Below are 57,671 nucleotides of genomic sequence, written 5' to 3'. Positions count from 1 at the left end.
GGCGCGGCAACCAGATGTTGCAGCTGCCGCTGCGCTGGCCGACGCCGGGCAACCTGCGCCTGCGTAAGGCGCTGCGGACGCTCGACGAGGTGACGTTCGACATCATCGCGCGACGGCGGGCCGAGGGCGCGATGGGGGACGACCTGCTGGCGGCGTACCTCAACGCGCGCGACGAGAACGGCCAGCCGCTCGACCCGCGGCTGGTGCGCGACGAGATCGCCACGTTCTTCCTGGCGGGCCACGAGACCACCGCGATCGCGCTGGCGTGGACGTTCTACCTGCTCGGCACAAATCCCGAGGTGTGGGACAAGCTCATCGAAGAGGTCGACAAGCTCGACGGGCGCGTGCCGACGGCTGAAGACGTCCAGACCACGCTGCACTACACCAAGGCGGTGCTGCAGGAGTCGCTGCGGCTGTATCCGCCGACCTGGAGCGGCGGGCGCGACATCGTCGCCGAGACCGAGCTGGCCGGGCATCGCGTGTACCCGGGCGATCGTGTGCTCTACGTGCCGTTCTTGATGCACCGCGACCCGCGCTTCTGGGACGACCCGGAGAAGTTCGAGCCGGCGCGGTTCTTACCGGGGCAGGCGCAGGGCCGGCACAAGCTGGCGTACATCCCGTTCAGCGCCGGACCGCGCATGTGCATCGGCAACCACTTCACCCTGCTCGAGGGCACGCTGGTGCTGGCGATGATCGCCCAGCGTTTTCGCCTTACGCTCAGCCCGCGGGCCCGGATCGCCCAGGAATTCCAGATCACGATGCGGCCCAAGCACGGGGTCCTCGTTCGCGTCGAGGCCAAGCGTTGACGACGCCTGCGGGGCCGCATACACCGAGGGGGATGACTGCAGTCCCGCTGCCCGGCGAGCTCAACCTCATCGACGATCGCGCCCGCCGGATCCTCGACGCCGCGGTGCGGCTGGCCGAGACCGGCGGCTTCTCGGCGGTGCGCCTGCGCGACGTGGCCCAGGCCTCGGGCGTGGCCCTCGGCACCGTCTACAAGCGGTTCCGCAGCAAGGAGGACCTGCTCGTCGGCGTCCTCTCGCTCGAGCTGGTGGCCCTGCGCGAGCGCTTCGCCGCCGAGCCGCTGCAGGGCACGACGCGGCTCGAGCGGCTGGTGCAGTGCTTCGCCGCCCTGACCGACACGCTGTGCGGCCGGCCGCACCTCGGGCGGGCCGTGATCCGCTCGGCCGCGACCGGCGAGAACGCGCTGGCCGAGCGGCTGCAGCGGTTCCACACCGCGCTGATGGAGCTGATCGTCGGCGCCATCCGCGGCCGCGAGGACGAGCCGGTCAGCGCGACCGAGCTCGACCGCCTGGCGGTGCTCGAGGACGTGTGGTTCTCGCGCCTGGTCGGCTGGACCGGCGGGCTGCTCAGCCCCGAGATGGTGGTCGAGCAGGTCGCGCGCGCGGCCCGGCTGCTCTACGGCGACGACGCGCAGGCGTGAGCGCGCGCGCGGGCGAATGAGCGGGCGGCGCGGCCGGGCTTCGTGGGGTGTCCGCGGGAGCATGTCGACCGGGACATGTCGACTGCGACATGTCGCTCGGGACATGTCGTCGGGGGCATGTCCGCGAGGTCAGCGCGAGTCGGCGGCCTCGGCGAGGGCGCACAGGGCCGGGTCGCAGTGCTGGCTGGCGATCGGGCTGCAGTCGGCCGGCAGGGCGTCCACGCGGGTGATCTGGGCCCGCTGGGCGGGCGAGCGCAGCAGGTAGACGAGGCCCTGGCGGGTGACGTAGTAGGTCTCGCCGGCGCGGGTCCAGAACCCGGGGCGCGAGCGCGGGGCGCTGTTGGCCGGCGGTGCGACGTCGATGAGCAGGAAATCGTCGCCGTGCACGACCGGCTCGACGAGGCCCGGGGGGCTGACGGCGGTCAGCCGGTCGGCGGCGGGGCGGCCGACCTCGACGAAATGCCGCTCCTCGCGGAAATCGCCGGGGGCATAGAGCTTGAGGTGGTGGCGCGTGACGAGCCGGTACAGAGCGGCCAGCACGGCGAGCGGGAACAGGACGATGAAGCCGACGAGGACGCTGCGCTGGCCGTCGGTCAGGTGGTCGACGGCGACGCCGCCGAACGCCCCGGCGACGCCGTAGGAGAACACGAGGCACAGCGCGAGCAGGCCGAGCGGGCCGCGAGCCAGAGCGGCGGCGGTGCGCCCGAATCGTGCCTGCTCGAGGGTCATGCCACGAGGCCGTCATACCACGAGGGACCGGGGCGGCGCGCGACCGGGGCGGCGCGGGCTGAAAACGGGGGATGGCTTCGGCGAGGGGTTTACGAACGGTGAAATTATGGTGATGGAAATTACCAAAGCGGCAGTGTGAGAGCGGAGTGCCTGGGAGCGAGGGGAGCGCATCGACATGTCCGAAGGGTCATGTCAGGTCCGCCGCGTGCCGAGGGGTCGAGACCCGGGTGCACTGGGCTGTCTGCAGGGACATGTCGAGCGGCCTGTCTTCGGGGACAGGAAGTTTTGACGAGACATGTCTTCATGGGCATGTCGAGCCCGAGACCGCGTGTCTCCGGGGACATGCCCTTCAGGACATGCTCAAGCGGGCATGCTGGTGCGGGCGGCGTCGGCGAGGAAGTCGACCACGGCGCGGACCCGCGGGGCCAGCAGGCGGCCCTGCGGGAACACGAGGTGGATCGGCAGGCCGGGCTCGGGGTCGTCGGCGAACAGCAAGCGCAGGGCGCCGCGCTTGACGTCGGCGGCCACCGTGACTTCGGGCAGCCAGGCGATGCCGACGCCGGCGAGCGCGAGCTGACGCAGGGCCTCGTTGCTGTCGGCGGCGAACGGGCCCTGCGGGACCAGGCGAGCGCCGCCCGCCAGCTCCCACGGGATGCGCCGACCGGCGCGCGTGATGGCGAGCAGGGTGTGACGCGGCAGCGCCTCGGGCGTGCGCGGCACGCCGTGCGACTTGAGGTAGCCCGGGGTGGCGCAGGCGAACCGGCGCAGGCGACCGATCCGCCGCTGGACCAGGCGGCCGTCGCCGTCGCCGCCGACGCGCACGGCGAGGTCGAACTGCTCGGCCTGCAGGTCGACGAAGCGATCGGCGAGGCCGAGCTCGACGGCGATCTGCGGGTGGGCGCGGTGCAGCGCGGGCAGCCGCGGGACCAGCCAGGCGTGGCCGAGCTCGACCGGGGCGCTGATCCGGACGAGGCCGCGCGGGCCGGTGGCGCGGGCGGCCTCCTCGCAGGCGTCGGTGATGTCGTCGAGCGCCCGCTGGACCCGCTCGAACAACGCCTCGCCCTCGGGCGTCGGCTGCAGGCCCTGTCCGGTGCGCACGACCAGCGGCACGCCGAGCTTCTGTTCGAGCCGCGCGACTTGCTTGCTGAAGGCCGAGGGGGTGGTACCCGCTTCGCGCGCGGCGGCGCTGAAGCTGCCGGCCCGGACGCTGCGGACGAACGCCTGGAGTTGCGGGGTCAGGTCCACGGGCTTTGCCTCGGCGGCACAGGGCGTTTGCCGGCAATCACGCTACCATGCTGGGGAGGAACAGGCCAAACTCGAGGCACGAGGAACAGCGAGATGAAGCGTGCATTCGTGACAGGTGTTTCCGGTTACATCGGCGGCTCGGTGGCGCGTCGGTTGGTGCAGGACGGATTCGCGGTGGTGGGCCTGGTCCGCGACCCGGCGGCGGCGGCCCGCATCGAGGCGACCGGAGTCCGCGCGGCGATCGGCGGGCTCGACGACGCGGCGCTGTTACAGCGGCTGGCGAGCGAGGCCGACGTGGTGGTGAACACGGCGGACTCGGATCACCGGCCGGCGATCGAGGCGCTGATCGCCGGGCTGCGCGGGTCGGGCAAGACGCTGATCCACACCAGCGGCTCGTCGATCGTGGCCGACGAGGGCATCGGCGAATCGTCGGAGCGGGTGTTCACCGACGACACGCCGAACACGCCGATCGCGGCCAAGGTGGCGCGCGTGGCGATCGACAGCCGGGTGCGCGAGGCGGCGTCCGAGGGCCTGCGCACCGCGGTGGTCTGCCCGACGATGATCTACGGCCGCGGCACCGGCACCAAGCGCGACTCGATCCAGGTGCCGCTGCTGATCCGTGCGGCCAAGGAGCGCGGCGCGGGGGTCCACATCGGGCCGGGTCGCAACATCTGGTCGAATGTCCACATCGACGATCTTGTCGACCTGTATGCGCTGGTGCTGGCGAAGGCGGAGCCGGGCAGCTTCTTCTTCGCCGAGAACGGCGAGGCGGCGCTCGGCGAGGTGGCGCGATCGATCGGTCGCATGCTCGGGTTCGGCGAGCGCACGGTCGAGTGGCCGCTGCAGGACGCGATCGCGGCGCTCGGGGTCGAGGCGGCGAGCCTGGGCCTGGCGTCGAACAGCCGCGTGCGAGCGACGCACGCGCGGGCGCTCGGCTGGCAGCCGCGGCAGGTCGGGCTGCTCGCGGACATCGAGCACGGTAGCTATCGCGAGGACTTCGGGCCGAGGTGAAAGCATGAGCTCGGCGCGGGGAGCGGGCGCGCTTGACCCCGGGCGGGTCGCGGCGCCATCCTCGGAGCTGCGTGGCTCGCCTTCTCCGGATCTTGCCTGTCCTGTCGCTCCTGTCGGTGATCGGTTGCACCGATCCGCCGCTCGAGTCGGAGACGACCGACTCGGCGACGATGCCGCCGAGCACGATGCCGTACGACCCGTCGCAGGGCGGCGGCGTGACCGGCTACGCGACCGGCGGGCAGGTCGATCCGACCACGACCGGCGACCCGACCACCGGCGAGCCGCCGCCGCCGATGTGTGACGAAGCGCTGAAGCGCTGCGCCTACGAGTTCACCTACCCCGACATGGGCGAGACGTCGGTCGACGTGATGGGCAGCTTCGCGCCCGACGGCTGGTCGAAGGGCGCGGCGATGACGAGCGACGGCACCAACTGGCGGGTGACGGTACCTGTCCCGTGGGACACGTCGGTGCAGTACAAGCTGCGCATCGACGGGTCGATGGCGTGGATCCCCGACCCGAACAACCCCGACCAGATCGACGACGGCTTCGGCGGCTACAACTCGGTGCTGCAGCCGATGACCTGCGAGGAGTTCACCTGCGAGGCGGCCTCGTGCGCGGTGACGCAGGACGGCGGCTTCGACTGGCGCGACTCGATCATTTACTTCGTGTTCGTCGACCGCTTCAACAACGGCGACCCCGGCAACGACGCGCTGACGGGGGTCGAGACGGCGGCGGACTGGCAGGGCGGCGACTGGGCCGGGGTGACGGCGAAGATCGAGGACGGCTACTTCAACGAGCTCGGCGTCAACACGCTGTGGTTGACGGTGCCGATGAACAACACCTCGGACGACGGGCTGGGCACCGACGGGCACATGTACAGCGCGTACCACGGCTACTGGCCGACGGACCTGTCACAGACGGAGGAGCACTTCGGCTCGCTGGCCGAGCTGCAGGCGCTGGTGGCGGCGGCTCACGCGGCCGACCTCAAGGTCATCCTCGACTACGCGATGAACCACGTCCACATCACCGCGCCCGTGTATGTCGACAACCCGAGCTGGTTCAACCCGAACGACAACGGCAACGGCGGCGACTGCGTGTGCGGGGCCGGCTGCTCGTGGGACGGGGCCGACGGCGAGCGCTGCTGGTTCACCGATTACCTGCCCGACTTCGACTTCAGCAACCAGGCGGCCCGCGACTACTCGATCGACAACGCGATCCAGTGGATCAAGGACACCGGCGCCGACGGGTTCCGCCTCGACGCGGTCAAGCACATCAAGATCGAGTGGCTGCTCGACCTGCGCGCGCGCGTCAAGGCCGACATCGAGCCGATGTCGGGGCAGCACTTCTACATGGTCGGCGAGACGTTCACGGGCGACAAGCCGACCATCAACAAGTACGTCGGCTGCGACAAGCTCGACGGGCAGTTCGACTTCCCGCTGCGCATGCAGATGGCCTACAACGTGCTGATGCGCCAGGGCTCGATGAACGAGCTGGCCGATTTCTTCGACGCCAACACCGACTACTACAACGGCGGCGCGGCGGTGATGAGCACGTTCATCGGCAACCACGACATCCCGCGCGCGATCCACCTGGCCGAGGACTCGCCGGTGTGGAACAACCAGTGGGCCGACGGCAAGGACAAGGCGTGGAACGACAAGCCGGGGCTGCCGGTCGGGGCCGCGGCGTTCGAGCGGCTGGGGCTGTCGTTCACGCTGCTCTACACGACGCCCGGGGCGCCGCTGGTCTACTACGGCGACGAGGTCGGCATGCCCGGCGCGGGCGACCCCGACAACCGCCGCTTCATGCAGTGGTCGAATTACTCGAGCGGGCAGAGCTGGCTTTTGGGCCATATTCAGGACCTCGGGGCGATCCGCGCGGCCCACCCGGCGCTGCGCCGCGGCTCGTACGCCCGCCTCGGCGCCGACGCCGACTCGCTGACCTACTCGATGTCCGGCGAGGGCGAGACGGTGTGGGTCGCGGTCAACCGCAGCGACGCGGGCAAGTCGGTCGGCGGGCTGCCAGGGATGGCGCTCAAGGACGAGCTGACGGGAGAGATGGTCGAGGGTCCGTCGGTGATGGTGCCGGCCCGCTCGGCGCGCGTGCTCGTGGCGCCGTGAAGGCTGGCCTTCGGGACAGGTAGGCGGCGGCGCCGCCGGTTGCGAAGGCGCTCCGTCGCTCGCTCGCGGACGTACGCCTGCGTCGCAGACCACATCGGTGGGCGGCGCCGGGGGCGGCGGGGTTTGATGAATCTGGCCTTCGGGACAGGCGCGAACGTGGCCGCGCCGCGAGCCGCGGCGCGGTCGCGGCGGACGCGACGAGCGGCGCGCCGTCACTGGCGCGGGCGCGCGGCTCGGCCATAGGTCGGAGCATGCAGCTCCGCCGACCTCGTGCATGGCTGATCGCGCTGGCCGCCCTCGGGTCGCTGCTGGCCGGGGTACGTTACGCGGTGCTGGCGGCGGGGCCGGCGGGGCCGAAGCCAGCGAGCGAGGCGACGCGACAGGCCAACGCGGCGCTGCAGCAGCGGCTGCCGTTCGCCGACCGCGCCGACTTCGAGGACGCCGAGCGGGGCCTGATCGCGCGCCCGCACACGCTGACGATCAAGGACGGCGACGGCAACGTGGTGTGGGACCTCGAGCCGTTCAAGAAATTCATCCGCCGCGACGCGCCGCCGCCCGACACGGTGAACCCGAGCCTGTGGCGCCAGTCGCAGCTCAACCTGATCTACGGGCTGTTCAAAGTGTCGGAGCGGATCTATCAGGTCCGCGGGTTCGACCTGGCGAACATCACGTTCATCAAGGGCGACCGCGGGTGGATCGTGATGGACCCGCTGCTGACGATCGAGACGGCCAGGGCCGCGCACGCGCTGGTCAAGCAGCACCTCGGCGACCGGCCGATCGTGGCGGTGATCTACAGCCACTCGCACCCCGATCACTACGGCGGGGTGCGCGGGCTGGTCGACGAGGCCGACGTGCGCTCCGGCCGGGTCCGGATCATCGCGCCGGAGGGCTTCCTGGCCCACGCGGTCAGCGAGATGGTGCTCGCGGGCGCGGCGATGACCCGGCGCGCGGCGTACATGTACGGGACGTTCCTGCCGCGCGACGCCCAGGGCAACGTGGGCAGCGGGCTCGGGGTCGCGATGGCGTCGGGGACGGTGTCGCTGATCGCTCCGACGCAGACGATCACCCGCACCGGGCAGGAGCTGACGATCGACGGGGTGAAGATGGTGTTCCAGCTGACGCCCGACACCGAGGCGCCGTCGGAGATGAACACCTACTTCCCGCAGTTCAAGGCGATGTGGATGGCCGAGAACGCGACGCACACGCTTCACAACATCCTGACGCTGCGCGGGGCCAAGGTCCGCGACGCGCTGGCGTGGGCCAAGCACCTGCAGGAGACGATCGAGCTGTACGGGGCCGGGTTGGAGGTCAAGTTCCAGGCCCATCACTGGCCGATGTGGGGCCAGAAGCAGGTGCGCGCCTACCTCGAGCAGCAGCGCGACCTCTACAAGTACATCCACGATCAGTCGGTGCACATGCTGAACTTCGGCTACATCGGCACGGAGATCGCCGAGTACCTCGAGCTGCCGCCGGCGCTGGCCCACTACTGGCCGAATCGCGGCTACTACGGGACGGTCCGCCACAACGCGCGCGCGGTGTACCAGCGCTACATGGGCTTCTACAGCGGCAACCCGTCGGACCTCGACGAGCTGCCGCAGGAGCCGGCGGCCCGCAAATACGTCGAGTACATGGGCGGCGAGGCGGCGGTGCTGGAGCGGGCGCGCGCCGACTTCGCGCGCGGCGAGTACCGCTGGGCGGCGCAGGTGCTGCGCCACGTGGTGTTCGCCAACCCGGACAGCGCGGCGGGCAAGGAGCTGCTGGCCGACGCGTACGAGCAGCTGGGTTATCAGGCCGAGTCGGGGCCGTGGCGCTCGGAGTACCTGCAGGGCGCCTACGAGCTGCGCCACGGGGTGCCCGAGGCGGCGGCGATCGACTCGAGCGGGCGCGACACGCTGCGCGCGCTGCCGCCGACGCTGCTGTTCGACTATCTGGCGGTCCGCCTCAACGGCGCCCGCGCGGCCGCGACGACGCTGAAGCTCGACGTGGAGTTCACCGACCTCGACGAGCGCTACAGGCTGACGGTCGAGCGCGGGGTCCTCAACTACGCCCGCCGCACCGCCGAGGACGCAGACGCGGACGCGGACGCCGGGCTAGTGCTGGCGAAGATGACGCTGATCGAGCTGCAGATGGGCGAGACGACGATCGAGCAGGCGCTGGCCGCCCGGGCGCTCAAGCTGCGCGGCAAGCGGGCGGCGGTCGAGGAGTTCCTCGGCCTGCTCGACCGCTTCCCGCCGGCGTTCGCCATCGTCACGCCTTGATGTGTCCCTTGGGGGCATGTCGAATCGGACATGTCGAAGCAGACATGTCCGCGAGGGCATGGCCGATGAGACATGCGTCGCGCAGCGTCGGCTCACGCCTGGGCGGCGCGGCTGCGGCGGAGCAGCGGCCAGCTGATCAGCACCAGCACGGCGAACGAGGCGGTCATGACGAGGCGCGAGCTGAGGACGAACAGGGCGATCGCGGCGTCGTCGGCCCCGACCCACTTGAAGCCGCCGACCCACCCGGCTTCCTGGATCCCCAGCGCCCCCGGCGTGAAGCCCAGCATGCCGGCGAGCTGGCCGATCGGGGTCGCGGCGGCGATCTGGAAGAAGCTGAAGTCGACGCCGATGCCGGCCGCGGTCGACCAGAACAGCAGCATGGCCGAGAGGTAGCGCAGCAGGCTGTAGACGCCGATCTGGACGGCGAGGCGGCGGTTCACGACGGGCGGCTCGAGCGCTTCGTCGGGGGCGGCGACCCGGCGCAGGCGGGCTCGCAGGTCGCGCGCGGCCGCATAGGTGCGCAGGGCCAGGCGCGTCAGCGGGGCCAGGCACACCGCGGCGAGCGCGGCGAACAGCAGGCACACGCCGGCGAACGAGCCGGCCGCCTCGGCGGCGCTGAACTGGCCGCGCCAGGCGACCAGGGCCCAGGCGAGCAGCATGACCGGGAGCACGAGGTCGAACACCCGCTCGAGCACGGCCTGGGTGATCGCGTGGCCGAGGCCGCGCTGCGAACCGGCGGCCCGCAGCGCGACGCCGCGGCCGACAATGTCCATGACGAAGGCCGAGCTGACCTGGCCGAGGATCTTGGTCAGCGCGAGGCTGTGGAAGTAGGCGATCAGCGGCAGGCGGTTGCCGCCCATCGCCTCGGCCATCAGCCGCCAGCGCGCGCTGGTGACGAGGGTGGCGGCGAAGGTCGCCAGCAGGCACACGCCGAGCCAGCCGGGCCGCAGCTCAGCCCGCGCCAACGCGGCCCGCAGGGCGTCGCCGCCGGGCACCAGCGACCACACGAGCGCGGCCAGCAGGCCGAGGCCGAGCAGCAGCTTGATCGCGGTGCGCAGGCGCGGGCTCACGAGCGGGGGCTCCTCGGGGACATGTTCGTCGGGACATGCCGCAAGGGACATGCGCCGAGGGGCATGTCGGTAAGGACATGGCCGAACAGGCAGGTGCGCGGCGTGGCGTTCATCGGCCGGGGCCCGGGCGGAGGTCGAAGGCGGCGCGCCAGCCGAGGCGCAGGCGCAGCATGGCGGCGATGCCGAGCGCGGCGATCATGGCGAGCTGGCAGGTGTAGAGGAAAAAGGCGTAGGTCGAGCCGCCGGCGCGCACGACGTCGGGCGGGAGGAACAGGCCGAGGCCGGCGGCGACGCCGAGCTGGAAGGTGCCGACGTGCGCGGGCGGGCCGGGGACCAGGAGGGTGAGGTTGAGGACGGCGAGCACGGCGAGCGCCTCGAGCGGGCCGAGGTCGAGGCCGCAGGCGCGCGCGAGCAGGGCCATGCCGAACACGTTGGTGCCCCAGTAGGCGATGGTGCCAACGAGGAACAGCAGCAGCGGGCGCAGCGAGGGCAGGGCGCGCAGACCCTCGGCGAGGCCGCGGGCGACGTCGGCGAGGATGGCGGCCGGGCGCGCGGCGATCCGCCCGAGCCCGCGCCGCAGCAGCAGCTCGAGCGCGGCCGGCCAGCGGGCGAGCGCGACGAGCACGGCGAGGGCGGCGGCGAACAGGGCGAAGGCGGCGTAACAGGCGGCGTAGAGGCCGGACAGCGCCGGGACGTCGGGGGCGCCGGCGGCGGCGACGAAGAAGGCCGCGCACACGCAAAGGCCGTCGACGACGCGCTCGATGGCGACGGTGCCGAGCAGCTGACTGGCCGGGATGCCGCTGCGCCGCGCGAGCAGGGCCGGACGCACCAGCTCGCCGAGCCGCCACGGGAGCGCGACGATCCACAGCGCGCCGGCGAGGCCGACGAGCATGACGTCGCCGAAGCGAACCTGTCCCAAAGGCCTGACGAGGAACCACCACCGCGCCGAGCGGAGGAAGGCGTAGACCAGGAGGGTGGCCAGGTAGGCGGGCAGGCCCCAGGACGCGATCTCGAGCGTGCCGGGCACGGGATCGAGCTGGCGCTGGACCAGCCACAGCGCGAGGCCGGTGATCGCCAGCGAGAGGCCGACGCGCAGCCACACGCGCGCGGGCGCGGCGGCAGGCGCAGGTGCGGGCGAGGGGGTCACGCTGGCGAGAGTGTCCCCGGGGCGCGGGCGAATGTCAGGGCCCTCGCTCGGACCTGCAGGCGATCGCGGGGTCGGGACGCGCGAAGGATGCTCACGCGGCGCGCGACCGGTCGTGAAGGCCCCCGCGCGCTTCAGGGGAGGCCCGCCCGGGCCGGGGGAGGCGCCGCGATCGCGGGCGAGGCGATGCCCGCGTGAAGCGGGGCCGGCAGGGCGCGATGCCCTCGGTCCGGGTGACCTTCGCGGCGAGATCCTTTCGGACGCGAGCGCGAACGACGGGGGTCGGCCGGCGCGGGCGCGACCCAAAACGGAGAGCGGCGCCGTGGCGCCGCTCTTGAGATCGTATCGGTTGGTGAAGCGAGCGCCGACGGCGGCTCACTTCTTCTTGGCGCTGCGGAACCGGCTCAGGTCGCTGGGCAGTTCGCTGACCGGCGGGAAGTTCTTCTCGGGGTGCAGCTTGCGGGCGCGGTCGAGGAGCAGCTCCTCGGTCTCGCGACGCTCGGGGTCGGGGATGCAGCACTCGACCGGGCACACGGCCTGGCAGGCCTCGTAGTCGTGGAAACCGACGCACTCGGTGCAGAGGTTGGGGTCGATGACATACCTGTCGTCGCCCTCCGAGATCGCCTCGTTGGGGCACTCCGGCTCGCACGCGCCGCAGTTGATGCACTCTTCAGTGATGTGGGTCGCCATGGGTAAAACAGGGCTCCTTCCGGGCCGGGGCCACGCGCCCGCAGTGTGCCACGCCTGGACGGCGGCGGCGCAGCGGGGCGGGGGGCGGAAGATGTGACCTTGCGTCACGATCGCGCGCCGTCCCGCGGGACGGCGCTCTCAGGCCTCCAGGAGGGCCTCGATGTCACGGCGCAGGCCCCGGAAGCCCGCGAGCACCCGTTCGGCCTCGGCGGAGCGGGCCTCGTCGTCGCCCTGGGCGGGCTCGGAGAAGACCGCGAGCACGTAGGCGCCCGCGACGAACGCGTAGCAGAGGCTCCCGTGACTTGCCTCAATCAAGATCTCACAGGGGCCTCGACCGCGATCCTGGAACCACGTGGACAGCCGCTCGGCGGCCCGGTCGAGCTGGGCGCCGAGGATCTGGACCTCGAGGGCGGTGGTGCGGTCCTCATCGAAGGCGAGGTCGACAGCGTCGCCCTCGTTGTCGCTGAGCACCGCCCCGCGCACCGAGGCTTCACGCGTGATGTAGTCGGCCAGGACTCGGCCGAACTCGCTGTACCCGGAAAAAATCGCGGCCATGCAGTGCGGTCATATTGCGCCGTCGACCTACGTCTCGTCATCGCTGCCGGTGCAGGCGGCGATTCCGAGCGCGGTCTGGTAGGCGCACGTGGCGTCGATGAGCCGCTGACTGACCTCCTGGGCCGCCGCCTCGTCGTCGCCGGTCCGCACCAGCTCCGCGTACTCTTCCCAGTCGGCCAGGTAGGCCTCGGTGTTCATCATCGCCGAACCCATCCCGGCGACGATGAGCTTGGCATAGGTGCGCCCCTCGACCGCGCCCTTGTAGCTCGGCGGGATCCCGAGGCCCTCGCTGAACGCCTGGTCGGCGTAGTTGCGGGTCCGCTTGGCGAACGCCTTGTCCATCTCGACCGCGATCAGCGAGCCGCTGATCATGGCCGGGTCGCCGGCCAGCATGGCCTCGATGACGGCGATGCCGGGGGTGTTGCGGTCCTGCAGGCGGTCGCGGACGATGCCGAACACGCCGAGCGCGCGGGCGGCCCGGGCGGCGTCGACGGCCATGGTCGCGCCGATCGACTGGCCGACGATGTCGCGGTGGGCGGCGCGGAAGAGCGTCTTCTCGATGATCTGCTTGTTCGGGGGGATCCGCCAGTCGTCCCCGGCGGTGCTCGGCGGCTCGCCGCTGAGGCCGTCGTGGCCGGCGGCGAAGGCGGCGTCGATGTCGGCGACGATGGGGTCGCCGGCGCCGGTCCAGCCCTCGGCCTGGGCCCGCTCGGCCAGGCTGCGCAGGCCGCCGTCCCACACGCAGTGGGCCTCGTCCCAGGCGGCGTACTTGTCCTCGGCGCCGGTCTCGACGGCCGAGAGGTTGGCCCGCAGCTGGAACATCAGGCTGGTGTAGAGGTGACCCTCGGCCAGGGCGGCGCCGGGGCCGTCGGCGTCGGCGAGGGCGGCCGTGATGGCGCTGTCGTCGTCGCGCTCGTTGGCGGTGTCGAGCGCCTGCACGTAGATCTTGAGCGCGTCGGTGTAGGCGGCGGCGGCGGCGTCGGCGTCGAACTCGGCGGTGGCGGCGAGGAAGGTCGCGGCGCCGGCCATGGCGTCGATGCAGCCCTGGCTGGCGTGGTCGCCCAGGGTGTGCGGGTTCAGGTCGCCGCCGGGCTCACCGGTCGTGCCGGCGGTCGGCTCGTCCTCGGTGGTCGTCGGGCCGGCCGTCTCGGTGCCCGCGGTGCCCTCGGTCGACGGCTCGGTGGTCGGGCCGGCGGTGGTGGAGTCGGTGGTGCTGCCGTCGGTGTCCGAGCCGCTGCCGGGACAGGCGACGAGACCGAACGAGAGGGCGAGTAGGGGAAGGCTGCGCAGGCGCATGGAAGTCTCCTGAGGGAACGCTTTCGAGCGAACGGCGCCGGTCATAATGAAAAGGAAAATCATTTGCAAGGTCATTGATTTCCTGTTTCTTGGGGAGCGTTCCCCCCTTGACCCCCGGGGAACTCCGGTGCTACAGAACCGGCAAAATGAAAACGATTTTCAATATTGCCCTCGCCGGCGTGGCGACGGTCGCGTCGGGTTGCGTCGGCTTCGAGCCGATGCAGCCGGACACGTACGAGGGTGATGGACTGCCGCCGGAGGTCGACCTCTGTGAAGGCTGTCCCGAAGATCAGCCGCTGCGGGGCGAGCTGATGCTGATCGTCAACACCAAGCCGACCGACGGCGGGGCCAACTTCCAGAGCAACTTCGCGCTCGACAGCAAGGGCCGGTTCGTCGGCAGCGCGATGTACCTCTACGACCCGTCGCGCAAGTGCGACGGCGAGGGCTGCCTGGCCAAGGTCGGCAACCTGTGGCTCGACGAGAAGATGGGCTCGATCTCGATGGCCGACACGTCGCTGATGCGGTTCACCGTGCGCGACATCGCCTGGCACGCCGACCGGGGCCTGTGGGGCCTCAGCTACGACCCGCTCAACGACGAGTGGGGCCTGATGACCCTCGGCGTGCCCGACTGGACCCGCGCCGACAACCGCATCGAGAGCGTCCGCTACGCCTTCAAGTACGGCGACGTGAAGGACGCGGCGACCGACGCCTGCTACTGGCGCCAGAGCATGAACGGGCTCGAGTTCGTCGGCGACGCGCTGTTCGCCGCCTCGGCCGGCAAGCCCGGCAACGGCCTCGACGCCCGCGGCGCCCTGTTCGCGCTCGACCCCGAGTTCCTGGCCGCGCCGAAGCACTGCGTGCTGCCGAGCGACATCAGCAAGGACCCGTCCTACTACGCGTGCGCGCCGATCTGCTCGATCCACGCCGAGTTCGACGAGAAGGTCGGCGTCGCCGGCGACATGGCCACCGGGCCCGACGGCGACGTGCTGGCGCTGGTCCGCGGCGAGATGTCCGAGTCGCTGCCGACCGGCCGTCACGAGCTGCTGCGCGTCGCCGCGACCGGCGACAAGCCGGAGCCGCGCGCCTACGGGCCGTACATCGACGACATCCCGGCCGGCTTCGACATCGAGGGGCTCGCGCGGGTCCAGGGCTCGCTCTACGCCGTCGGCATCGGCGGCACGGTCTACGAGATCACCGAGCCGACCGCCGACGCGCCGGGCAGCTGGAAGTTCGCGGTCCACGACGAGCTCGGGCCGCTGTTCACCGATCCCGAGCGCAGCCTGCGGATCCGCGGGGCCACGGCCGTCGTCGTGCCCTGAGCCGGCCGTGTCGTCGCTCGCGCTCCCACTCGCCCTGCTGCTGGCGGCCGACCCTCGCGCATACGCGGGGCCGGACGCCGCGCCGGAGGTACCTGCCCCCGAGGACAGGCCCGATTGGACATTCTCCGCGGGACAGGTCCCGAAGAGCATGCCCGAAGAGCCAGGTTCGACCGGGGCTGCAGCCGCGAGCGTGGCCGCGCCGGTGAGCACGCCGCCCGCGAGCGACACCAAGCTGCTGCCCGGCGAGTCGCGCGACATCGAGGTCACGACCGACCTGCTGGGCCGCTCGACCCGAGTCGACGCCCACCGCCACGCGGGCGGGCGCCGGGTGGTCGACGTCGACGACGCGAAGGCCCAGGGCGCGAGCGGGGTGGCGGAGCTGCTCGACAAGGTCCCGGGGGTGCGCGCGGTCGAGGGCGCGTCGGCGCTTTCGACTTCGTCGACCAAGCTGAACCTCGCGGTCCGCGGCGCCGACCCGCGGCTGTCGGAGCAGGCGACCATCCTGCTCGACGAGGTGCCGGTGGCGCCGGCGCCGTACGGCGCGCCGTCGATGGTGCTATTCCCGCTGTCGCTGTTCCAGATCGCCAAGGTCGACACCGTGCGCGGCGGCTCGTCGGTGCGGTTCGGGCCGTGGACGTCGGGCGGCGTGTTCAACATGGTCTCGCACCCGATCCCGAAGAACCCGACGGTGTCGGTGTTCGCCCAGTCGGACCAGTTCGGCGACGCCGGCGCGGCGGCCTCGTACGGCGGCACGCACAAGGGCGTCGGCGTGTACGTCGAGTACGCGCCGCGGTTCGGCAAGACGTACCGCGAGCACAGCGAGTTTCAGAGCCACGGCGGGATCGTCAAGCTCGCCGTGCCGCTGACGAAGCGGCTCGACCTGCTGTCGAGCACGCACCTGTTCTGGGAGAAGACCAACCTGCCCGGCGGCGTCGACTCCGAGCTGTACGCCGAGGACCGGTTCGCCAGCAAGCGCCCGTACGACACCTTCAACGGCCACCGCGAGGGCACCAGCCTCAAGCTGCACTGGCGGCCCAAGGCCGAGCACGAGCTGCAGGTGATCGCGTTTTACAGCCACACGCTGCGGCGCGTGGTCCAGGCGACCAACGAGGACCGCAACCTCGGCGCGGCGCCGACGTTCCTGCTGGTGCAGCCGCGGGCGTTCGACGTGGTCGGCATCGAGCCGCGCTACGCGTTCCGCGTGCGCCACCGCGGCGGCTTCCACGACCTCTCGATCGGCACCCGCGGGGTGTTCGAGACGGCGCGGATCCGCGGCTTCCGCGTCGAGTTCCCCGACCGCCCCGGCGACAAGCTCGAGGCCGACGGCGACGCGCGCGTGTGCCCGCGCGGCACGCTCCTGCCCGAGGGCTCGCCCGACGCGCTGCGCTGCTTCGACGGCCGGATCGGCGGCTACTCGCTGTACCTCGAGGACAAGATCTATCTGCTCGACACCAAGCTGGTGCTGACCGCCGGCGTGCGCCTCGAGCTGACCAAGCAGAGCTTCTACAACGTGCTCGAGGGCCTGAGCTACCCGCGGCCGCTGTACGGCGGGCCGCTGCCGGCGGCGTCGCTGTGGTACGGCGGCGATCACGTCGGGCTCTACCTCGGCTACGGGCGCTCGTTCGGGGCCCCGAGCTACCTGTCGGGCGCGATCCAGCCGATCAACCCCGGCGAGGCGATGGGCCGGGCGCTGCGCTTCATCAAGCCCGAGCTGGCCGACACGGTCGAGGCGGGCGTGAAGCTGATGGAGCTCGGCGGGGTGTACGCGACCGTCGACGGCTGGTACCGCTACTTCAACAACCTGCGTGACGAGGGCGAGAACGCGATCGACATCATCCCGGCGGCCCACACCTACGGGGCCGAGGTCGACGTCGAGTGGCTGCCCGGCGAGGTGTGGGAGAAGGTCGAAGGGCTCGAGCTCAACGCCGGCTACGCGTACAACGGCAGCCGGGTGCTGCGCGACCTCTACACCAACAACCGCATGCCGTGGTACCCGGCCCACGAGGTGTGGGGCGCGGCCAGCTACGAGGCGCCGTTCGGCCTGCGCGTCGGCACCAAGGTCGAGTTCGTCGACAAGCAGTACACCGACTACGCCAACTGGGACGCGCCGCGCGCGACCGGCGAGGTCGGGACGATGCCGGCCTACACGCTGATGGGCGCGTGGCTCGGCTACCGCACCAGCCTGCCGCAGGGCTGGCGGCTCGAGGCGACCGTCGGCGTCAAGAACCTGCTCAACGAGGTGTGGTTCACCCGCTCCGACGACATCAACGGCGGCATCCTGGCGATGCGGCCGCGCACGTTCTACTTCAACCTGGGCTTCGCCCACGAGTGGATCCGCGGCAAGGCCGGCGAGCAGGCCCGGACCAGCTGGAAGCGCGGCAAGGTCAACCGCCGGGTCTGGACGGCGGGCGCGCGCCGGATCGAGCGGTGGTTCTGGCGCACGTGGGGGGCCATGATGTGAGGACATGGTTTAAAGAGCATGTCCGAAGGAGCATGTCTTCATGAGCATGCGACGCAGCCTCTTCAAGTGGCACCAGGCGGTCGGCGCGACGCTGTCGGCGGTGTTCGCGGTGATCGCGTTGACGGGGGCGATCCTGGTGTTCCGCGGCTGCATGAAGACGCCGGCCCCGAGCGCGCCGGTGGTCGAGCAGCCGCTGCCATTGATGGAGCTGCTCGCGCGCGCCCAGCGCGAGGCCGGCGACGAGGCGATCACCGACATCGCCCTGGCCACCGAGCCCGACGACCCGTGGGTGTTCTGGGTCGACGACGACGCGGAGACGGTGCTGTACTTCGCCGGCGACGGGGCCCTGATCGAGCGCCGGCGCACCGCGGGCGGGCTGACGCGGCTGCTGTTCAAGCTGCACACCGGCGAGATCATCGGTCTGCCGGGGCAGGCGATCGCGCTGGCCGCGGGCCTCGGGATGCTCGGCCTGGTCGCCACCGGTCTGGGTATGATCGTCAGCCGCCGCCGCCCGCGCGGCTGAGCGAAAGGACAGACGCGATGCACCTGGTGCTGCAAGAGCCCGAGATCGAGGGCGTGTCGATCCTCTACAGCGTCGAGCGCCTGGTGGCGCACGTGCAGACGCAGTACCAGGAGGCCATCGTCGCCGACACGAGCGCGTACGGGCGGATCCTGTTCCTCGACGGGCTGGTCCAGTCGGCCGAGGCCGACGAGGCGCTCTACCACGAGGCGCTGATCCACCCGGCGCTGGTGCTGCACGGCGGGCCGCGGCGGGTGCTGGTCGGCGGCACCGGCGAGGGCGCGGCGCTGCGCGAGATCCTGCGCCACCGCTCGGTCGAGTCGATCGTGTCGGTCGACCTCGACGCGGAGGTGGTGGCGCTGTGCAAGGAGCACCTGCCGAGCTGGCACGCCGGCAGCCTCGACGATCCGCGGGTCGAGCTGCGCACCGAGGACATCTTCGACACGCTGCGCCAGGCCGCGCCGGGCAGCTTCGACGTCATCGTCCTCGACGTCACCGATCCGACCGACGAGGGGCCGTCGGCGGCGCTGTTCTCGACCCAGTTCTTCGCCCTGGTCCTGCGCGCGCTGGCCGACGACGGGGTGTGCGTGCTGCAGGCCGGCGAGCTCGACCCGCTCGACCTCAAGCTGGCCCGCACGGTCCGCAGCACGCTGCAGGCGGTGTTCCCCCACGTCCGCTTCGCCCACGGCTTCGTGCCGTCGTTCCACTGCCTGTGGGGCTTCGCGCTGATGTCGCGCCGGCCGCTCGAGGCCGAGCCGCCCGACCTGGCGGCCCGGATCGCCGCGCTCGGCGAGCTGCAGTGGTACACGCCGACCAGCCACCGCGCGGCGATGGAGCTGCCGCCGATCCTGCGCCGCCGCATCGAGCAGCCGGGCGAGGTGATCACCGGCGAGGGGCCGCTGCTGTCCTATACGACAGGCTCCAAGGGACAGGGCGATTAGGCCAGGTCTGAAGGGACATGTCCGTATGGTCTGGAGCCGGACGAACCAGCTGATCGCGGCGGCCGCGGCGGAGCTCGGGGCCCGCGCCGAGCCGCTCGGGCGCGAGCACACCGACTACTTCATGCGCCTGACGCACGGCGAGCGGACGGCGGTCGTCAGCAAGACCCGCTCGCCGTTCCTGACACAGGTGGCCCAGGGGCTGGCCAACAACAAGCACCTGAGCCGCGAGCTGCTGCGGGCGCGCGGGCTGCCGTGCGCCGCGGGGGTGCTGGTCGACGAGGCCGGCGACATCCACGGGCCGGCGGTCCGGGAGCTGCTGGCGCGTCACGGGCGGCTGGTGGTCAAGCCGAATTGGGGCAACCGCGGGGTCGGGGTGGCGACCGACGTGCGCGACCTGGCGACGCTGATCCGCGCGCGCGACCGGGCCCGCGCGATCGACCTCGACGAGGAGGTGCTGGTCGAGCCGTTCATCGCCGGCACCAACCTGCGGGTGGCGGTGATCGGCGGGCGAGCGAGCGCGGCGGTCGAGGTGGTGCGGCCGAAGCTCGCGACCGGCCGCAGCGCCGAGGCGCAGGTGGCGGCGCTGAACCGCGACCCGCGGCGCGGGACGTGGACGGCGCCGAGCCTGCGCTCGATGGACCAGATCGAGGCGGAGGAAGATCTCGAGGGGCACCTCGAGGTCTATGGGCTCGATCTCGAGGCGGCGATCCCGGGCGAGCGCGAGGTCGAGATCACGGGCGAGGAGCTCGAGGTGATCGATCGGACCGAGGTCGTGCATCCGGAGTGGCTGGCGGTCGCGGCGTCGGCGTGCGATCTGCTGGGGGTCGATGTCGGCGGGGTCGACCTGCGCGGGCCGATGGCCGCGTTCACGCAGCCGACGGCCGCGAGCGCGGGCGCAGCGCTGCTGCTCGAGGTCAACGTGGTGCCGGCGCTGCACCTTCACGCGCTGCCGACCGAGGGGCCGCCGCGTCCGGTATTCGCGGCTTTCGTTGCCTATTGCCTGCAACTGCCGGGCGCGCCGCCGCCCTGCGCCGTGGTGCGGGTTTAATTTAAAAAGGGGGAAGCGCGGCGCGTGGCTGCAAAGGCCAGCGCGAGGCGGCGAGCGGCGTCCTGCGTCGCTTGTCGGGCCCGCGAGGGTCGGCTATGCCCGCGACGAAGGAGCTTAGTTAGCGATGACGATGATGATGACGATGCAGCAAGCATGGGCGCGCGCAGCGAGTGGGGCCGCGCTGGCGCTGGTGATGGGGTGTGGCCAGTCCGGCGGGAGCACCGAGGCCGGCGAGACCGGCGAGAGCACCGCGAGCAGCGAGGCGACCGCCGACACCGGTTCGGGTAGCGCGGCGACCACCGGGACCGGCGGACCGACCGAGGGCGGGGCCACCGGCGGCGAGACCGAGAGCACCTCGACCAGCGGTCCGCAGACCGGCGGCGAGACCACGAGCACGACGACCACGACCACGGGCGAGACGACGACGACGGGCACGACCGGCGAGACGACGACGACGACCGGGGAGACGACGACGACGACCGGGGAGACGACGACCACCGGCGAGACCAGCACCGGCGGCAACGTCTGCGACGGCTTCGAGCCGCCGGGCTGCCTCGACAAGGGCTGTCCCGACGGCCAGATGTGCAACTTCGAGATCGAGTGCGTGCCGTCGGCCTGCCTGTGCGACGAGGCGTCGCAGCAGATCGTGTGCACCCCCGATTGCGGCGGCGGTACGTGCGTCGAGGGGGCAGTGTGCAACCCCGTCGTGTGCAACCTGTTCTGCGAGTTCGGGTTCAAGCAGGACGAGCAGGGCTGTGAGGTCTGCGCGTGCAACGAGCCGCCGGCGTGCGGCTGCCAGGTCGACGCCGACTGCGTCAAGGCGAGCCCGGGCTGCTGCTCGTGCAACATGGGCGGAGGCGAGGTGGCGGTCGCCGCGGCCTGCGCCGATCAGCTCGAGCCGTGCCCGCTGCCGCCCGACCAGGTGGCGTGCCCGGCGGTCTACCTGTGCACCGACGCGAAGGCGGCGTGCGTGCAGGGGCAGTGCGTGCTGCAGTGAGCGGCGCGGGCGGGGCCGCGGCGGCTCCCCGCCGCGCGTCGCGCCTCCCGTGATGGCTTCGAGGGCCTGATCCGAGGACATGTCGAGATGGGCATGTCCTGGGGGTCATGTTCTCGACGACATGTCCCTGAGGCAGCAGACGCGGCCGCCGGAGCGGGCGGGCCGCCGGAGCCGCGGCGCCGCGAGCGAGCAGCAGCCCGAGCGGAGGCGCGTGGGCGGCACCGCGGCGGCGGGCGGCGGGCGGCTCGCGGGCTTGCGGGGGCGAGGGGCCGGACCACGCTGCGGGGCGAGGAGTCCGATCATGCGAGCTTTGCCATTGTCGGTGGTCCTGTCGGCGGCGGCGCTGGCGTGCGACATCGTGCCCCTGGGCGTGACGATGCAGGCGGCGGAGGTGGTGCCCGCGGTCGCGGAGACGGACGCTCCCGGCGATCCGTGCGAGGGCTTCACGCAGCCGGGCTGCGTGCAGGCGGGGTGTCCGGAGGGACAGGTGTGTCAGAAGGGCCCGCAGTGCGTGCCGTCGCTGTGCAGCTGCGATCCGCAGACAGGGGCGACGACCTGCAGCCTCGACTGCGGCGGCGGGGTCTGCGTCGACGCGGCGTCGCGCTGCCAGCCGGTCCTTTGCAAGCTGCTGTGTCCGTTCGGGTTCGAGACCGACGAGCGCGGCTGCGAGGTGTGTCAGTGCCAGCAGGAGCCGCGCTGCGCGTGCGTCGACGACGTCGACTGCACGAAGGTGGTCGGCGGCTGCTGCCCGTGCAGCCTCGGCGGGCGCGAGCTGGCGATCGCCCGCGACTGCATCGACCGCCTGGCCCAGTGCCCGGTGCCACCCGACGAGGTGCCGTGCGTGGCGATCGACCAGTGCACGGCCAAGGTGGCCCGCTGCGTCGCGGGCGAGTGCGTGCTCGAGAACCAGATCTGAGCCGAGGTGTTCGTTCGGACATGTCCGAACGGACACCTGCGAACTTCAGCCGAACATGAACGAGAGGCCGAGGACGAAGATGCCGCGGCGGCTCCTGTCGGCGAGGATCCGGAGGTCGTAGTCGGCGCCGAGCGCCAGCGCGACGCCGGGGCCCTTGCCCTTGTCCTTTGAGAGGCGGAAGGCGTAACCGAGGCCGACCTGACCGCCGTAGCCGGGGGTGCGCGCGGTGAGCTCGCGGGCGACCGGGATGTGGCTGATCGCGCCGACGCCGGTGCGGAGGTAGAAGCCGCGGGTGACGTTGACCTGCAGCATCGCGTCGAGGCCGGCGCCGACCTTCTGATCCTTGTCGAAGTAGATCGTCACGTGGGCCATGGTGCCGAGCGCGACCGCGGGCGACAGGCGGGCGCCGAAGGTCATGTGGGTGCGCGCGGCCGGCATGGCGTCGTTGCGCAGCGGCACGAGAGCCGGGCGCCAAGCGAACTCGGCGAACACACCGCGCTTGAAGTCGGTAGCGACCTCGCCCTCACTGGCGCGCGCGGGCCGGGGCGTGATCACGGCGAGGGCGGCGAGGAGGGCGAGGAGGGCCAGCTTGACGGAGGCCGGCAGGCGGACGGGGCGAGGATAGGCGAGGGCGGTCATGGCAAAAACCTGTGGGCCGCGGCGTCGCGACCGAAAGGGTCGCGGTGCGTGCCGGTGGTCCCCCAACGACCGCCTCTCGCGGCGGCTTACAGGCGGGTCAGGCGAGCGCGCGCGCGTAGGCGTCCGCAGCGAAGCCGACCAGAGCCAGGTCGCCGCGCGTGAAGATCGGGCGCTTGACGAGCAGACCGTCGGCCGCGAGGGCGGCGAGCATGGCGTCGTCGTCCATGGCCTTGAGCTTGTCGGCGAAGCCGCCGTTCCGGTAGGACTGACCGGAGGTGTTGAACAGCTTGCGCGCGGGCTGACCGGAGTTCTGCTGGATCGCGCGCAGCTCGGCGAGGGTCGGCGCGCGGACGGTGAGGTCGACGACGTCGTAGGCGACGTGGTGGGCGTCGAGCCAGCGCCGCGCGTTGCGGCAGGTGTCGCAGCGAGGATGGGCGAAGAGGACGGCCGTCATGGCGCGCGGGACCGTACCACAGGAGCGCGGGCGCGCGCCCCGGAGCGGCCGTCCTCACCTGTCCTCATGACCAGGCGGGTCGGGCGTCGCCTGGCGCTTCGCGGTCGCACGGGGGGCTGGCGCGACCTAGGCAACGTGGACGGACGCATGTACAAGGGATTTTGCCGCGCACCGCCGGCGCGGCGCCTCCCCCCACGAGGTCGCCATGTCCAAGTTCTTGCTCCCCGTCGCCGCTGCTGTGGTCGTATCGTCGCTGTCGCTGTCGGCGGCGGCGCAGGAACCCGAGGGGCCGCAGGCGGGCGGCTCGGTGTCGCTGTCGCCAGCCGGCGCCGAGGCCTCGGGCGACGCGGCGGGCGGGAAGCCGAAGCGGGCGAAGAAGGCGAAGGATCGCAGCGGGGTGCCGTGGATCAAGCGCTACCGACCGACGGCGATGTCGGGCGAGTTCGGGATCTTCGCCGGCCTGATGTTCCCGGCCCGCGATCACGAGCTGTACCTGCCGCCGCAGCCGGGCGACCCGATCAACTGGCAGCCGTACAAGAAGGTCGCGCCGGACATCGGCCTGCGGGCGGGCTTCTATCCGCTGTCGTTCCTCGGGCTCGAGCTCGAGGGCGCGATCATGCCGACGAAGACCGAGAACGACGGCAAGGGCGCGGTGCTCGGCGGGTTCCGTGGGTACGTGCTGGCCCAGCTGCCGTACCGGATCTCGCCGTTCGTGCTGATCGGGCCCGGGCTGCTCGGCACGTCGGCGCTCGGGGGCGACGTCGACCCGGCGATCCACTTCGGCGGCGGCGTGAAGTTCTACATCAACAACTACCTGGCGCTGCGCCTCGATGTCCGCGACAACGCGTCCGCGCAGTACGGGATCGACGGCGGCCGCACGCACCACATCGAGGTGCTGCTCGGGCTGTCGTTCGTGCTGCGCAAGAAGCAGCCGGTCACCAGGGACGATCCGGACAGCGACGGCGACGGCTTCAAGGACTCGGTCGACAGGTGCGTGACGGTCCCGGGCGTGGCGCCCGACGGCTGCCCGGAGCCGGGCGAGGGCGACGCCGACGGCGACGGGTTCCTCGACTCGGTCGACGCCTGCCCGCAGGAGCGGGGCATCGCCCCCGACGGCTGCCCGGAGAAGGACCGCGACGGCGACGGCTTCGTCGACAGCAAGGACAAGTGCCCCGACGACAAGGGCATCGCGCCCGACGGCTGCCCGCTGCCCGACAAGGACAAGGACGGGATCCCCGACCGCGTCGACAAGTGCCCGACCGTGCCCGAGACCCGCAACAACTATCAGGACGAGGACGGCTGCGCCGACGAAATCCCGCGCGCGGTCACCAAGTTCACCGGCGTCATCAAGGGCATCTTCTTCGACATCGACAAGGACTCGATCAAGAAGACCTCGAAGGCGACGCTCGACAACGCGGTCAAGGTGCTGAAGGACTTCCCCTCGGTGAAGGTCGAGATCAGCGGCCACACCGACAGCTCCGGCGACCGCGACCACAACGTCGACCTTTCGAAGCGGCGCGCCGACGCGGTCAAGAAGTACCTGACCGACAAGGGGATCGACTCCGCGCGGATCACGACCCGCGGCGCTGGCCCCGACGAGCCGATCGCCGACAACAACTCCAAGACCGGCAAGGCCAAGAACCGGCGCATCGAGTTCAAGCTGAAGTGAGCCGCGGCCGCCCGCGCGTGCGCTTGGGCCCGCCGCGGGCGTGACGGCGGGGCGCCGCGGATCGGGTATCGTCCCGCGCATGTCAGGCACGCCCTCCGCTCCGGGCCCGATCGAGGAGGCCACGGTCCTCGCCGTCGTCGGCGAGCTCATCTCCGCCGTCGGCGACGGACGCGGCCTCGGCCACCTCAACCTCGACGCCTCGCTCGAGCGCGAGCTCGGCCTCGGCAGCCTCGAGCGCGTCGAGCTGCTCGGCCGGCTCGAGGCCCGCCTCGGGGTCGTGTTCCCGGAGGAGGCGCTCAGCGTCGCCGACACCCCGCGTCAGCTGGTGGCGCTGGCCCGGCAGGCGCGCGGGGATGGCGCTGCGGACATGTCCGTGAGCGCAGGTCCGAAAGCACATGTCTCCGAGGACATGTCCTTGCCGACAGAGCCGCCGTCGCCGGCGCCGACCGCCGCGCAGACGCTGATCGAGGCGCTCGAGTACCACGCCGGGCGCACGCCGGGGCGGGTCCACGTCATGCTGCTGCGCGAGGACGGGCGCGAGGAGGCGATCACGTACGGGGCGCTGCGGCGCGACGCCGGGCGGGTGGCGGCGGCGCTGCGGCGGCGCGGGCTGAAGCCGGGCGCCAAGGTGGCGATCATGCTGCCGACGTCGCGCGGGTACTTCGCGGCGTTCATGGGCGCGCAGCTGGCCGGCGGGGTGCCGGTGCCGCTGTACCCGCCGTTCCGCCTCGACCGGATCGCCGAGTACATCCAGCGCGAGGCGCAGATCCTGGCCAACGCCGAGGCCGAGGTGCTGATCACGTTCGCGCGCGCGGCCCGGGTCGCCGAGCTGGTGCGCGATCAGGTGCCGGCGCTCGGGCAGGTGGTCGACGTCGACGAGGCGCTGGCCGACGCCAGCCTCGACACGGCGGTGGCGGCCGACTTGCGCGGCGAGGACACGGCGCTGCTGCAGTACACGTCGGGCAGCACCGGCGACCCCAAGGGCGTCGAGCTGACGCACGCCAACGTGCTCGCCAACATCCGCGCGGCGGCCGAGGGCTGCGGGCTGCGGGCCGGCGACGTGATGATCAGCTGGCTGCCGCTCTACCACGACATGGGGCTGGTCGGCGGGTGGCTGATGAACCTGTACTTCGGGACAGCCACGGTGATCCTGTCGCCGGTGACGTTCCTGGCCCGGCCCGAGCGGTGGCTGCAGGCGTTCTCGCACTACAAGGGCACGATCTCGTGCGCGCCCAACTTCGCGTTCGACCTGTGCGTCAAGCGGGTCCCGCCGGAGACGATCGCGCCGCTGCAGCTGGGGCCGATCCGGGCCCTGCTCAACGGCTCGGAGCCGATCCTGGCGAGCACGCTCGATCGCTTCGCCGCCCACCTGGCGCCGGCGGGGTTCCACCGCGAGGCGCTGTTCTGCGCCTACGGCCTGGCCGAGAACATGGTCGCGGTGACGTTCCCGCCGCCGGGCCGCGGACCCTTCGTCGATCGGGTCGAGCGGGCGACGTTCGAGGGGAGCGGCGAGGCGCGAGCGGCCGCAGGGGAGGCGCCCGAGAGCGAGGTGCTGCAGTTCGTCGGCTGCGGCGCGGCGGTGCCCAGCCACGAGGTGCGGATCGCCGACGAGGCCGGGGCGCCGCTGCCGGACCGCCGTCAGGGCCGGATCCTGTTCCGCGGGCCGTCGGCGTTCAAGGGCTACTACCGCAACCCGGAGGCGACGGCGAAGGTCAAGCTGGCCGACGGTTGGGTCGACTCGGGCGACCTCGGTTATCTGGTGGATGGCGAGCTGTTCATCTCGGGCCGCGTGAAGGACCTGATCATCAAGGGCGGCCGCAACTACTACCCGCACGAGATCGAGGCGGCCGCGGGCGCGGTGCCGGGGGTGCGCCAGGGCTGCGTGGCCGCGTTCGCCGTGCGCGACGAGGCGAGCGGGACCGAGTCGATCGTGGTGGTCGCGGAGACCAAGGAGGAGCGCCCCGAGGCCCGGCAGGCGCTGCAGCAGAAGATCGGCGAGGCGATCGCCAGCACCGTGGGCGTCCCGCCCGATCGCGTGGTGCTGACCGGGCCGGGCGCGGTGCCGAAGACCTCGAGCGGGAAGATCCGCCGCAGCGACACGCGTCGGCTGTATCTGGCGGGCGAGCTGGGCCGCAGTCACGGATCGTTCGCGCGCCAGGCGGCGGGCCTTTACCTGCGCGGGCTGCCGCGTCGCGCGAAGGCGCTGGCCGGGCGCGCCGGCGAGGTCGCGTACGGCAGCTTCGCGCTCGGCACGTTCGGCGGGATGCTGGCGGCCTCGACCGCGGCCGGCCGCCTGATCCCGGCGGGCAAGCCGCTGCGCAGCTTCTCGCGCAACGTGGCCCGCGCGACGCTGACGACCATCGGCCTGCGCCCGCAAGTGACTGGCCTCGAGAACATGCCCGAAGGGCCATGTGTGCTGGCGCCTAATCACTGCAGCTACCTCGACCCGTTCGTGCTGCTGGCGGCGCTGCCCGACACGATCCGCTTCGTGGTCAAGGGCGAGTGCCGCGACAACCGGGCCTTCGGGCCGCTGATCCAGCGGGCGGGCCACGTGCTGATCGAGCGGCTGCAGGCCGAGCGCGCGCTGGCAGGGCTCGAGGCGGTGGCGGAGGTGCTGCGGTCGGGCTCGCCGGTGGTGGTGTTCCCGGAGGGCACGTTCAGCCGCGAGGCCGGGCTGCGCCCGTTCAAGCTCGGGGCGTTCCGCCTGGCCTGCGAGACAGGTGTGCCGGTGGTGCCGATCGCGCTGCGCGGCACTCGCAACGCGCTCCATGACGGGACATGGCTGCCGCGCCACGTGCCGATCGAGGTGCAGGTGCTGCCGCCGATCACGCCGGCGGGCAAGACGCTGGTCGACATCGTCCGCCTGCGCGACCTGACCGCCGACGCGATCGCGGCCCACATCGACGAGCCGCGGCTGCACGCGGTGATGGTGGCGGGGATCCAGGGCCTCGATCCGAGCGAGCGCTGAGCGAGCCTCATCGGTGGATGGCAGCGATGGGCCCGGTGAGGCCGACCGCCGGGCCGGATGGAGATCGATCTTCGCGGGTCGGAACCGCGGTGGATGTCCGCGAGAGTCCGGCGAGCGTCCGCGGCGAACGATGCGAGTCGTGGCTGCTCGCGCGTGCAGTCGGCTTCGGGGCGCGGGCCGAACTCGGCCGGCCGCGGTGCTCGCCGAAATTGAAGGAGGTCCCGCGCGTGGCGACCGAGGAAAACTGGCCCGTGTCTTGCCTCGCCGCGTCGATCGATGAAGAGCGGGGCGTGGATCCAGCGGACGCATGGTTCGGCGGACTCGCCGCGGCGGACACATGACCGTTGGGACATGCCGTGACGCGTGACGTAGCGGTGGATCGCCAGGAGGTTGAAACGCTGTGCACGCGGGCTTAGCGTGGGGGCGTGTCCGCACCGACGCGTCGCGCGCTCTTGAAGGCCGCTCCCGCTCTGCTCTTCACCGGCTGTACGCCGCCGGCGATTACCACGCCGCTGGTGAAGAAGAGCGCGACGGTGCGCGACATGACGGCAGTGCACGATTTCCACGCGTCGCGCGACGGGGCCGGCGTCACCATCCGGCGCGCGCTCGGGCATCGCGATTTGCCGGCGCTCGATCCGTTCCTGATGCTCGACGAGATCCGCAGCGATCGGCCCGACGAGTTCCAGGCCGGCTTCCCGCAGCATCCGCACCGCGGCTTCGAGACGGTCTCGTACGTGCTCGCCGGGGCGTTCGAGCACCGCGACAGCGTCGGCAACCACGGACGGATCGGGGCCGGCGCGGCGCAGTGGATGACGGCCGGCCGCGGGATCGTGCACGAGGAGATGCCGCAGCCGCAGGACGACGGCGAGCTGTGGGCCTTCCAGCTGTGGGTCAACTTGCCGGCCGCGGAGAAGATGACGAAGCCCCGCTACCAGGAGCTGGGACCGGAGACGATCCCGACGCTGCAGGTCGACGACGCGCAGGTGCGGCTGGTCGCCGGTGAGCTGGCGGGCAAGCGTGGGCCGGTCGACGGGGTTACGGTGAAGCCGCTGGTGATGGACGTGACGCTCGCGGCCGGCGCGGCCATGCGGCAGCACATCGCCTGCGACCTGGCGTCGTTCGCCTACGTGCTCGACGGTGCGGTCCAGCTCGGCAGCGACGGCCGTGAGCTGCGCAAGGGCCAGATCGGCGTGCTCGGCCACGGCGACACGCTGGCGCTCTCGAGCGACGCAGGGGCGCGGCTGCTGGTGCTCGCCGGCCGGCCGCTGCGCGAGCCGGTGGCCCGCCGCGGGCCGTTCGTGATGAACACGGACGAGGAGCTGCGGCAGGCGTTCGCGGACTACCGCTCGGGCCGCTTGCTCGGCTGAGCCCGGTGAAGGCGGCGCGGCGAGCGTTCACGGTCGTGCCGACCGACGCACGCTAGCGGTACGGCGGAGCCGGGTTCAACGTGTTCCCTGAGACATGCCCTCGGGGACATGTCTCGGAGAGCATGCTCTTCCGCGCATGCCCCCTCGGACATGCCGCGAAGGACATGTCCGATCACTCGGCCGCTTCGACGCCGCGGGCGGAGAGGGGCAGGGTGACGGTGAAGGTCGAGCCCTGGCCGGGGGCGCTGCGGGCGTCGATGCGGCCGCGCATCATCTCGGCGTAGTGGCGGCTGATCGACAGGCCGAGGCCGGTGCCGCCGTACTTGCGGGTGGTCGACTCGTCGGCCTGGCGGAACGGCTGGAACAGCTCCTCGAGGCGGGTCGGGTCGATGCCGATGCCGGTGTCCTGGACGGCGACGACGAGCTGCTCGCCGTGCGGCCCATCCTCGCGCGCGACGAGGAGGCCGATGACGCCGCTGTGGGTGAACTTGCAGGCGTTGCCGAGCAGGTTGATGATGATCTGCTTGACCTTGGTGCGGTCGAGGGCGACGGCGCCGAGGCCGGGGCGGGTGGTGATCTCGAGCCGGTTGTCGTTCTTGCGCACGAGCGGCTCGATGGTGGCGACGACCTCCGCGACCAACTCGTCGACGGCGAAGTCCTCGACGAACAGCTCCATCTTGCCGGCCTCGATCTTGGAGACGTCGAGGATGTCGTTGATGAGGGCGAGCAGGTGGCGGGCGGAGCCGCGGATCTTGCCGAGGTCGCCGAGGTCGAGGTGCTGGCGGCCCTCCTCGCCGCTCTCGTCCTCGAGCAGCTCGCTGTAGCCGATGATGGCGTTGAGCGGGGTCCGCAGCTCGTGGCTCATGTTGGCGAGGAAGGCGCTCTTGGCCCGGCTGGCGTCGATCGCCGAGTCGCGCGCGGAGACCAACTGGCCGTTGAGGAGGTGGAGCTGCTGGTTGAGCCGCTCGAGCTCGGCGGTGCGCTCGCGGACCCGCTGCTCGAGCTCGTCGTGGGCCTGGCGCAGCGCGAGCTGGGCCCGGTTCTGCTCGGTGATGTCGGTCAGCACGGCCAGCAGGTGGTCGCGGTTCTGCAGGCGGAAGCGGGCGCCCCGCAGCTCGACGACGTAGGTGCGGCCGTCGGTGGCGGTGGCTGTCCCTTCGGACAGGAAGTGGCCGTGATCGTGGACGGCCGCGCGCAGGCGGGCGAACAGGTCGGCGCCAGCGTTCAGCAGATCGGCGAAGCTGCGCCCGGCGAGCTCGGGGCGCGAGCAGCGGAACAGCCGCGAGGCGGCCGGGTTGGCCTGCACGATCACGCCGGCCTCGTCGAGGATGAGGAGGGCGTTGGTGCCGGCCTCGAAGATCCCGCGGTACTGCTCCTCGCGGCTCTTGAGCTCGTCCTCCTGCTGCTTGCGCGAGAAGAAGCCGGGGATCTCGTAGCGCGTGACGTGAGCGGCGAGGTGCGGCTGGCCGTGGAGGTAGGCGTCGATGTAGCCCTCGATCCGGGAGGGGTGGGCCATGATGAAGCGACAGTGATCGTCGCCCTTGGCCCGGCAGAGGATCTCCGTCGCCACCAGCGGGACCCCGAAGCTGGCTTCGCACCAACCCGAGGAGTAACCAGCGTTCATCACGCATACGGGGAAATCGGGCCGCTTGCCGGCGTCGATCCACGAGTCCGATTCGAACGAGTAGGGGTGATCGTAGAGGAGGTAGAAGCTCTCGTCCGGGGCCGGACGACTCTCGGGCGAGATGTCCACGAAGGCCCACCCGGAGTGCGAGAAGTGGATGGGGCCCGCGGACAGCCGGGCGATCGGATCTTGCAAATGCATGCGCTCGGCGAAGTCGTTGGCGTCCGAGAGCCCCATGGCGTGAGCGATGTCGAACAACAGGCTCCGCGCGACCCCCAGCGCCTCGTCCTGGCCCTTGTCGCGGTACAGCCGCTGGACCATCTCGAAGAACTCGACCGACATGGCCCGCGCCCGCACGAGCATGTAGCGCTGGCCGAAGACCTCGATCCGGCCCTTGTCAGGGATGTCGCTACGCTCGGCGAAGATCCGCCCGACAAACTCCTGCGCCTGCTCGAACAGCGGCTCGAACCGCGGCGGGACACGGACGGTCTTCAGCACGCTGCGCGATCATACGCATCGGCGATCGACGTCGGCAAGCGAGGCTCCAAGGCCGCACCCCATCAACGATCGGGGGCAGTGAGCCGCGGGCAGGGTTCGCCCGAGCTGCGACTCACTCTGCGCCGAGCGCGGCCTGCATGGCCCGCGCGCTCGGGTAGCGACGCGCGGGATCCTTGGCGCAGGCGCGGCTGAAGATCCAGTCGAGCCTGTCCGCGATCTCCGGCGGCGTGCTGGCGGGCATGCGCGAGCTCGGCGGCGGCGGGGTCAGGTCGCGCTGGGCCTGCAGCAGCTCGTGCAGCGGGGCGCTCGTGAGCTCCTCGAACGGGAGCACGCCGGTGGCCAGCTCGTAGAGGCTGACGCCGAGGGCGTAGATGTCGGTGCGCGGCTCGATGATCCCGCCGTGCACCGTCTGCTCGGGGGCGAGGTAGTTGGGGTCGCCGCAGAGCGGCTCGGTCGGGCCGGGGCGCGGGCCGTCGAGGTCGTAGGCGATGCCGAGGTCGAGCAGCTTGGTGGTAAGGAAGCGCGTGTTCGGATCGCGGGTCACGAACATGTTGGCGGGCTTCACATCGCAGTGGACCACCCGGCAGTCGTGAAGGTACTGCAGCGCCATCAGCACCTGCGTCAGGCCGCGCACCAGGGCCGGCCACGGCAGCGCCCGGCCGCGCGCGCGGGTGGCGTCGAGCAGCCGCAGCATGTCGGTGCCGGGCAGGTACTCCATCGCCATCCACTCGGTGTGGCCGCGGTGGTCGACGCCCATGTCGTAGACGCGCACGAGGCAGGGGTGCAGCAGGCGCGCGCCGAGGATCGCCTCGCGGCGGAAGCGTCGCTGCTCGCGCGCCGGGATGTCGGCGTGCATGACCTTGAGCGCCACGTTGCGCTCGAGCAGGCTGTCGTAGCCCTGGTAGATCTTACCCATGCCGCCGGCCCCGATCAGGCGGAGCACGGTGTAGCGCTCGAGGTGCTCGAGCGGGCTGTCGATCTCGACCGGCAGCTCGATCACTTCGCCGCCCGGCACGTGATCGCCGAGGTCGGAGAGCGTCGGACGCTGCGCGGTTGCGAGTTCCACGGTGTAGGAGCGTAGACCCGCGGCGGCAGACGACCAAAAAACCGGCGAAAGCGCGCGGCGAGGCACCTGCGGCCGCTCGGAGGGGACGCGCACACGGCCGTCGGGGCCCGCATGACCGCGGACGACCGGTTCGGGCGGATCCGCCCGACAGGCCGCGCAAAGGCCCGCCGAGCGACGTTCGCGGCGCATGAGGCCGCTGGCGGCGGGGCGGGGCGGGGGCGGCGACCGCGGCTTTGCGACCGACCGCAACTGGCTGCGGCGCGTGCCCCCCAGCGCGCTTGACACATTACGCCCTCAGTCGTGATCCTGGGCCAGCTTGGTCGGGGGCAGCAGCACAAGATTCTTGTCGGAGGCCCAGAGTCGCGTGGGCCGGTGGCTGCGAAACAAGTGGCACCTCGACAGCCTGATCGCCATCGGCGGCATGGCGTCGGTGTACGCGGCCACGCATCGCAACGGCAACCGCGCGGCGCTCAAGGTGTTGCACACGCTCTTCCTGCGCAACGAGCAGGCGCGGCGCCGCTTCCTGCGCGAAGGTTACGCGGCCAACAGCGTCGGCCATCGCAACGCGGTCCACGTCCTCGACGACGACATCACCGAAGAGGGCGACGTGTACCTGGTGATGGAGCTGCTCGAGGGCGAGTCGCTCGAGGGACGTCTGGAGCGACTGGGCCTGCTGCCCCCGGTGGCCGTGCTCGAGATGACGGACGCGCTGCTCGAGGTGCTCGCGTCCGCCCACTCGAAGGGCATCCTTCACCGCGACATCAAGCCGGCCAACATCTTCCTGTGCCGCGACGGCAGCGTGAAGCTGTTGGACTTCGGGCTGGCCCGCGTGCGCGAGCTGTCGGCCGAGGCGCTCGACCAGAGCGACGGCATCGTGTTCGGCACGGTCTCGTACATCGCGCCCGAGCAGGCCCGCGCCGACAACGAGAACCTCGACGCGCGCAGCGACCTGTGGTCGATCGCGGCGACCATGTTCCGGGCGATGTCGGGCGAGACGGTCTTCCCGGCCATCGGCCCGGTGATCGAGCGCCTGCTCGCGGTGGCCCGCACGCCGGCGCGATCGCTGGCGACGCTGCGGCCCGACCTGCCGCGGCCGCTCATCGAGCTGGTCGACCGGGCCCTCGCGTTCGAGCCGATGGCGCGGTGGCCGAGTGCCAACGTGATGCGCGTGGTGGTCCAGGATGTCCTGAACCAGCTGTGCGAAGAGGACGACTGGGAGGAGCCGCGCGCGCCGCCGGTGCGCGCCTCGACCACGCCGACGCTCGTCGGTGCGCGGCCGAAGACCGACCCGATGGCCGGCTCGGCGCGCCCGCGCAGCCTGCCGCTCGCGCCCGCGCCCCAGAAGCCGGCGCCGAGCGTGAGCGGGCCGTTCGCCAACCTGGCCGATGGGCCAGTGCCCGAGGACTTCGAGATCAACGTCGACGAGACGCTGCGGGCGAAGGCGCTCGCGGCCGGCAGCGGGACCGGGGTGAACATCGCCGCCGAGGCTCCCAAGGCGCGCTCGCGGACGCTGCTGACCCGCGAGGGCAAGGCCGAGCTGCGCAAGATCCTCGAGGAGCGGCGCGCGTCGCTGGGGATCCCCGCGCGCGCCGACGACCGGCCGGAGTCGAAGCCGGTCAAGGCCGCGGGGCCGAGCTCCGTGGAGATCGCCGTCGAGGCCGACGAGCAGCCCGCGAGCTCCTCCGAGCTCGACGACGCGGCCGCGGCCGAGACGATCGCCGCTGCGGCCGATGACGAGCCGCTGGGCCACAGCGGCGCCTACGAGGGCGAGTACGGCGAGGGCGAGGGCGAGGCCGCGGCGGGCGAGGGCGAGTACGACGAGGCCGCGGCGGGCGAGGGCGAGTACGACGAGGCCGCGGCGGGCGAGGGCGAGTACGACGAGGCCGCGGCGGGCGACGGCGAGGCCGAGCAGGGCTACGCCGACGCGGTTGACGACGATGTCGCCGAGGTCGACGCCGACGAGGTCGACGAGCTCGAGGACGGCGAGCCCGACCCCAACGAGGCCACGGTGCAGATGATGGTGCCGGCCGAGCTGCCGGTGCCGGAGAGCGTGCGCGCGGCCCAGGCGCAAGCGACCGGTGCTCCGGGACATGTCGGTACGGACATGTCGCGCGGGGCAGGTGCTTCGGGACCTGTCCCATCGAGCATGCGCGCGGGGACAGGTCTGTCCGGGCCCGCGGCCAGCAAGCCGATGGGGCAGACGGTGGTCGGGCCGGCGCCGACGCGGCCGGCCGCGCTGGGCGGGCTGCCGACGGGCAGGCCGACGCCGGTGATGGGGCAGCCCGCGGCGGCGCCTCCTTCGGGGATCGGTGGGCTCGGGAGCCGGCCGACGCCGGTGATGGGTCAGCCCGCGGCGGTGCCTGCGACGGGGCTCGGGAGCCGGCCGACGCCGGTGATGGGTCAGCCCGCGGCGGTGCCTGCGACGGGGCTCGGGAGCCGGCCGACGCCGGTGATGGGGCAGCCCGCGGCGGTGCCTGGAGCGGGGCTCGGGAGCCGGCCGACGCCGGTGATGGGTCAGCCCGCGGCGGTGCCTGGGGCGGGGCTCGGGAGCCGGCCGACGCCGGTGATGGGTCAGCCGAGCGTGTCTCCGGGGACAGGTGCTTCGGGACCTGTCCCGGCGAGCAGGTCGTTGACGCCGGCGCACGGGCAGCCGGTGGTGTCCCCCGGGACAGGTGCTTCGGGACCTGTCCCTGCGGGCAGGCCGGCCACGCCGGCGCATGGCCAGCCGGCGGTGTCACCCGCGGCGCCGGGCAAGACGTTCGCGCCGCCGGGTGGGGCGCTGCCGACTCGCCCGACCACGACCCCGGAGACGAGCGTGAGCAAGCCGGGCGAGGCGCCGCGGTGGTCGTCGCCGACGCCAGGGCGCGCGCCTTCGGGCGTGGGCGCGACGGTGTCGACCGCGGCGGGCCGGGCGGCCTCGGGACCGCTGCCCGCGGCGAGCGAGGCGAACGCGGCGACGAGGACGGCGGGGGTCGCCAGCGGGCCGGTGAAGGCCGCGAGCCCTGCGGGGGCGAGCGGGCCCGTGAAAGCAGGGAGCGCTGCGGAGCCGGCGAAGGCCGGCGGAGCGGCGAAGCCTGCGACTGGTGCGACGAGTTTTGCGGCCGGCACGGGAGCGGCGCAGCCGACGGGCCGAGCGACGAGCGGGCCGGTGAAGGCCGCCGGCGGAGCGCCGGTGCAGCCGAGCGGCCGGCCGACGAGCGGGGCGGTGAAGGCGGCTCCGGGGCCATCGACGAATCGACCGACGAGCGGGCCGGTGAAGGCCGCGAGCGCCGCGAGCACGCCGGTGGCGAGCGGACCGGTGAAGGCCGCGAGCGCCGCGAGCACGCCGGTGGCGAGCGGGCTGGTGAAGGCCGCGAGCGCCGCGAGCGGGCCCACGGTGAGCGGGCCGGTGACCACGAAGAGCCCGCAGACGGCGAGCGAGGCGACGAAGCCGGCGGGCGCGGCCCCGGCCGCGAGGTCGACGAGCGCGCCTGGCGGGGCGGACAAAGCTGTCGGGACAGGTTCGGCGTCGCCGCTCGGGGGGGCGGCGAGGCCTGCGCCCGCAGCGGCGAGCCCGGCGGCGAAGGGCCCGACGACCAGCGTCGGGCCCGCGGCGCCGACGCGACCGGGCGCGGCTGGCGCTTCGAGCATGTCCTCGGGGACAGGCGTGAAGCCGGCGAGCTCCGGAGCAGCTGGTACTTCGGGCATGTCCTCCGGGACAGGTGCGAAGCCGGCCGCCGCGGAGCCGGTCCCGGCTCAGGAAGCGGAGCCGAAGCCCGCGCCCCGGCCCTTCGAGCCGATCGGTCCGGGGTCGCGATCGCAGGGCAAGTCCGGGCTGTTCGACATCCCGATCCCCGGCGGCGGACCTGGCGGGTTGCTGCCGCGCGCGCCGCTCGGGCCGAAGGGCCCCGAGACCGACGACGCGACCAAACCTGCAGTGAAGCCGGGGCCGCGCGACAAGAAGGTCTGAAGCGCGGGGCTGCCTGAGGCCGGCGCGTGACGGAGGCTCTGTCCGGAGGGCCAGGCCTCGGCTTCGAGGCGCAGCGCCGTCGCGTGCGCTGTCCGCAGCAGGCCGCTCAGGCTCTGAGGGAACGCGCGCCCGCCGTTCGACCTGTCCCGAGCGCCAGGTCACTCGTACAGATCGCAGCGCGCCTTTCGCGTGACTGGTCCGCAGCGCAGGCTCTGAGCAGCGCACCCGTGGCGAGACCTGTCCTGAGCGCCAGGTCACTCGTGCCGACGGCGCAGCGCGCCTCTCGCGTGACCAAACTGCAGCGCAGTTCTCTCATGCTCCGAGCGGAAGCAGCGCACCCGTGGCGAGACCTGTCCTGAGCGCCAGGTCACTCGTGCCGACGGCGCAGCGCGCCCCTCGCGTGACCGGCCCGCAGCGTAGTTCGCTCATGCTCCGGGCGGACGCAGCGCCCCCGGGGCCAGACCTGTCCGGAGCGCCAGGTCACTCACGCCTGCGAGAGCGAGCGCTCGCCCGCCTGCGTGAGCTGTCCGGCGCAGCAGGCCGGGCCGGGCCGCCCGCATCGACCTGTCCCAAGGGACAGGTCGCCCCTTTTTTAAAAGAAACAAGCCCGCCTGGTGGGGCGGGCTTGGGTGCCGAAGGGCGGAATTGAACCGCCGACCTAGGGGTTATGAATCCCTCGCTCTAACCATCTGAGCTACCCCGGCATCGAGGGCGCACGTGCGTACCCGATTTGAGCGGCCATCGTCAACCGCAAAGCTTCGAGTCTCGTCGCTCGCGCGAAGAATTTCCGGACATCTTCGCGGATGCGCCAGCGCAGTGAGTCAGCGCAAGGGTGGCGCCGCGGGCGCTGCCGGCTCCAGGGCTTCAGATCTTGCGTCCCCGCGTGCTAAGCGAATCTTGCGAACCAATGAGCGCCAGGGCGACGACCCCGTCGCCGCGCGCCTCGCCGGTTCACAGGCTGCGCAAAAGGAGTTTCTGATGGCCCGGGAAGTCGTGATCGCCAGCGCTGCTCGCACCCCCATCGGCGCGTTTCAAGGGGCGCTCGCGCCGCTCGCCGCCCACCAACTCGGCAGCGTCGCCGTGCGCGCCGCGCTCCAGCGGGCCGGTGTCGACGGCAAGGATGTCGAGGACGTGATCCTCGGCTGCGTGCTGCCGGCCGGCCAGGGCCAGGCGCCCGCTCGCCAGGCCAGCCGCGGCGCCGGGGTGCCCGACCATGTCGGTTGCATCACCATCAACAAGGTCTGCGGCTCCGGCCTCAAGGCGGTCATGCTCGCGGCCCAGGCGATCCGCGCCGGCGATGCCGAGATCGTGGTCGCCGGTGGCATCGAGAGCATGTCCAACGTGCCCTACCTGCTGCCGCAGGCGCGCGCCGGCTACCGCCTCGGCAACGGCACGCTCGTCGACGGCATGATCCACGACGGCCTGTGGGACCCGTACAAGAACTTCCACATGGGCATGGCCGGTGAGCTGTGCGCCCGCGAGTGCGGGATCCCGCGCGAGCGCCAGGACAGCTACGCCGCCGAGAGCTTCCGCCGCGCCCAGGCGGCCGTGAAGGCCGGCCTGTTCCGCGAGGAGATCGCGCCCGTCGAGGTGCCCGGCAGGAAGGGCGCGGTCACCGTCAGCGAGGACGAGCAACCGTTCAAGGGCGACATCGACAAGCTGCCCGGCCTGCGGCCCGCGTTCGACAAGAACGGCACGATCACGGCCGGCAACGCCTCGACGATCAACGACGGCGCGGCCGCCCTGGTCGTCATGTCGCGCGCCGAGGCCGACCGGCGCGGCATCTCGCCGCTCGCCACCATCGTCGGCGACGCCGGCTTCGCCCAGGCGCCCGAGTGGTTCACCACCGCCCCGACCGGCGCGATCGAGCGGCTCCTGGCCAAGACCGGCAAGGCGGTGGCCGACGTCGACCTGTGGGAGATCAACGAGGCGTTCGCCGTGGTCGCCCTGGCCAACGGCGACAAGCTCGGCATCCCGGACGACCGCCTCAACGTGCGCGGCGGCGCCATCGCCCTCGGCCACCCGATCGGCTGCTCGGGCGCCCGCGTGCTCGTCACCCTGATCCACGCCCTCAAGCAAGAGGACAAGCGCCGCGGCGTCGCGTCGCTGTGCCTCGGCGGCGGCGAGGCGGTGGCGCTGATGGTGGAGCGCGCCTGAACTTTCGTACCTGAACCAAGGCACACCGGAGATCGGACATGACCCAAGGGACTAGCGCAGACGAGATCCTGGCCAACATCCGCACGATCGGCGTGCTGGGCGCGGGGCAGATGGGGGCGGGCATCGCCCAGGTGGCGGCGCAGGCCGGCTACCGGGTGCTGCTGGCCGACGTCGACCAGGCCCGCGCCGACGCCGGCAAGGCGGGGATCGCCAAGCAGCTCGGGCGCCTGGTCGAGAAGGGCAAGCTGCAGGAGGCCGAGCGGGCGGCGATCGTCGAGCGGATCACCGCGGTGGTCGGCGCGGCCGGCCTGGCGCCGTCGGACTTCGCGGTCGAGGCGGCCACCGAGAACATCGAGCTCAAGAAGAAGCTGTTCCGCGAGCTCGACGCGGCGCTCGGCGACGGCGCGGTGCTGGCGACCAACACCAGCTCGATCAGCATCACCCTGCTGGCGGCGCAGACCCGGCGGCCCGATCGCGTGGTCGGCATGCACTTCATGAACCCGGTCCCGCTGATGAAGCTGGTCGAGATCATCCGCGGCCTGCAGACGGCCGACGGAATCTACGGGGCGACCGTGGCGCTGGCGCAGAAGCTCGGCAAGACGACGATCACGAGCAAGGACTGCCCGGGCTTCCTCGTCAACCGCGTGCTCATCCCGCTGATCAACGAGGCCTGCTTCGCGCTGCAGGAGGGCCTCGGCACGCCGGAGGACATCGACACCGGGGCCAAGCTCGGCCTGAACCATCCGATGGGCCCGCTCGAGCTGGCCGACCTGATCGGCCTCGACACCTGCCTGGCGATCGCCGACGTGCTCCACCGCGAGCTCGGCGACGACAAGTACCGCGCGGCCAACGTCCTGCGCATGCACGTGGCCGCCGGCTGGCACGGGCGCAAGACCGGGCGCGGCTTCTACGACTACGCGAGCAAGGGGAAGTAGGCCGATGACCGGCACCGACACCCTGCTCGTCAGCGACGACGGCCGCGTCCGCGTCGTCACCATCAGCCGGCCCAAGGCGCTCAACGCCCTCAACCCCGAGGTCATCGCCGGGCTCGCGCAGGTGCTCGACGACACCGCGGCGGCGGCCCGCGCCGGCGAGGTGCGCGCGCTGGTGCTGACCGGCGCCGGCGAGAAGTCGTTCGTCGCCGGGGCCGACATCGCGGCGATGGCCGACATGTCCGTCGGGACAGCCCGCGAGTTCGCCCGCGCCGGCCACGGCGTCGGCGAGGCGCTGGCCGGCCTGCCGATCCCGACGATCGCGGCCGTCAACGGCTTCGCGCTCGGCGGCGGCTGCGAGCTGGCGCTGGCCTGCGACTTCATCTACGCGGCCGAGAACGCCAAGTTCGGCCAGCCCGAGGTCAAGCTCGGCGTGATCCCCGGCTTCGGCGGGACCCAGCGGCTGGCGCGGCGCGTCGGCCTGGCCCGCGCGCTCGAGCTGTGCCTCACCGGCGACACCATCGACGCCGCCGAGGCGGCGCGCATCGGCCTCGCCAACCGCGTGGTGCCGGCCGGCGAGGCGCTGTCGGTCGCGCTCGCCGCGGCCAAGAAGATCGCCGACTGGGGCCCCGTGGCGGTCGCCGAGGCCAAGCGGGTGCTGCACGCCGGCGCCGGCCTGCCGCTGGCGCAGGCCAACGCGCTCGAGATCGAGGCGTTCGCCGGCCTGTTCGACACCGCCGATCAAAAGGAGGGCATGGCCGCCTTCCTGGGCAAGCGCAGGGCCGAGTTCAAGGGCGCGTGAGCAGCCCGCCGAGCGAACAAGGGAGCAGAGGACCGCGATGGACCTGTCGTTGACCGAAGACCAAGAAGCGCTGCAGAAGATGGTCCGCGAGTTCGCGGCCCGCGAGGTGAAGCCGCTCGCGGCCGAGCTCGACCGCGAGGCCCGGTTCCCCAAGGAGCTGGTCCGGCGGATGGCCGAGCTCGGGCTGCTCGGCATCGAGGTCCCCGAGGCCTACGGCGGCTCGGGCCTCGACCCGATCTCGTACGTCCTGGCGATGGAAGAAATCTCGGCCGCGTGCGCCTCGACCGGCGTGGTCATGAGCGTCAACAACTCGCTCGTGTGCGACCCGCTGCTCAAGTTCGCGACCGAGGCGCAGAAGCAGGAGTGGCTGGTGCCGCTGGCCAGCGGCGACAAGCTCGGCTGCTTCATGCTGTCCGAGCCCAACGCCGGCAGCGACGCCGCGGCGCAGAAGACCACGGCCGTGCGCGACGGCGACGGCTGGGTCATCAACGGCGTGAAGAACTGGATCACCAACGGCCCGCAGGCCGACACCGGGATCCTGTTCACCATGACCGAGCCGGAGCGCGGCAACTCGGGCATCACCGCGTTCGTGGTCGACATGCACGGCGAGGGCGTCTCCCGCGGGCCGAAGGACGACAAGCTCGGCATCCGCGCCAGCCACTCGTGCCAGATCTTCTTCACCGACCATCGCGTGACGAACGACCAGGTCCTGGGCCAGGTCGGCGGCGGCTTCAAGGTCGCGATGGCCACCCTCGACTGCGGGCGGATCGGCATCGCCGCCCAGGCCCTCGGGATCGCCCGCGCGGCGTTCGAGGCCGCGGCCGAGTACGCGCTCGACCGCAAGACCTTCGGCCGCCGCATCATCGACCACCAGGCGATCGCGTTCATGCTCGCGGACATGCAGGTCGGCATCGACGCCGCCCGCTTGCTGACCTACCGGGCGGCGAGCCTCAAGAAGCGGGGGCAGCGGCACTCGATCGAGAGCGCGATGGCCAAGCTGTTCGCCAGCGAGACGGCCAACAAGGTCGCCAAGGACGCGATCCAGGTGTTCGGCGGCAACGGCTACGTCACCGAGTACCCGGTCGAGCGCCACTTCCGGGACGCCAAGATCACCGAGATTTACGAGGGGACGAGCGAGATCCAGCGCGTCGTCATCGCCGCGGGGCTCCTGCGCCGCAAGTGACCGCCAGCCCGCGGCGCGGTATCATGCCGCGGACGCCCAGGCTCGCGGGCGACAGCGCCTGCCCGAGCCGCCACGAGGAACCATCATGCGAACCATCACCGTGATCCTGCTCGCCGCCGCCGTCGCCGGCCCGGGGTGCGCCAAGCGCCACCTCAACAAGATGGATAACAACGAGGACGCCATGTACTCGGAGTACACCAAGACGGAGTACGACAAGGACATGGTGAAGTCCGAGGAGGGCCTCGACGAGTACGACCGCACCGCGCAGGCGTCCGTCTCGCCGAAGACCCTGGCGTCGATCCAGGACACCATGGAGAGCGTCTACGAGCGCGACTTCGGCCGCTGCCTGCAGAAGGACATGGAGGCCTACGAGAACCGCTGGATCGCCGGCACCTTCTCGGCCGAGGTCACCATCGCCACCAGCGGCAAGGTCACCAAGGTCAACATCCCGACGATCGACATCAGGGAGCGCCGGCCGCCCAAGGGCGTGCCGAAGGACAAGTTCCAGCCGCGCGAGGCCAAGCTGTTCGCCCCGTGCGTCGAGGAGTCGGCCTTCAAGTGGGAGTTCGACCCGGCGCCCGAGGTCGAGTACGTCTACACGTACACCGGCAAGGTCGGCGAGGCCTACTAGCGCGTCCATCTGCTCCGAGGGGCAGGCTCCCGGGGACATGTCCTTTCGAGAATGTCCCCAGAGTCATGCCCCTTCGGGCATGTCCCTTTCGACACCATGTACGACTTCACCCCGACCGAGAACCAGGAGCTGATCGTCGGCACCGCGCGGCAGTTCGCGGCGCGCACGCTGGCGCCGCGGGCGGCCGAGCTCGACGCCAACGGCGGTTTCCCGCGCGCGAGCCTGGCCGAGGCGGCCGAGCTGGGCCTCCTCGGCATCAACGTGCCGGAGCGGCTCGGCGGGGTCGAGGCGGGCGCGGTGGCCTACGCGCTGGCGGTGATCGAGCTGGCCAAGGCGTGCGCCGGGACGACGGTGGCGATGACCGTCAGCAACATGGTGGCCGAGGTCGTCACCAAGTTCGGCACCCCGGAGCAGCAGCAGGAGCACGTCCCGCGGCTGTGCTCCGGCGAGTACGTGGTCGGCGGCTTCGCCCTGTCCGAGGCCGGCGCCGGCAGCGATCCGGCGGGCATGCGCACGCGGGCCGTGCCGAACGGCGACGGCTGGGTCCTGAGCGGGCAAAAGCTGTGGATCACGAGCGGCACCGACGCCGGGCTGTTCGTGGTGTGGGCGCGCACCAGCGACGCTCCAGGCTCGCAGGGCATCACCGCCTTCCTGGTCCGCGGCGACGCGCCGGGGCTCGTGCGCGGCAAGCCGGAGCACAAGACCGGGCAGCACGCGAGCACCACCACGCCGCTCGAGTTCAACGACATCGAGCTCGGCCCCGAGGCGCTGCTCGGCGAGGTCGGCAAGGGCTTCCGCGTGGCGATGATGGCGCTCGACGGCGGCCGGATCGGCATCGCCGCCCTGGCGCTCGGCTGCGGCCTGGCCGCCACCGAGTTCGCCTGCGGCTACGCGCTGGAGCGGCAACAGTTCGGCCACCCGATCGCCGACTACCAGGCGATCCAGTGGATGCTGGCCGACAGCGCCACCGAGCTCGAGGCGGCGCGGCTGCTGACGCTGCGGGCCGCCTGGCTCAAAGAGCAGGGCCGGTCGTTCACGCAGGAGGCCTCGATGGCCAAGCTGGCGGCCAGCGAGCGCGGCTGGGCGGCGTGCGACCGGGCCGTCCAGGTGCTCGGAGGCTTCGGCTACACCCGCGAGTTCCCGGTCGAGCGCTACCTCCGCGACGTCCGCGTGACCCGCATCTTCGAGGGCACCAGCGAGATCCAGCGCATCGTCATCAGCCGTGAGATCGCGCGCCGATTCGCTCGCGCCGCGGGCTAGCGCTGCTAGGCTGAGGACGCAGCTTTCGGAACGGCTCTCGCCGTCTCACTGCGCCGTCGCGCTCCACCTCCGCACTCCGCCGCCAACCCCCCGACCACGACCATGGCCCAAGTCCCGCCCCAGATGCCCTTCGATATCAGCAAGCTCCCGCCCGACGCGATGAGCCTGATGAAGAAGGAGATGCAGCGGCGCATCTCGCTGTTCCTCGTCGGCGCGGTGGTCACCATCGTCGGTCTGTTCATCAACGGTCCGCCGCCGTACCTGCCCACGGTGGTGATGGTCGGCGGCGGCGCAGTGGCGATCCTCGGCCTGCTCGGCCTGGCCCGCGGGGCCGGCTGCTTCGCCATCGTCCTGTTCTTCTTCTGGCTCGGCGCGGTCGCCTGCGGGGTGTCGCGCGGCTCGGATCCGACGGTCTATATCCTCGGCCTCGGGGCCCTCGGCTTCGCGCTGCTGGCCCAGTTCCTGCCCAAGCCCAAGGCCACGGGGCCGCTCGCCAACCTGCAGGCGGCCATGCAGGCGATGCAGCAGGCCCAGCAGGCCGCGCAGCAGCAAGGCCGCGGCGGCCCGGCCGGGCCCGCGGGCGGCGGCGGCGGTGCTCCTGGCTTCGGCAGTTTCCCCTTCGCCCAGATGGGCGACGGCAAGCAGCGTCCGGCGCGTGACCGCGTCATCGACGTGAACGCCGAAGAGACCAACAAGAAGAAAAAATAATGATGAAGACGGAGGCCACGGAGGCCGCGGCCGGCGAGCGCGTCGAGATCCGCGGGATCGCCCACGGCGGCGAGGGTGTCGGCCGGGCTGTCGGCGACGACGCTGACACGCGCACATGGCTGGTCGAAGGGGCATTGCCCGGAGAACATGTCCTTGCGGCCAGGTCGGAGGAGCGCCGGCGGATGATCCGCGGCCGGACCATCGAGGTGCTGAAGGCCAGCCCCGATCGCGTGAAGCCGCCGTGCCCGGTCGAGGGCGTGTGCGGCGGCTGCGGCCTGCAGCACGCGCGGGCGGCCGCGCAGGCCGAGCTCAAGCGCCAGATCGCCGAGGGCGCGCTGCGGCGGCTCGGGATCGCGGTGCCGCACGCGCTGGCCAGCCCGCGCGCGCTGGGCTACCGCAGGCGGGCCCGCCTGCACGTCGAGCGGGTCGGCAACGAGCTGCGCCTCGGGCTGCACCGCCGGCAATCGCACGAGATCTTGCACCTCGCGCACTGCCCCGTGTTCGACGCCCCGCTGAACCACGCGCTGGCGCGTATGCACGCGCTGGCCGCCGGCGACGGGGCGTTCGCGCAGGTGCTGCGACGGCTGCGACGCGGCGAGGTCCACCTGCTGTCCGACGGCGCCGCGGTGGTCGTGGGCATCCCCGGGCTCGCGCCGCAAGGCGGCGACACCGACGAGGTCGGCCTGCGCGCCGCGCTCTCCGAGGTGCTCGACAACGTGGTGGTCGGCGTGGTCGCGCGCGGCGGTCGGCGTGAGCTGGTGCTCGGGCGCGGGCGCCTGGCGCTGGCCGATGCTGGCCACGAGGACATGGCCGTTTCGACAGGTCCGTTCGAGTTCGCCCAGGCCCAGGCGGCCCAGAATCGGGTCCTGATCGAGCGAGTGGTCGCGCTGGCCGACGCCCGCGGCGGCCAGGTGCTCGAGCTGTTCGCCGGCGGCGGCAACTTCACCCGCGCGCTCGCCCGCGAGGCCGCCGAGGTGGTCGCGGTCGAGGAGGATCGCGGCTCGGCGGGGGCGCTGCTGCGCATGGCCAAAAAGACAGCTGCGAACCGACAGGCGCACATCGAGGTGCGCCGGCTCGACGTGACGCGGGCGCTGACCCGCTACGCCGCCGAGGGCCGCAGCTTCGACCGGGTGGTGCTCGACCCGCCGCGCGCCGGCCTCGGCCTCGAGGGGGCGCGGGCGCTGGCCCGGGTCGCCAGCGGGCGCACGGTGTTCATCGCCTGCGACCCGGCCACGCTGGCGCGCGACCTCGAATCGATGCTGGAGGCGGGCCACCGCGCCGCCTCGGCGCTGGCGATCGACATGATGCCGATGACGCCGGAGGTCGAGGTGATCGTCGCGTTGGATGCCCCGAGGCACAGGTCATGACGCCCTCGGCCGGGCCTGACGGGCGCTCGCGCGGTCCGGTCGCGCCTGTCCGAAAGGTCATGCCCCGGTGAGCGACGACGTCCGCGCGCTCGAGCGGGCGATCGGGGCCGGCAAGCTCGACCCGGTGTACGTGCTGTACGGCGACGAGCCGGCGGCGATCCGGGCGGTGGTGACGGCGCTGCGCAAGTTCGTGATCCCGCCCGACGACGCGACCGCGCAGGCGATGGCGGCCTTCAACCACGAGCGCTTCGACGGCGTCGACCTCAGCGGGGCCGGGCCGGTGCTGTCGGCCTGCGCCCAGGTGCCGATGATGAGCAAGTGGCGGCTCGTCGAGCTGGCCAACCCTGACGACCTCGGCAAGGGGCCCGAGGCCGAGAGCACCGCGGCCGCGGCCATGGACGCGCTCGCCAGCTACATCAAGGCGCCGAGCCCGACGACCGTGCTGGTCATCAGCGGCGGCGGCATCGACGGCCGCTCCAAGCTGGTGAACGCCTGCAAGTCGACCGGGTGGGCCCACAAATTCGAGGCCTACAAGCGCGACGACGAGGCGCTCGGGTTCGTGGTCGGCGAGGCCCAGGCGCAGGGGCGCAGGCTCTCGCGGGACGCCGCCGCGGCGCTGGTCGCCGCCGTCGGCACCGGCCGCAGCGAATTGCTGGCCGCGCTCGACCAGGCGCTGCTGCACGCCGGTGACGGCCCGGTCGGGCTCGCCGACGTCGAGGCGATCGTGGCCCACACCCGCGAGGCGCGGATCTTCGACCTCACCGACGCCGTCGGCCGCGGCGAGGCCGACGTGGCCCTCACCGTGCTCGCGCGCATGTTCGCCGCCGGCGAGAAGGACGCCGGTGTGTCGATGCAAGTGCTGGCGATGCTCACCCGCCAGATCCGCCTGATCTTCACCGCCAAGGCCAACCCGGGCCGCGTCGCCGAGGCTACCAAGCTGCCGCCGTTCCTCACGCGCGGGCTCGAGGCGCAAGCCCGCGGGTTCAGCGAGCCGCGCCTGCGCTCGGCCTACGCGGCGCTGGTCCGCCTCGACCAGGACCTCAAGGGCGGCTCGTACGTGGCTTATGCGTCGCCGTACATGGCGCTGCAGCGGTGGATCCTCGACACCTGCCGGGCCTTGCCGGGCGTCGACGCGCGCACCTGATGGGAAGTGGCGACCTGTCGCATGGGACAGGTCGAGATCCGGCCCGACAGTGCGGGCGATCTGTTCTTTGGGACAGGTCGTGAGATGCGATGCGCGGTTGATGCTCGCAGAGAGCGTTGATTGTTACGGGGACCGAGCGACAGGACGGCGGCCGTTCGAGCGCCGCTCGAGACTCGAATCGAGCGTCGACCATCGCGTAGGACGGCGTTTCGAGCGACGCTCGAGCGGACGCTCGCGCTTCGCAATGGGAGCCAGGACGTCGCCGACTCGCGGCGCTGCTCGTGCGCCGTGAATGGGCGCACGGTGCGTGAGCCGGGCGGGACATCGCTCCTTCTCGCGCGACCGAACTCGGCCGTGGAGCAGGTATCGATCCCGACGGACGATGTTCTCCAGTCGAGCTCGATGCGCGCGGCTGGCCTCGAGGACAGGGCAATCCGAGCGCGCCCGAGCCGCCGGGGCGTGGTAGGTTCCCGCCCACAGGAGACCACTTGATGCGCGCAAATTCGTTCCTCGCCGTGATCGCGGCGGTATCGTTGTTCGGCTGCGACTCCAAGCCTGCCGCCGAGGCCGAACAGAAGGCTGCCGTGCCGGCGACCGCGGCGTCGGCCAACGACGTGGCCATCAAGGCCGGTGAGACCGGGGTCGACGTCAAGGCCGGCCCGGTCGGCGTCGAGGTCAAGCCCGGCGAGGTCAAGGTCAGCGGCACCGAGATCGGCGACGTCAAGGTCTCGGCCGAGGGCGTGAAGGCGGGCGACGTCGAGATCGGCGCCGACGGGACGGTCAAGCTGCCGGGTGGTGCCGTGGTCGTCGCGCCGACCGGCCTCGACGCCGACGCCGACGACGCGCCCGCGGCGGCCGGCGCCGGTGGCAAGGACTGCGGCGACGGCGGCTGCCGTCAGACCTGCAGCAGCGGCACCTGCGAGAACGGCTGCGGCGGCGGCGGCTGCATCCAGGCGTGCGAAGCCGGCGCGACCTGCAAGTTCACCTGCTCGGGCGGCGGCTGCACGCAGACGTGCAAGGCCGGCTCCGACTGCGACCTGACCTGCTCGGGCGGCGGCTGCCCGCGCGGCTGCGAGGGCGACGCGAAGTGCAAGAAGAGCTGCTCGGGCGGCGGCTGCAGCGGCTGAGCCTCAGAGGCCGGGAGCGGCTGAGCCGCAAGCGCCGGGAGCGGTTGAGCCGCAAAGGGAGCGGGGCGGGTGAGCGATCCGTAGGTCGCCGTCCGCCCCGCGCCGTACGAAGCGGGTCTGTCTCTCAGGACCTGCCCGTTCGTACATGCGCGAACGGGCAGGTCTCGAAGGACCTGCCCGTCGGGACAGGCGGGCTCAGATGCCCTTGGTGATCAGCCAGGAGTCGCCCTCGCGGATCAGCTCGAACTTGGCGTAGTCCTGCTTGGGCACCACGCGCGGCGGGAAGCGGGGCATGCCGTCGTCGCCGAGGATCGGCTTGAGGCGGAAGGTCGCGTCGATCCACACGTTCACCGTCGCCCGGTCGCGGCGCATGTAGACGTCGAGGTACTCGATGGTGAAGCGGACCGACTCGAGCTGGGCGATCCGGCGGCGCAGGATCGGGCCGAGCTCCTCGTAGACGATGTCGTCGCTGGGGTCGTCGGTGCCCGACTCGTCGTAGTAGGTCGGGTGCGCGGTGGCGAGGATGCCGGCCGGGTCCTGACGGACGAAGCTGGTCCGGAAGCGCTCGATGACTTGCAGGAGCTCGCGGTTGTCGGGGGTGTCCGGGATCTCCGTGCCGGGGATGATCGCGGTGTTCTTGCAACCAACGACAGAGGGCGCGGCGAGCACCGCAACGAGTGCGAGGGCGAGGGAACGTCCGGGCATGGTCGAGCGAGGCGCATTGTGCAAGCACGCGGCCACGGGCGCCAGATCGTAAAGACGCTTCTTCGAACAAGGACTTAGCACACGCGTCGGGAGCGCGGTTTGGGGGCCCTGAGTGCCAATTTGGCAAAAGGCCCGGGGCCGGCGTGCCAGCGCGTCGTATGGGCGTGACGGGCCGTCCGCCGCGTGTGCCGGCGTGTCGCGGCGAGTGGCGAGGTCGCGCGCGCGCGCGCCGGCTATCATCGCGGGGTGACGGACGCCCGCTTCCACCCCCGCCTGCGGATCCAGGCCCACGCGGACATCATCGGCTCCGAGGTCGTGCTGGCCCGCCCGCTCGACGACCTCAGCCTCGGCGGCTGCAAGTTCGACGGGCCGGCGTGGGAGGAGGCGGGGCAGCAGGTCGCGCTGGTGCTCAGCTTCCCGGCGCTGTCGGCCAGCCTGCCGCTCACCGGCATGGTCGTGCGCGGCGGCGACGAGGACATGGCGGTCCGCTTCGTCCACATCACCGACGAGCAGAAGGGCGCGCTGCGCAAGCACATCCTCGACAGCCAGGAGGCCGCCGGCGCCTGAGCCGGCCCCTGTCCGCGAGGACATGTCACATGAACCAGCCTCACGACGAGGTCGCGTACGTCACGGACGACGGCGAGCCGGCCAGCCGCGAGCCAGCGCGCGGGCCCGGCCTCAGCCCGGAGCAGCGCGCGCGGGTCGAGGCGTTCGCGCCGCGGGTGCCCGGCATCGCCCGCAGCCTGCGGCGGATCGTCGGCATCGCCCCCGACGAGTGCGAGAGCGCCGGCTACGAGGCGCTGGCCCGCGCGGCCCTGCGCTACGACCCGGGCGCGGGCGTGCCGTTCGCGGCGTTCGCGTTCTACCGGGTGCGCGGGGCGATGATCGACGCCGCCCGCAACGCTTTCCCTGACCACAAGCGGGCCCGGCGGATCCTCAACACCCTCGAGGTGACGCAGGAGCTGTCGGAGATCCGCCTGCGCCCCGGCGACGACCCGCGGCGGATCGGCGAGCGCTTCGGCGACGCGGCCGAGCTGGTCCGCGAGGTCACGGCGGCGGCGGTGCTGTCGCGGCTGTTCGCGGGCGACGACGACGATCCGTTCGGCCCCGAGGTCCGGCTGTCGCTGCGCGACTCGGTGGAGCGCTGCGACGCCGACGAGCGGGCGCTGATCGACGCGGTCTACGTGCGCGGCCTGACGCTCACCGAGGTCGCGGCCGACCTCGCCACCAGCGTCAGCACGATCTCCCGCCGCCACCAGCGGCTGCTGCGTCGCCTGGCCGATCTGCTGGCCGCCGAGGCGCGACCTCCGGAGGCCGGGCCGTGACCGGCGCAGGCAGCAGACGTGGCGATCGGCGAGGCTCCTCGGGCAGGCGCGATCTCGCCGGAGGCGAGGCCGCGAGCGGTGTGTGGGCCAAGGGCGTCGAGCGCCGGTCGATGCAGGGCCGGAGCTCGCTCGCTGGAGCGAGGGCCGTGAGCGGAGCAGGGGACAGGGGTGTCGAGCGCTGGTGGAAGGGCAGCCCTTGCGAGCCCGCCGGGGTCGGGTCGTGAGGCGATCGCGGCCTGGCCGTTCGGACCGGTCCGAACGAACATGTCTTCGCGGACATGTCGCATGGGGCATGCTCTTCGGGACAGCGCTGCTCGCGGGCGCCTGCGAGCCGGCGCGCGCGCCCGAGGCCCGCGGGGTCCGCGGCAAGCGCGAGCTGTTCGGAGATCCAGCGCTGGTGCCCACGCGCGCGGGCGAGCGCGCGCGGGAAGAGCTGGCGCTGGCGGACGCGGTGGCGGCGAGCCTGCAGGCGCTCGGGGCCGAGGCGCTGGCGGTCGAGGTGCGCCTGCCGGGGGCGGACGATCCGGGCGCGGTGGTGGTGGCCGGGCTGGCGCCGCCGGGCTGGGACGCGGCCGCGACGACGGCGCTGGTCGGCGAGCTCTGCGGGACGTGGAGCGCCGGCCGGGTGCGGGTGGCCTGGCGCGGCGCGGCCCCGAGCGGGCCCGCAGAGGGGCCGCGCGATCTGCCGCTGCTGTTCGCGCTGGTCGGGCTCGGCGCGGCCGGCGGGGTGACGCTCGACCGGGCTCTGCGCCGGCGCGCCCGCTCGCCGCTGCGAGGCTGAGAGCGCCCGGGTACACTCACCGGCGATGACCAGCGCGCCCCTCTACGTCGGGATCGATCTCGGGACCACGAACTCCACCGCGGCCGTGTTCGACGGCGAGAAGGTGACGCTGGTCCGCAACGCCCAGGGCTCGCCGATCACGCCGTCGGTGGTCCGCGTCGACGCCCGCGGCAACGTGACGGTCGGCGCCAAGGCGCGCCGCTTCCTCGACACCGACGCCGACAACACCCGCAGCGAGTTCAAGCGGCTGATGGGCACGGCGCAGGGGATCCGCTTCCCCGCCGCGGGCGTCGATCGCCGACCCGAGGAGCTGGCGGCCGAGGTGCTGCGCTCGCTGCGAGCCGACGTGCGCGACCAGATCGGCGTGCAGCCGGCGCGGGCGGTGATCTCGGTGCCGGCGCTGTTCGAGCTGCCGCAGACCAGCGCGACGTCGGAGGCGGCGCGGCTGGCCGGGTTCGAGCGGGTCGAGCTGCTGCAGGAGCCGATCGCGTCGGCGCTGGCGGCCGGCTGGACGGTCGAGGACCAGGGCGGCTCGTGGCTGGTCTACGACCTCGGCGGCGGCACGTTCGACGTGTCGCTGCTCGAGACCCGCGACGGGCTGCTGCGCGTGGTCGGCCACGACGGCGACAACTTCCTCGGCGGCCGCGATTTCGACTGGGCGATCGTCGACTGGGCGATCGCCCAGGCCGCGCGCGACGGGGTGGTGATCCGCCGCGCCGACCCGGCCCACGCGGCGGCGGTGCGCAAGCTCAAGCTCGCGGCCGAGGAGGCGAAGATCGAGCTGTCGCGGGTCGAGTCGGCCAGCGTCACCGTGCCCGGGCTCGACGTCGGCGGCGGCGCCTACGACCTCGACGTCACGCTCGACCGCGACACGCTCGAGCGGCTGTGCGCGCCGTCGATCGAGCGCTCGATCGCGGTGTGCCGGCGCCTGCTGCAGGCTCACGGCGTGGCCGACGGCGGGCTCACGCGGGTGGTGCTGGTCGGCGGCCCGTCGGTGATGCCGGTGGTGCGGCGCCAGGTCAGCCAGCAGCTGGCGGTGCCGCCGGCCGAGGGCCTCGACCCGATGACGCTGGTGGCCCAGGGCGCGGCGATCTTCGCCGCGACGGCCGGGCTCGAGGCGCGGCCGAGCGCGGTCGAGCTGGTGCGCGGGTCCAAGGTGTGGCTGCAGTACCCGGCGATGTCGTCGGACCTGACGCCGCACGTGGTCGGTCGCCTGGTCGAACGGACAGGTCCGGTCAACTCGGTGCCGACCGAGGTCCAGCTCGGGCGCGCGGATGGCCTGTGGGACAGCCCGTGGACGCCGCTCGACGAGGAGGGCGCGTTCGTGCTGCCGGTCTCGCTGGTGCCGCGCAAGCCCAACGTGTTCCGTCTGACCGGCAAGAACATCCAGGGCAACGCGGTGACGATCGATCCGCCGACGCTGACGATCGTGCAGGGCCTGACGATCAGCGATCCGCCGCTGTCGCGCACGATCGGGGTGGCGCTCGCGAGCAACGACGTGCGGGTCTACTTCGAGCGCGGGGCGCCGCTGCCGGCCCGGCGCACGTTCACGCTGCACACCGTCGACAGCGTGGCCCGCGGGGCCGAGAAGTCGGTGATCAAGATCCCGATCGTGCAGGGCGAGTACGAGCAGGCCCACCTGTGCCGGCTGGTCGGCGCGCTCGAGGTCGGCGGCAAGGAGCTCAAGCAGACGCTGGCGTCGGGCGCCGAGGTCGAGCTGACGATCGAGCTCGACCGCGGCGGGCGGATGTCGGCGCGGGCGCTGATCCCGGCGATCGGCCAGGTGTTCGAGCACGTGGCCCACTTGTTGGTCCCGGAGGCCGATCCGGAGGTGCTGGCGTCGACGGTGACGGCGACGCGGGCGCGGCTCGGCGAGCTGCGCACCGACGCGTTCCGCCGCCAGGCCCGCGACTCGATCGAGCGGCTCGGCAAGGTCGAGAGCGCGCTCGACGACGTCGGCCGCGACATCGACGCGGCCCGCGGCGGCGACGCGGACGCGGCGCAGAAGGCCCGACGCACGCTGATCGAGGTCGACGCCCAGGTCGAGGCGGTCGAGCTCGATCGCCGCTGGCCCGAGCTCGACCGCGAGGCCCGCGAGGCGCTGATCTGGACCACCGGGTGGGTCCAGGACTACGGCCAGCCGCACGAGCAGACGCTCTACCAGGAGACGGTCAAGGGGGTCGACAAGGCCCGCCAGGCCCGCGACCCGCTCGAGCTGCAGCGTCAGCTCCGGCTGCTCCGCCGGCTCGGCTCGTCGGCTTACGGGCGCCACCCCGAGGCGTGGAAGCACCGCTTCGAGGACGCGGCCGCCGACGCCGGCAACGCGACCGATGTCGCCCGCGCCCAGGCGCTGGTCAAGGAGGGCCGCGAGGCCCTGGCCAAGGACGACAACGAGGCGCTGCGGCGGGTCACGCAGAAGCTGTGGCAGCTGCTGCCGACCGCGGCCGAGGACCGGCGCAAGGGCCACGAGTCGGGCGTTCGCTGAGCTGGCCCATCGGCCATGTCCTCAAGGACCTGTCGGGAGCACCATGTCGCAAAAGCCAGATGACTCGCAGGCGATGGCGGACAACCCGTTCTACGTGCTCGGCCTGCGGCCCGACTGCAGCCGGGTCGACGTCGAGCGCGAGGGCCAGAAGCTGCTCGGGATGCTCGGGCTGAGGCTCAAGTCGGCGGCGACGTACATGAGCCCGCTCGGGCCGCGGCCGCGCACCGAGGACAAGGTGCGGGCGGCCATGGCGGCGCTGCGCGACCACGAGAAGCGGCTGGCGCACGAGTTCTGGGCCAGCTTGCCGCCGCCCGCGGCGCCGCCGAAGCCGCCGCCGGCCCCCGAGACCAGCGGCCCGGGCCCGGCCCCGTTCACGGGCGCGTTCGCGGCGCTCGGCTGGAGGCGGTCATGAGCGCGCCGAAGGATCGGGTCGCGGGGTCGCGGTCGAGGTCGCGGAGGCGGAGCGGGCGGCGTCGCCTCGGGCCGGTGTTGGCATTGCTGGCGCTGGCGATCGTGCTCGGCGGGCCCGCGTTCGTCACCCAGCTCTACGCGATCGGCAGCGTGCTCGGCGGCCTCATCCTCCTCGTCGGTCTCGGCGGGTGGTTGTTCGCGCTGCTGGATCTGGTCGGCGGCCTCGTATGGCCGGTCTTGCGGCGCACCGTGATCGCGGCCGGCCTCGTGCGGCCCAGCTACTACCTCACGGTGCTGGCGCGCTCGGCGTGGGAGCGCGAGCGCGAGGGCGGGCAGGTCGTCGCGGCCGCGCTGGCGCTGCTGCACCGCTCGCACGATCCGGCGCTGGCGACCTGGCTCGAAGGCAAGATCCAGGCGCGGGCCGGATCGGGGCTCGGCAGCGTCGTCGCCACCGGCTTGCTCGCGGCCAGCCGCGGCGACCGCGACGGCGCGCGCGACATCCTGCTCGGCGTCGACACCTTCGATCCCGACTACGCGCCGAGGGCCGCGCGGCGGGCCGCCAACGACTGGCTGGTGGCCGACGCGGCGGCTCGCGGCGACTGGATCACCGTGATGCGCCGCGGCGTGCAGCCGGGCCAGGCGACCGCGTACACCGCCTTCCTCGCCCGCGCCGCGGCGCGGATCCGCGGCGAGGCGCTGGCCGGCGAGCCCAACCCGACCGACCTCGGCCTGTGGTGGTCGTGGCTCTTGGCACCTGGCCGAAAGGCCATGCGACCGCTGCTCGATCAGGCCCGCGCGGCGCCGCGGGTGCTGCACCAGCGCAAGCCGCCGCCGCCGGGGCCGGCGCCCGCGACGGTGCCGCTCGTCGATCCGGCCGATCACGCCGACGATCCCGTCGCCCACGCCCAGGCGCTGCACGCCACCTGGCTGGCGCTGCGGCCGAAGACCGCGGGCCAGCCGGCGACCGAGCTCGAGCAGCGGCTGTCGGCCACGCGCATGCAGGAGCTGTGTCGCGCGTGGGAGGCGGCGTGGCCGGTCGCCGAGCGGCGCATGCGGCAGCGCGCGGCGGCGCTGACCGCCCAGACGCGAGCCGAGGAGGCGCTGGCGGCCATCCGGCGCGCTGTCGCGGTCGAGCTGGCCGGGCTGGCGCGGGCCGCCAAGCTGCCGCTCGACGGCTTCGAGGTCGAGGTGGCGACGGCCGCCGAGGCGGCCTCCGAGCTGCGCGCCGAGTTGCTCACCGGGGTCGAGGCCGGCTCGGAGGAGCTGCGCGCGCGCACGGCCGCCGACCGCCGGCTGCCGCCGGCCGAGGAGTCGCGGGCGTGGAATCAGTTCCGCCGCGGCTACGAGGAGGCGACCCTGCTCGGCGGGCTGGCGCTGCGTTACTTGATGTTCCCGCAGGTCCACCGCGACGTGTGCGGCTACGCGGTGTGGCTGTGGAACGACCGCAAGGAGTACGGCCTGTCGGGGCCGATGTTCCAGTGGCTGCTGAGAGAGGCCGAGGCCGTCGGCGACATCGAGGCGATCGAGCTCCAGCGCAAGAACGTCGGCGCGAAGAAGTGAAGCTCGCGCGTGCGGGGTGAGCGGCCCCGCCCGATGCGCTTCGGGACATGTCCCCAAGAGCATGCGCCAAAGAGCATGTCCTTCACGACATGCTCTCACGAACATGCCCTTCAGGACATGTTCAATCGAGCGGCCGGGTCATCAGCACCCGCGGCGGCGCGGAGAAGCCGGCGCGGCGGTAGAGGGCGAGGGCGGGCGTGTTGTCGGTGCGGACCATCAGGTGGACGGCGCGGGCTCCGTGGGCGCGGGCGGACGCGAGCGCGGCGTCGAGGAACAGGCGGCCGTGGCCGGCGCCGCGGACCTCGGCGCGCAGATACAGCTCGGTGAGGAAAGCGTCGCGGCCGCCCCACTCGAGGTCGAAGCCCCACGTGAGGATGAAGTAGCCCCGCGGCGCCTCGCCCTCGAGGCCGAGCACGACGATGCCGAGCGCGGGTGAGCCCATCAGCGCGAGCAGGGGCGCCTCCCCGGGGCCGCGCCGCCAGGGGATGTGCTCCAGGCGGTTGAAGTCCTCCATCATGTCGAGGATCGCGGGGACGTCGGAGCTCGTGGCCGGGCGAAAGTGCATCGTGCCGGCACTATAGGGCCCACCGCGGACCTTGCGCGATCGGGGCGGGTTTTGGGCGCGGCGGGGCCCTCCGCGCCCTTCGGCGGCGATCCGTGCGCGGAGAGCGGCGCCGCGCAGGCGCGCGTGCGGGCGTTGTCGCCGGACGGCGTTGGCGGCAACATTGCTGGGGCGTGGAAGGACGCGAAACTCAGGCGAGCGCCCTGGAAGATACGGCGACCCGTCAGCGGACGCCGCGGCCGGGGACCTCGCTCGCCAACGCTCCGACGCTGCTCGGCGACGCCACGCCGCGGCAACCCTCCGACGCGCCCGAGCTGCCGATCGGGGCCGAGGTCGGTCGCTACAAGATCACCGGAAGGATCGGCGCCGGCGGCATGGGCGTGGTCTATCGCGCCTACGACCCGCAGCTCGACCGCGAGATCGCGCTCAAGCTGCTGCTCGCGGGGGCCGAGGTCGGCACCGAGGGCCGCAACCGGATGCTGCGCGAGGCCCAGGCGGCGGCCAAGATCCGCCACCCGAACGTGGTCACCGTGTTCGACGCCGGCGAGGTCGGCGGCCGCGTGTTCATCGCCATGGAGCTGATCGCCGGCTCGACGCTCAAGGGGTGGCTGCGCCAGGCGCCGCGCACGTGGCAGGAGATCGTGGCGATCATGCTGATGGCCGGCGAGGGCCTGGTGGCCGCGCACGCGGCCGGGCTCGTGCACCGCGACTTCAAGCCCGACAACGTGCTGGTCGGCGTCGAGGGGCGCGCGCACGTGCTGGACTTCGGCCTGGCGCGCCCGGCCCTCGACGCCGCGGCGCTGCCGACCGCGCCGGCGCAGTCGATGACGCTGAGGCCCGGGCGCGAGGCGCTGCTGCAGTCGCTGACGCTGACCGGCATGACCGTCGGCACGCCGGCGTACATGGCCCCCGAGCAGCACCTGGCGCGCCCGAGCTCGGCCCGCTCCGATCAGTTCTCGTTCTGCGTCGCCACCTACGAGGCGCTGTACGGGCTGCGGCCGTTCAAGGGCGAGAGCTACAGCGAGCTGTCGATGGCGGTGATCGACGGGCGCGTGGTGCCGCCGCCGCGGCGCTCGAAGGTGCCGCCGGCGGTGTGGCACGTGCTGCGCCGCGGGCTGCAGGCCGACCCCGACGCGCGCTATCCGGCGCTGGCGCAGCTGCTGGCCGACCTCGACGCGGCGGTGCGGGCCGGCGCGGCGCGGCCGCGCTACGGGCTGTGGGCGGTCGGCGTGGTGGCGCCGCTGCTGGCTGGCCTTGCGTACATGTCCGGAACGCCAGGTGAGCCGCGCGACCCCGGCGACCTGCCGCGGCCGCCGCCCGCGACCGCCGGTCCCGATGCGCGTGACGTCGCGCCGACGCCGACGCCGACGCTGCCGAGCCCGCCCGCGGTCGGGCAGGCCGGCGTCGCCTTGATGAAGACGCAGCACGTCGACCTCGCCGCGCTGCACGAGCTGCTGGCGTCGGTGGTGCCGCGCGAGGCGGCCCAGCTCGAGCTCGGCTCGGAGGGCCTCGGCCTGGTCGGACCGGCCGCGACCGCGTGGAAGGAGCCGCTCGATCAGCTGGCGCAGGCGGTCGACTCGCAGCGGCGCACGATCGGCGAGCTGGTCCGCGTCAGCGCGCCGAACGGGCTGTGGGCCGCGTACGAGGTCGGGGTCGAGGGCATCGATCGCAAGCAGACGGCCGTCGCGGCGCTCGACGACGTCGAGGCGGCGCTGTCGTCGGCGACGCTCGGGGTGCTGCTGGTGCGCGCGCCGTTCAAGGCCCAGGAGGGCGTGACCCGCTGGCTGCGCTCCGGCGGCGGCGAGGCGCAGCAGTTCAAGGAGTGGTGCTACAACAACCCCAGCCTCAAGAAGACCGAGTGCGCCAAGACCCTGCGCGACTGCGAGTACAACGCGATCGCCTGGGAAGAGGGCGCCGAGGCGGCGGAGGCGGCCAAGAAGGGCCGGGCCAGGCGGAAGTACTGCCATGGCAAGGCGTGAGCGCCGGCTCGCGCTGACGCTGCTGGGGGCGCTCGTCGGCTGCACGCCGCGCGCGCCGACGACGACGGCGGTACGTGCCCCTCAGGACATGTCCGTCAGGACATCCGGAGCGGCGGCGGTGGCGGCCTGCGACGAGCGGGCCAGCGCGGTCCAGGACGGGCTGGTGCGCCTGGCCGACCGCTACCTGTGGGAGGAGATCGAGAAACTCGTGCAGGCGCACGCGGCGACGCGCGGGCGGCCGGACGGCGAGCGCTGCGCCGAGGCGACCCGTGAGGCGCTGGCGACGGTGACGCTGCGGTGGGCCGAGCAGGGGGCGGAGTCGGGCGGGTCGCAGAGCCATACGCTGGCCCGCCAGGCCTACGCGGCCCTGCGCCGGCACTTCCCGGCGGCCGCCGAGGCGCCGCTGCTGCACCACGCGATGGGCAAGCTCGAGTGGGCCCGCGCCGAGCGGCTGACGCTGGAGATCGGCGAGCGCACGCTGACCGACGACGCGCTGCGCGAGGCCCACGCCCACCACCGCGCCGCCCTGGCCGGCGGGCTGCCGGCCGAGCAGGCGG

General features: G+C 72.5%; 47 protein-coding genes and 1 tRNA gene (1 of these 48 running past the window's edge). 34 read left to right on the top strand and 14 right to left on the bottom strand.

The window, feature by feature from the left end; all coding sequences use genetic code 11:
- Window positions 1–806 carry the 3' portion of a cytochrome P450 gene (locus POL25_RS00240; RefSeq protein ID WP_272083559.1) on the top strand. It extends 574 nt beyond the left edge of the window, so only the last 806 of its 1,380 coding nucleotides appear in the window; its start codon lies off the left edge, out of view; it ends in the stop codon at window positions 804–806.
- Window positions 807–838: 32 nt separating this feature from the next.
- Window positions 839–1,444, top strand: a complete 606-nt coding sequence (locus POL25_RS00235; protein ID WP_272083557.1) for a TetR/AcrR family transcriptional regulator — start codon at window positions 839–841, stop codon at window positions 1,442–1,444.
- Between the two features lie 129 nt (window positions 1,445–1,573).
- Here the strand turns inward: POL25_RS00235 and POL25_RS00230 are convergent, their stop codons facing one another.
- A complete protein-coding gene (locus tag POL25_RS00230; protein ID WP_272083555.1) occupies window positions 1,574–2,173 on the bottom strand; it encodes a hypothetical protein in 600 nt (199 codons plus the stop codon).
- Window positions 2,174–2,533: 360 nt separating this feature from the next.
- The gene (locus POL25_RS00225; protein ID WP_272083553.1) at window positions 2,534–3,418 is read right to left on the bottom strand and encodes a LysR family transcriptional regulator; all 885 of its coding nucleotides are present in this window, start codon (window positions 3,416–3,418) and stop codon (window positions 2,534–2,536) included.
- A 93-nt stretch (window positions 3,419–3,511) separates the two neighbouring features.
- Between POL25_RS00225 and POL25_RS00220 the strand changes: the two genes are divergently transcribed.
- The 3 genes from POL25_RS00220 (at window position 3,512) to POL25_RS00210 (ending at window position 8,804) form a co-directional block, all read left to right on the top strand.
- Entirely contained in the window at window positions 3,512–4,429 is a 918-nt protein-coding gene (locus tag POL25_RS00220) for an NAD-dependent epimerase/dehydratase family protein (protein WP_272083551.1), read from the top strand.
- A 71-nt stretch (window positions 4,430–4,500) separates the two neighbouring features.
- A complete protein-coding gene (locus POL25_RS00215) occupies window positions 4,501–6,546 on the top strand; it encodes an alpha-amylase family glycosyl hydrolase (protein WP_272083549.1) in 2,046 nt (681 codons plus the stop codon).
- 251 nt (window positions 6,547–6,797) lie between these two features.
- A complete protein-coding gene (locus POL25_RS00210; RefSeq protein ID WP_272083548.1) occupies window positions 6,798–8,804 on the top strand; it encodes an alkyl/aryl-sulfatase in 2,007 nt (668 codons plus the stop codon).
- A gap of 92 nt (window positions 8,805–8,896) precedes the next feature.
- Here POL25_RS00210 and POL25_RS00205 read toward each other — a convergent pair whose 3' ends face one another.
- The 5 genes from POL25_RS00205 to POL25_RS00185 all read right to left on the bottom strand — a co-directional run bounded on the left by POL25_RS00205 (window position 8,897) and on the right by POL25_RS00185 (window position 13,559).
- Complete coding sequence (locus POL25_RS00205; protein ID WP_272083546.1) at window positions 8,897–9,925, bottom strand: lysylphosphatidylglycerol synthase transmembrane domain-containing protein; 1,029 nt, start codon at window positions 9,923–9,925, stop codon at window positions 8,897–8,899.
- Window positions 9,926–9,983: 58 nt separating this feature from the next.
- Window positions 9,984–11,021 (bottom strand): lysylphosphatidylglycerol synthase transmembrane domain-containing protein, encoded by a 1,038-nt coding sequence (locus POL25_RS00200; RefSeq protein ID WP_272083545.1) that lies wholly within the window; start codon window positions 11,019–11,021, stop codon window positions 9,984–9,986.
- 372 nt (window positions 11,022–11,393) lie between these two features.
- The gene (locus POL25_RS00195) at window positions 11,394–11,708 is read right to left on the bottom strand and encodes a YfhL family 4Fe-4S dicluster ferredoxin (RefSeq protein ID WP_272083544.1); all 315 of its coding nucleotides are present in this window, start codon (window positions 11,706–11,708) and stop codon (window positions 11,394–11,396) included.
- Window positions 11,709–11,846: 138 nt separating this feature from the next.
- Entirely contained in the window at window positions 11,847–12,263 is a 417-nt protein-coding gene (locus tag POL25_RS00190; protein ID WP_272083542.1) for a roadblock/LC7 domain-containing protein, read from the bottom strand.
- Between the two features lie 27 nt (window positions 12,264–12,290).
- Window positions 12,291–13,559, bottom strand: coding sequence for a hypothetical protein (locus POL25_RS00185; protein WP_272083540.1), 1,269 nt, complete (start codon window positions 13,557–13,559; stop codon window positions 12,291–12,293).
- A 146-nt stretch (window positions 13,560–13,705) separates the two neighbouring features.
- Between POL25_RS00185 and POL25_RS00180 the strand changes: the two genes are divergently transcribed.
- The 7 genes from POL25_RS00180 (at window position 13,706) to POL25_RS00150 (ending at window position 21,761) form a co-directional block, all read left to right on the top strand.
- Entirely contained in the window at window positions 13,706–14,878 is a 1,173-nt protein-coding gene (locus POL25_RS00180; RefSeq protein ID WP_272083538.1) for a hypothetical protein, read from the top strand.
- A gap of 7 nt (window positions 14,879–14,885) precedes the next feature.
- Window positions 14,886–17,339, top strand: coding sequence for a TonB-dependent receptor family protein (locus tag POL25_RS00175; RefSeq protein WP_272083536.1), 2,454 nt, complete (start codon window positions 14,886–14,888; stop codon window positions 17,337–17,339).
- Between the two features lie 46 nt (window positions 17,340–17,385).
- Entirely contained in the window at window positions 17,386–17,862 is a 477-nt protein-coding gene (locus tag POL25_RS00170) for a PepSY domain-containing protein (protein WP_272083534.1), read from the top strand.
- A gap of 17 nt (window positions 17,863–17,879) precedes the next feature.
- On the top strand, window positions 17,880–18,800 hold the full coding sequence (locus POL25_RS00165) for a spermine/spermidine synthase domain-containing protein (RefSeq protein ID WP_272083532.1): 921 nt from the start codon (window positions 17,880–17,882) through the stop codon (window positions 18,798–18,800).
- 25 nt (window positions 18,801–18,825) lie between these two features.
- On the top strand, window positions 18,826–19,848 hold the full coding sequence (locus POL25_RS00160; RefSeq protein ID WP_272083530.1) for a hypothetical protein: 1,023 nt from the start codon (window positions 18,826–18,828) through the stop codon (window positions 19,846–19,848).
- Window positions 19,849–19,990: 142 nt separating this feature from the next.
- A complete protein-coding gene (locus POL25_RS00155) occupies window positions 19,991–20,845 on the top strand; it encodes a hypothetical protein (protein ID WP_272083529.1) in 855 nt (284 codons plus the stop codon).
- A 301-nt stretch (window positions 20,846–21,146) separates the two neighbouring features.
- Window positions 21,147–21,761: a hypothetical protein gene (locus POL25_RS00150; RefSeq protein ID WP_272083527.1), complete on the top strand. Its 615-nt coding sequence runs from the start codon at window positions 21,147–21,149 to the stop codon at window positions 21,759–21,761.
- A 45-nt stretch (window positions 21,762–21,806) separates the two neighbouring features.
- Here the strand turns inward: POL25_RS00150 and POL25_RS00145 are convergent, their stop codons facing one another.
- On the bottom strand, window positions 21,807–22,400 hold the full coding sequence (locus POL25_RS00145; RefSeq protein WP_272083525.1) for a hypothetical protein: 594 nt from the start codon (window positions 22,398–22,400) through the stop codon (window positions 21,807–21,809).
- A gap of 97 nt (window positions 22,401–22,497) precedes the next feature.
- Window positions 22,498–22,854 (bottom strand): Spx/MgsR family RNA polymerase-binding regulatory protein, encoded by a 357-nt coding sequence (locus POL25_RS00140; protein WP_272083523.1) that lies wholly within the window; start codon window positions 22,852–22,854, stop codon window positions 22,498–22,500.
- Between the two features lie 205 nt (window positions 22,855–23,059).
- Between POL25_RS00140 and POL25_RS00135 the strand changes: the two genes are divergently transcribed.
- The 3 genes from POL25_RS00135 (at window position 23,060) to POL25_RS00125 (ending at window position 28,858) form a co-directional block, all read left to right on the top strand.
- Entirely contained in the window at window positions 23,060–24,523 is a 1,464-nt protein-coding gene (locus POL25_RS00135) for an OmpA family protein (protein WP_272083521.1), read from the top strand.
- 79 nt (window positions 24,524–24,602) lie between these two features.
- Window positions 24,603–27,491 (top strand): AMP-binding protein, encoded by a 2,889-nt coding sequence (locus POL25_RS00130; RefSeq protein ID WP_272083519.1) that lies wholly within the window; start codon window positions 24,603–24,605, stop codon window positions 27,489–27,491.
- Window positions 27,492–27,916: 425 nt separating this feature from the next.
- Entirely contained in the window at window positions 27,917–28,858 is a 942-nt protein-coding gene (locus POL25_RS00125; RefSeq protein ID WP_272083517.1) for a pirin family protein, read from the top strand.
- A 172-nt stretch (window positions 28,859–29,030) separates the two neighbouring features.
- Here the strand turns inward: POL25_RS00125 and POL25_RS00120 are convergent, their stop codons facing one another.
- Together POL25_RS00120 and POL25_RS00115 are read right to left on the bottom strand one after the other, a co-directional pair.
- The gene (locus tag POL25_RS00120) at window positions 29,031–30,980 is read right to left on the bottom strand and encodes an ATP-binding protein (protein ID WP_272083515.1); all 1,950 of its coding nucleotides are present in this window, start codon (window positions 30,978–30,980) and stop codon (window positions 29,031–29,033) included.
- Between the two features lie 112 nt (window positions 30,981–31,092).
- Window positions 31,093–32,046 (bottom strand): serine/threonine-protein kinase, encoded by a 954-nt coding sequence (locus POL25_RS00115; protein WP_272083513.1) that lies wholly within the window; start codon window positions 32,044–32,046, stop codon window positions 31,093–31,095.
- Between the two features lie 364 nt (window positions 32,047–32,410).
- On the opposite strand from POL25_RS00115, the gene POL25_RS00110 reads away from it, so the two are divergent.
- Window positions 32,411–35,995: a serine/threonine-protein kinase gene (locus POL25_RS00110; protein ID WP_272083511.1), complete on the top strand. Its 3,585-nt coding sequence runs from the start codon at window positions 32,411–32,413 to the stop codon at window positions 35,993–35,995.
- Window positions 35,996–36,625: 630 nt separating this feature from the next.
- Here the strand turns inward: POL25_RS00110 and POL25_RS00105 are convergent.
- Window positions 36,626–36,699, bottom strand: a tRNA-Met gene (locus tag POL25_RS00105).
- A gap of 274 nt (window positions 36,700–36,973) precedes the next feature.
- On the opposite strand from POL25_RS00105, the gene POL25_RS00100 reads away from it, so the two are divergent.
- From POL25_RS00100 to POL25_RS00055, 10 genes are all read left to right on the top strand, one after another.
- Window positions 36,974–38,152, top strand: coding sequence for a thiolase family protein (locus POL25_RS00100; protein WP_272083510.1), 1,179 nt, complete (start codon window positions 36,974–36,976; stop codon window positions 38,150–38,152).
- 38 nt (window positions 38,153–38,190) lie between these two features.
- Window positions 38,191–39,087, top strand: a complete 897-nt coding sequence (locus tag POL25_RS00095) for a 3-hydroxyacyl-CoA dehydrogenase NAD-binding domain-containing protein (protein WP_272083509.1) — start codon at window positions 38,191–38,193, stop codon at window positions 39,085–39,087.
- A gap of 4 nt (window positions 39,088–39,091) precedes the next feature.
- Window positions 39,092–39,886 carry an enoyl-CoA hydratase/isomerase family protein gene (locus POL25_RS00090; protein ID WP_272083508.1) on the top strand — a complete coding sequence of 265 codons (795 nt, stop codon included), beginning with the start codon at window positions 39,092–39,094 and terminating at the stop codon, window positions 39,884–39,886.
- Between the two features lie 37 nt (window positions 39,887–39,923).
- On the top strand, window positions 39,924–41,069 hold the full coding sequence (locus POL25_RS00085; protein WP_272083507.1) for an acyl-CoA dehydrogenase family protein: 1,146 nt from the start codon (window positions 39,924–39,926) through the stop codon (window positions 41,067–41,069).
- Between the two features lie 85 nt (window positions 41,070–41,154).
- Window positions 41,155–41,700: a hypothetical protein gene (locus POL25_RS00080; RefSeq protein WP_272083506.1), complete on the top strand. Its 546-nt coding sequence runs from the start codon at window positions 41,155–41,157 to the stop codon at window positions 41,698–41,700.
- 96 nt (window positions 41,701–41,796) lie between these two features.
- Window positions 41,797–42,960, top strand: coding sequence for an acyl-CoA dehydrogenase family protein (locus POL25_RS00075; RefSeq protein ID WP_272083505.1), 1,164 nt, complete (start codon window positions 41,797–41,799; stop codon window positions 42,958–42,960).
- Window positions 42,961–43,083: 123 nt separating this feature from the next.
- Window positions 43,084–43,668: a hypothetical protein gene (locus POL25_RS00070; RefSeq protein WP_272083504.1), complete on the top strand. Its 585-nt coding sequence runs from the start codon at window positions 43,084–43,086 to the stop codon at window positions 43,666–43,668.
- A complete protein-coding gene (locus POL25_RS00065) occupies window positions 43,668–45,035 on the top strand; it encodes a class I SAM-dependent RNA methyltransferase (RefSeq protein WP_272083503.1) in 1,368 nt (455 codons plus the stop codon). The genes POL25_RS00070 and POL25_RS00065 overlap by 1 nt, the downstream gene beginning before the upstream one ends.
- Before the next feature lie 67 nt (window positions 45,036–45,102).
- Window positions 45,103–46,179: a DNA polymerase III subunit delta gene (gene holA, locus POL25_RS00060; protein ID WP_272083502.1), complete on the top strand. Its 1,077-nt coding sequence runs from the start codon at window positions 45,103–45,105 to the stop codon at window positions 46,177–46,179.
- 491 nt (window positions 46,180–46,670) lie between these two features.
- Window positions 46,671–47,306, top strand: coding sequence for a hypothetical protein (locus tag POL25_RS00055; protein WP_272083501.1), 636 nt, complete (start codon window positions 46,671–46,673; stop codon window positions 47,304–47,306).
- 195 nt (window positions 47,307–47,501) lie between these two features.
- On the opposite strand, the gene POL25_RS00050 is transcribed toward POL25_RS00055, so the two are convergent.
- Window positions 47,502–48,011, bottom strand: a complete 510-nt coding sequence (locus tag POL25_RS00050; RefSeq protein ID WP_272083500.1) for a hypothetical protein — start codon at window positions 48,009–48,011, stop codon at window positions 47,502–47,504.
- Window positions 48,012–48,257: 246 nt separating this feature from the next.
- Here POL25_RS00050 and POL25_RS00045 point away from each other — a divergent pair, with 246 nt between their 5' ends.
- The 6 genes from POL25_RS00045 to POL25_RS00020 all read left to right on the top strand — a co-directional run bounded on the left by POL25_RS00045 (window position 48,258) and on the right by POL25_RS00020 (window position 54,573).
- A complete protein-coding gene (locus POL25_RS00045; protein ID WP_272083499.1) occupies window positions 48,258–48,578 on the top strand; it encodes a PilZ domain-containing protein in 321 nt (106 codons plus the stop codon).
- Window positions 48,579–48,607: 29 nt separating this feature from the next.
- Entirely contained in the window at window positions 48,608–49,336 is a 729-nt protein-coding gene (locus tag POL25_RS00040) for a sigma-70 family RNA polymerase sigma factor (protein ID WP_272083498.1), read from the top strand.
- Window positions 49,337–49,628: 292 nt separating this feature from the next.
- Complete coding sequence (locus POL25_RS00035) at window positions 49,629–50,117, top strand: hypothetical protein (protein WP_272083497.1); 489 nt, start codon at window positions 49,629–49,631, stop codon at window positions 50,115–50,117.
- A gap of 25 nt (window positions 50,118–50,142) precedes the next feature.
- Window positions 50,143–52,602, top strand: coding sequence for an Hsp70 family protein (locus tag POL25_RS00030; RefSeq protein ID WP_272083496.1), 2,460 nt, complete (start codon window positions 50,143–50,145; stop codon window positions 52,600–52,602).
- Between the two features lie 43 nt (window positions 52,603–52,645).
- Window positions 52,646–53,014 (top strand): hypothetical protein, encoded by a 369-nt coding sequence (locus POL25_RS00025; RefSeq protein WP_272083495.1) that lies wholly within the window; start codon window positions 52,646–52,648, stop codon window positions 53,012–53,014.
- 74 nt (window positions 53,015–53,088) lie between these two features.
- Window positions 53,089–54,573: a hypothetical protein gene (locus POL25_RS00020; RefSeq protein ID WP_272083494.1), complete on the top strand. Its 1,485-nt coding sequence runs from the start codon at window positions 53,089–53,091 to the stop codon at window positions 54,571–54,573.
- Window positions 54,574–54,694: 121 nt separating this feature from the next.
- On the opposite strand, the gene POL25_RS00015 is transcribed toward POL25_RS00020, so the two are convergent.
- Window positions 54,695–55,138, bottom strand: a complete 444-nt coding sequence (locus POL25_RS00015) for a GNAT family N-acetyltransferase (RefSeq protein ID WP_272083493.1) — start codon at window positions 55,136–55,138, stop codon at window positions 54,695–54,697.
- Between the two features lie 170 nt (window positions 55,139–55,308).
- Between POL25_RS00015 and POL25_RS00010 the strand changes: the two genes are divergently transcribed.
- Both POL25_RS00010 and POL25_RS00005 read left to right on the top strand, forming a co-directional pair.
- Window positions 55,309–57,114: a serine/threonine-protein kinase gene (locus POL25_RS00010; RefSeq protein ID WP_272083492.1), complete on the top strand. Its 1,806-nt coding sequence runs from the start codon at window positions 55,309–55,311 to the stop codon at window positions 57,112–57,114.
- Window positions 57,101–57,671: hypothetical protein (locus tag POL25_RS00005; protein ID WP_272083491.1), on the top strand; the 571-nt coding region annotated here is incomplete at its 3' end. The genes POL25_RS00010 and POL25_RS00005, both read left to right, overlap by 14 nt.

Source organism: Nannocystis bainbridge (assembly GCF_028368995.1).
In the GTDB taxonomy this organism is placed as follows: domain Bacteria; phylum Myxococcota_A; class Polyangia; order Nannocystales; family Nannocystaceae; genus Nannocystis; species Nannocystis bainbridge.
Note: the sequence above shows the minus strand (reverse complement) of the source record. Positions and strands in the feature narration are given on the sequence as shown.

Bases quoted from the DNA above. Each gene is read 5' to 3' on its own strand.
- POL25_RS00235 (WP_272083557.1), top strand. From the start codon at position 839: ATGACTGCAGTCCCGCTGCCCGGCGAGCTCAACCTCATCGACGATCGC.
- POL25_RS00230 (WP_272083555.1), bottom strand. From the start codon at position 2,173: ATGACCCTCGAGCAGGCACGATTCGGGCGCACCGCCGCCGCTCTGGCT.
- POL25_RS00220 (WP_272083551.1), top strand. From the start codon at position 3,512: ATGAAGCGTGCATTCGTGACAGGTGTTTCCGGTTACATCGGCGGCTCG.
- POL25_RS00210 (WP_272083548.1), top strand. From the start codon at position 6,798: ATGCAGCTCCGCCGACCTCGTGCATGGCTGATCGCGCTGGCCGCCCTC.
- POL25_RS00205 (WP_272083546.1), bottom strand. From the start codon at position 9,925: ATGTCCCTTGCGGCATGTCCCGACGAACATGTCCCCGAGGAGCCCCCG.
- POL25_RS00195 (WP_272083544.1), bottom strand. From the start codon at position 11,708: ATGGCGACCCACATCACTGAAGAGTGCATCAACTGCGGCGCGTGCGAG.
- POL25_RS00190 (WP_272083542.1), bottom strand. From the start codon at position 12,263: ATGGCCGCGATTTTTTCCGGGTACAGCGAGTTCGGCCGAGTCCTGGCC.
- POL25_RS00185 (WP_272083540.1), bottom strand. From the start codon at position 13,559: ATGCGCCTGCGCAGCCTTCCCCTACTCGCCCTCTCGTTCGGTCTCGTC.
- POL25_RS00180 (WP_272083538.1), top strand. From the start codon at position 13,706: ATGAAAACGATTTTCAATATTGCCCTCGCCGGCGTGGCGACGGTCGCG.
- POL25_RS00170 (WP_272083534.1), top strand. From the start codon at position 17,386: ATGCGACGCAGCCTCTTCAAGTGGCACCAGGCGGTCGGCGCGACGCTG.
- POL25_RS00165 (WP_272083532.1), top strand. From the start codon at position 17,880: ATGCACCTGGTGCTGCAAGAGCCCGAGATCGAGGGCGTGTCGATCCTC.
- POL25_RS00160 (WP_272083530.1), top strand. From the start codon at position 18,826: ATGGTCTGGAGCCGGACGAACCAGCTGATCGCGGCGGCCGCGGCGGAG.
- POL25_RS00155 (WP_272083529.1), top strand. From the start codon at position 19,991: ATGCAGCAAGCATGGGCGCGCGCAGCGAGTGGGGCCGCGCTGGCGCTG.
- POL25_RS00150 (WP_272083527.1), top strand. From the start codon at position 21,147: ATGCGAGCTTTGCCATTGTCGGTGGTCCTGTCGGCGGCGGCGCTGGCG.
- POL25_RS00145 (WP_272083525.1), bottom strand. From the start codon at position 22,400: ATGACCGCCCTCGCCTATCCTCGCCCCGTCCGCCTGCCGGCCTCCGTC.
- POL25_RS00140 (WP_272083523.1), bottom strand. From the start codon at position 22,854: ATGACGGCCGTCCTCTTCGCCCATCCTCGCTGCGACACCTGCCGCAAC.
- POL25_RS00135 (WP_272083521.1), top strand. From the start codon at position 23,060: ATGTCCAAGTTCTTGCTCCCCGTCGCCGCTGCTGTGGTCGTATCGTCG.
- POL25_RS00130 (WP_272083519.1), top strand. From the start codon at position 24,603: ATGTCAGGCACGCCCTCCGCTCCGGGCCCGATCGAGGAGGCCACGGTC.
- POL25_RS00100 (WP_272083510.1), top strand. From the start codon at position 36,974: ATGGCCCGGGAAGTCGTGATCGCCAGCGCTGCTCGCACCCCCATCGGC.
- POL25_RS00095 (WP_272083509.1), top strand. From the start codon at position 38,191: ATGACCCAAGGGACTAGCGCAGACGAGATCCTGGCCAACATCCGCACG.
- POL25_RS00090 (WP_272083508.1), top strand. From the start codon at position 39,092: ATGACCGGCACCGACACCCTGCTCGTCAGCGACGACGGCCGCGTCCGC.
- POL25_RS00085 (WP_272083507.1), top strand. From the start codon at position 39,924: ATGGACCTGTCGTTGACCGAAGACCAAGAAGCGCTGCAGAAGATGGTC.
- POL25_RS00080 (WP_272083506.1), top strand. From the start codon at position 41,155: ATGCGAACCATCACCGTGATCCTGCTCGCCGCCGCCGTCGCCGGCCCG.
- POL25_RS00075 (WP_272083505.1), top strand. From the start codon at position 41,797: ATGTACGACTTCACCCCGACCGAGAACCAGGAGCTGATCGTCGGCACC.
- POL25_RS00070 (WP_272083504.1), top strand. From the start codon at position 43,084: ATGCCCTTCGATATCAGCAAGCTCCCGCCCGACGCGATGAGCCTGATG.
- POL25_RS00065 (WP_272083503.1), top strand. From the start codon at position 43,668: ATGATGAAGACGGAGGCCACGGAGGCCGCGGCCGGCGAGCGCGTCGAG.
- POL25_RS00055 (WP_272083501.1), top strand. From the start codon at position 46,671: ATGCGCGCAAATTCGTTCCTCGCCGTGATCGCGGCGGTATCGTTGTTC.
- POL25_RS00050 (WP_272083500.1), bottom strand. From the start codon at position 48,011: ATGCCCGGACGTTCCCTCGCCCTCGCACTCGTTGCGGTGCTCGCCGCG.
- POL25_RS00040 (WP_272083498.1), top strand. From the start codon at position 48,608: ATGAACCAGCCTCACGACGAGGTCGCGTACGTCACGGACGACGGCGAG.
- POL25_RS00035 (WP_272083497.1), top strand. From the start codon at position 49,629: ATGCTCTTCGGGACAGCGCTGCTCGCGGGCGCCTGCGAGCCGGCGCGC.
- POL25_RS00030 (WP_272083496.1), top strand. From the start codon at position 50,143: ATGACCAGCGCGCCCCTCTACGTCGGGATCGATCTCGGGACCACGAAC.
- POL25_RS00025 (WP_272083495.1), top strand. From the start codon at position 52,646: ATGTCGCAAAAGCCAGATGACTCGCAGGCGATGGCGGACAACCCGTTC.
- POL25_RS00015 (WP_272083493.1), bottom strand. From the start codon at position 55,138: ATGCACTTTCGCCCGGCCACGAGCTCCGACGTCCCCGCGATCCTCGAC.